The organism is Vreelandella sp. EE27, assembly GCF_968206495.1.
On record NZ_OZ309109.1, the window covers coordinates 618,886 to 675,801 of the forward strand.

The 56,916-nt window shown below is 62.8% G+C and carries 48 protein-coding genes and 2 tRNA genes (2 of these 50 cut by a window edge); 26 read left to right on the plus strand and 24 right to left on the minus strand.

Annotated features, from left to right (window positions below; all coding sequences use genetic code 11):
- The 7 genes from crtB to mltF all read right to left on the minus strand — a co-directional run.
- Positions 1-374, minus strand: partial view of a 15-cis-phytoene synthase CrtB gene (gene crtB, locus ACWHVV_RS02985; RefSeq protein WP_447928009.1) — the beginning only. It extends 577 nt beyond the left edge of the window; only the first 374 of its 951 coding nucleotides appear in the window; its start codon is at positions 372-374; its stop codon lies off the left edge, out of view.
- Positions 367-1,866, minus strand: a complete 1,500-nt coding sequence (locus ACWHVV_RS02990) for a phytoene desaturase (protein ID WP_447928010.1) — start codon at positions 1,864-1,866, stop codon at positions 367-369. The genes crtB and ACWHVV_RS02990 overlap by 8 nt, the downstream gene beginning before the upstream one ends.
- Positions 1,859-3,031, minus strand: coding sequence for a lycopene beta-cyclase CrtY (gene crtY / locus ACWHVV_RS02995; RefSeq protein WP_447928011.1), 1,173 nt, complete (start codon positions 3,029-3,031; stop codon positions 1,859-1,861). The genes ACWHVV_RS02990 and crtY overlap by 8 nt, the downstream gene beginning before the upstream one ends.
- The gene (locus tag ACWHVV_RS03000) at positions 3,018-4,310 is read right to left on the minus strand and encodes a glycosyltransferase (protein WP_447928012.1); all 1,293 of its coding nucleotides are present in this window, start codon (positions 4,308-4,310) and stop codon (positions 3,018-3,020) included. Before ACWHVV_RS03000 ends, crtY begins: the two co-directional genes overlap by 14 nt.
- A gap of 21 nt (positions 4,311-4,331) precedes the next feature.
- Entirely contained in the window at positions 4,332-5,237 is a 906-nt protein-coding gene (locus ACWHVV_RS03005; RefSeq protein WP_447928013.1) for a polyprenyl synthetase family protein, read from the minus strand.
- A gap of 154 nt (positions 5,238-5,391) precedes the next feature.
- Positions 5,392-5,970, minus strand: coding sequence for a YtfJ family protein (locus tag ACWHVV_RS03010; protein ID WP_447928014.1), 579 nt, complete (start codon positions 5,968-5,970; stop codon positions 5,392-5,394).
- A gap of 35 nt (positions 5,971-6,005) precedes the next feature.
- Complete coding sequence (gene mltF, locus ACWHVV_RS03015; RefSeq protein ID WP_447928015.1) at positions 6,006-7,445, minus strand: membrane-bound lytic murein transglycosylase MltF; 1,440 nt, start codon at positions 7,443-7,445, stop codon at positions 6,006-6,008.
- A gap of 165 nt (positions 7,446-7,610) precedes the next feature.
- Here mltF and purL point away from each other — a divergent pair, with 165 nt between their 5' ends.
- Complete coding sequence (gene purL, locus ACWHVV_RS03020; RefSeq protein WP_447928016.1) at positions 7,611-11,543, plus strand: phosphoribosylformylglycinamidine synthase; 3,933 nt, start codon at positions 7,611-7,613, stop codon at positions 11,541-11,543.
- 119 nt (positions 11,544-11,662) lie between these two features.
- Here purL and ACWHVV_RS03025 read toward each other — a convergent pair whose 3' ends face one another.
- Complete coding sequence (locus tag ACWHVV_RS03025) at positions 11,663-11,896, minus strand: hypothetical protein (protein ID WP_447928017.1); 234 nt, start codon at positions 11,894-11,896, stop codon at positions 11,663-11,665.
- A gap of 112 nt (positions 11,897-12,008) precedes the next feature.
- Here ACWHVV_RS03025 and ACWHVV_RS03030 point away from each other — a divergent pair, with 112 nt between their 5' ends.
- The 6 genes from ACWHVV_RS03030 (at position 12,009) to ACWHVV_RS03055 (ending at position 17,009) form a co-directional block, all read left to right on the plus strand.
- Positions 12,009-13,799, plus strand: coding sequence for a DEAD/DEAH box helicase (locus ACWHVV_RS03030; RefSeq protein ID WP_447928018.1), 1,791 nt, complete (start codon positions 12,009-12,011; stop codon positions 13,797-13,799).
- 200 nt (positions 13,800-13,999) lie between these two features.
- Complete coding sequence (locus ACWHVV_RS03035) at positions 14,000-14,869, plus strand: segregation and condensation protein A (protein ID WP_447929113.1); 870 nt, start codon at positions 14,000-14,002, stop codon at positions 14,867-14,869.
- Positions 14,866-15,753, plus strand: a complete 888-nt coding sequence (gene scpB, locus ACWHVV_RS03040) for an SMC-Scp complex subunit ScpB (RefSeq protein ID WP_447928019.1) — start codon at positions 14,866-14,868, stop codon at positions 15,751-15,753. Before ACWHVV_RS03035 ends, scpB begins: the two co-directional genes overlap by 4 nt.
- Positions 15,740-16,615, plus strand: coding sequence for a 23S rRNA pseudouridine(2605) synthase RluB (gene rluB, locus ACWHVV_RS03045; protein WP_447928020.1), 876 nt, complete (start codon positions 15,740-15,742; stop codon positions 16,613-16,615). Before scpB ends, rluB begins: the two co-directional genes overlap by 14 nt.
- Positions 16,616-16,740: 125 nt before the next feature.
- Positions 16,741-16,816, plus strand: a tRNA-Lys gene (locus ACWHVV_RS03050).
- Positions 16,817-16,933: 117 nt separating this feature from the next.
- Positions 16,934-17,009, plus strand: a tRNA-Lys gene (locus ACWHVV_RS03055).
- A gap of 71 nt (positions 17,010-17,080) precedes the next feature.
- Here ACWHVV_RS03055 and ACWHVV_RS03060 read toward each other — a convergent pair.
- Positions 17,081-18,541: a M48 family metalloprotease gene (locus ACWHVV_RS03060; RefSeq protein ID WP_447928021.1), complete on the minus strand. Its 1,461-nt coding sequence runs from the start codon at positions 18,539-18,541 to the stop codon at positions 17,081-17,083.
- Positions 18,542-18,701: 160 nt separating this feature from the next.
- Here ACWHVV_RS03060 and ACWHVV_RS03065 point away from each other — a divergent pair, with 160 nt between their 5' ends.
- Both ACWHVV_RS03065 and ACWHVV_RS03070 read left to right on the plus strand, forming a co-directional pair.
- On the plus strand, positions 18,702-18,986 hold the full coding sequence (locus tag ACWHVV_RS03065) for a sulfurtransferase TusA family protein (RefSeq protein WP_447928022.1): 285 nt from the start codon (positions 18,702-18,704) through the stop codon (positions 18,984-18,986).
- On the plus strand, positions 18,983-20,095 hold the full coding sequence (locus ACWHVV_RS03070; protein ID WP_447928023.1) for an AI-2E family transporter: 1,113 nt from the start codon (positions 18,983-18,985) through the stop codon (positions 20,093-20,095). The genes ACWHVV_RS03065 and ACWHVV_RS03070 overlap by 4 nt, the downstream gene beginning before the upstream one ends.
- 63 nt (positions 20,096-20,158) lie before the next feature.
- Here ACWHVV_RS03070 and ACWHVV_RS03075 read toward each other — a convergent pair whose 3' ends face one another.
- Positions 20,159-20,638, minus strand: a complete 480-nt coding sequence (locus ACWHVV_RS03075; protein ID WP_447928024.1) for a peroxiredoxin — start codon at positions 20,636-20,638, stop codon at positions 20,159-20,161.
- Positions 20,639-20,894: 256 nt separating this feature from the next.
- Here ACWHVV_RS03075 and dapA point away from each other — a divergent pair, with 256 nt between their 5' ends.
- From dapA to purC, 3 genes are all read left to right on the plus strand, one after another.
- On the plus strand, positions 20,895-21,779 hold the full coding sequence (dapA, locus tag ACWHVV_RS03080; protein WP_447928025.1) for a 4-hydroxy-tetrahydrodipicolinate synthase: 885 nt from the start codon (positions 20,895-20,897) through the stop codon (positions 21,777-21,779).
- Between the two features lie 62 nt (positions 21,780-21,841).
- Positions 21,842-22,822: a lipoprotein, NlpB gene (locus tag ACWHVV_RS03085; protein WP_447928026.1), complete on the plus strand. Its 981-nt coding sequence runs from the start codon at positions 21,842-21,844 to the stop codon at positions 22,820-22,822.
- Positions 22,823-22,849: 27 nt separating this feature from the next.
- Complete coding sequence (gene purC / locus ACWHVV_RS03090) at positions 22,850-23,566, plus strand: phosphoribosylaminoimidazolesuccinocarboxamide synthase (RefSeq protein ID WP_447928027.1); 717 nt, start codon at positions 22,850-22,852, stop codon at positions 23,564-23,566.
- Between the two features lie 29 nt (positions 23,567-23,595).
- Here the strand turns inward: purC and tsaA are convergent, their stop codons facing one another.
- On the minus strand, positions 23,596-24,309 hold the full coding sequence (tsaA, locus tag ACWHVV_RS03095; protein WP_447928028.1) for a tRNA (N6-threonylcarbamoyladenosine(37)-N6)-methyltransferase TrmO: 714 nt from the start codon (positions 24,307-24,309) through the stop codon (positions 23,596-23,598).
- A gap of 120 nt (positions 24,310-24,429) precedes the next feature.
- Between tsaA and ACWHVV_RS03100 the strand changes: the two genes are divergently transcribed.
- Complete coding sequence (locus ACWHVV_RS03100) at positions 24,430-24,942, plus strand: N-acetyltransferase family protein (protein ID WP_447527810.1); 513 nt, start codon at positions 24,430-24,432, stop codon at positions 24,940-24,942.
- 17 nt (positions 24,943-24,959) lie between these two features.
- On the opposite strand, the gene nadC is transcribed toward ACWHVV_RS03100, so the two are convergent.
- The gene (nadC, locus tag ACWHVV_RS03105; RefSeq protein ID WP_447928029.1) at positions 24,960-25,814 is read right to left on the minus strand and encodes a carboxylating nicotinate-nucleotide diphosphorylase; all 855 of its coding nucleotides are present in this window, start codon (positions 25,812-25,814) and stop codon (positions 24,960-24,962) included.
- Positions 25,815-25,891: 77 nt separating this feature from the next.
- On the opposite strand from nadC, the gene ampD reads away from it, so the two are divergent.
- The 7 genes from ampD to ACWHVV_RS03140 all read left to right on the plus strand — a co-directional run bounded on the left by ampD (position 25,892) and on the right by ACWHVV_RS03140 (position 35,317).
- Positions 25,892-26,533 (plus strand): 1,6-anhydro-N-acetylmuramyl-L-alanine amidase AmpD, encoded by a 642-nt coding sequence (gene ampD, locus ACWHVV_RS03110; RefSeq protein ID WP_447928030.1) that lies wholly within the window; start codon positions 25,892-25,894, stop codon positions 26,531-26,533.
- 347 nt (positions 26,534-26,880) lie between these two features.
- Complete coding sequence (gene aceE, locus ACWHVV_RS03115) at positions 26,881-29,553, plus strand: pyruvate dehydrogenase (acetyl-transferring), homodimeric type (RefSeq protein WP_447928031.1); 2,673 nt, start codon at positions 26,881-26,883, stop codon at positions 29,551-29,553.
- A gap of 57 nt (positions 29,554-29,610) precedes the next feature.
- Entirely contained in the window at positions 29,611-31,755 is a 2,145-nt protein-coding gene (gene aceF, locus ACWHVV_RS03120) for a pyruvate dehydrogenase complex dihydrolipoyllysine-residue acetyltransferase (protein WP_447928032.1), read from the plus strand.
- Positions 31,756-31,975: 220 nt separating this feature from the next.
- Entirely contained in the window at positions 31,976-32,629 is a 654-nt protein-coding gene (gene adk, locus ACWHVV_RS03125) for an adenylate kinase (protein WP_447527815.1), read from the plus strand.
- Between the two features lie 141 nt (positions 32,630-32,770).
- Positions 32,771-33,469, plus strand: coding sequence for a tRNA (adenosine(37)-N6)-threonylcarbamoyltransferase complex dimerization subunit type 1 TsaB (gene tsaB / locus ACWHVV_RS03130; protein WP_447928033.1), 699 nt, complete (start codon positions 32,771-32,773; stop codon positions 33,467-33,469).
- The gene (locus ACWHVV_RS03135) at positions 33,466-34,182 is read left to right on the plus strand and encodes a class I SAM-dependent methyltransferase (protein WP_447928034.1); all 717 of its coding nucleotides are present in this window, start codon (positions 33,466-33,468) and stop codon (positions 34,180-34,182) included. Before tsaB ends, ACWHVV_RS03135 begins: the two co-directional genes overlap by 4 nt.
- Positions 34,183-34,198: 16 nt before the next feature.
- A complete protein-coding gene (locus ACWHVV_RS03140) occupies positions 34,199-35,317 on the plus strand; it encodes a phospholipase D-like domain-containing protein (RefSeq protein ID WP_447928035.1) in 1,119 nt (372 codons plus the stop codon).
- A gap of 14 nt (positions 35,318-35,331) precedes the next feature.
- Here the strand turns inward: ACWHVV_RS03140 and ACWHVV_RS03145 are convergent, their stop codons facing one another.
- Positions 35,332-36,015 carry a YecA/YgfB family protein gene (locus ACWHVV_RS03145; RefSeq protein ID WP_447928036.1) on the minus strand — a complete coding sequence of 228 codons (684 nt, stop codon included), beginning with the start codon at positions 36,013-36,015 and terminating at the stop codon, positions 35,332-35,334.
- 83 nt (positions 36,016-36,098) lie between these two features.
- Here ACWHVV_RS03145 and ACWHVV_RS03150 point away from each other — a divergent pair, with 83 nt between their 5' ends.
- The 3 genes from ACWHVV_RS03150 (at position 36,099) to ACWHVV_RS03160 (ending at position 39,660) form a co-directional block, all read left to right on the plus strand.
- Entirely contained in the window at positions 36,099-36,650 is a 552-nt protein-coding gene (locus ACWHVV_RS03150) for a SprT family zinc-dependent metalloprotease (RefSeq protein WP_447928037.1), read from the plus strand.
- A gap of 166 nt (positions 36,651-36,816) precedes the next feature.
- A complete protein-coding gene (gene acs, locus ACWHVV_RS03155) occupies positions 36,817-38,766 on the plus strand; it encodes an acetate--CoA ligase (RefSeq protein ID WP_447928038.1) in 1,950 nt (649 codons plus the stop codon).
- 231 nt (positions 38,767-38,997) lie between these two features.
- Complete coding sequence (locus ACWHVV_RS03160; protein WP_447527822.1) at positions 38,998-39,660, plus strand: response regulator; 663 nt, start codon at positions 38,998-39,000, stop codon at positions 39,658-39,660.
- Positions 39,661-39,881: 221 nt separating this feature from the next.
- Here ACWHVV_RS03160 and ACWHVV_RS03165 read toward each other — a convergent pair whose 3' ends face one another.
- From ACWHVV_RS03165 to ACWHVV_RS03180, 4 genes are all read right to left on the minus strand, one after another.
- Positions 39,882-43,820 (minus strand): hybrid sensor histidine kinase/response regulator, encoded by a 3,939-nt coding sequence (locus ACWHVV_RS03165; protein ID WP_447928039.1) that lies wholly within the window; start codon positions 43,818-43,820, stop codon positions 39,882-39,884.
- A 94-nt stretch (positions 43,821-43,914) separates the two neighbouring features.
- On the minus strand, positions 43,915-44,427 hold the full coding sequence (locus ACWHVV_RS03170; protein WP_447928040.1) for a hypothetical protein: 513 nt from the start codon (positions 44,425-44,427) through the stop codon (positions 43,915-43,917).
- A gap of 105 nt (positions 44,428-44,532) precedes the next feature.
- Positions 44,533-46,329, minus strand: a complete 1,797-nt coding sequence (locus ACWHVV_RS03175; RefSeq protein ID WP_447928041.1) for a sodium:solute symporter family protein — start codon at positions 46,327-46,329, stop codon at positions 44,533-44,535.
- Between the two features lie 3 nt (positions 46,330-46,332).
- On the minus strand, positions 46,333-46,593 hold the full coding sequence (locus tag ACWHVV_RS03180; protein ID WP_447928042.1) for a DUF4212 domain-containing protein: 261 nt from the start codon (positions 46,591-46,593) through the stop codon (positions 46,333-46,335).
- 569 nt (positions 46,594-47,162) lie between these two features.
- Between ACWHVV_RS03180 and ACWHVV_RS03185 the strand changes: the two genes are divergently transcribed.
- The 3 genes from ACWHVV_RS03185 to ttcA all read left to right on the plus strand — a co-directional run bounded on the left by ACWHVV_RS03185 (position 47,163) and on the right by ttcA (position 50,643).
- The gene (locus ACWHVV_RS03185) at positions 47,163-48,980 is read left to right on the plus strand and encodes a putative nucleotidyltransferase substrate binding domain-containing protein (protein ID WP_447928043.1); all 1,818 of its coding nucleotides are present in this window, start codon (positions 47,163-47,165) and stop codon (positions 48,978-48,980) included.
- A gap of 4 nt (positions 48,981-48,984) precedes the next feature.
- Positions 48,985-49,656: a DNA polymerase III subunit epsilon gene (locus tag ACWHVV_RS03190; RefSeq protein WP_447928044.1), complete on the plus strand. Its 672-nt coding sequence runs from the start codon at positions 48,985-48,987 to the stop codon at positions 49,654-49,656.
- Positions 49,657-49,740: 84 nt separating this feature from the next.
- On the plus strand, positions 49,741-50,643 hold the full coding sequence (ttcA, locus tag ACWHVV_RS03195; protein WP_447928045.1) for a tRNA 2-thiocytidine(32) synthetase TtcA: 903 nt from the start codon (positions 49,741-49,743) through the stop codon (positions 50,641-50,643).
- Between the two features lie 7 nt (positions 50,644-50,650).
- On the opposite strand, the gene fnr is transcribed toward ttcA, so the two are convergent.
- The 7 genes from fnr to ccoG all read right to left on the minus strand — a co-directional run.
- Entirely contained in the window at positions 50,651-51,391 is a 741-nt protein-coding gene (gene fnr / locus ACWHVV_RS03200) for a fumarate/nitrate reduction transcriptional regulator Fnr (RefSeq protein ID WP_447928046.1), read from the minus strand.
- Between the two features lie 36 nt (positions 51,392-51,427).
- Entirely contained in the window at positions 51,428-52,837 is a 1,410-nt protein-coding gene (gene hemN, locus ACWHVV_RS03205; protein WP_447928047.1) for an oxygen-independent coproporphyrinogen III oxidase, read from the minus strand.
- Positions 52,838-52,944: 107 nt separating this feature from the next.
- The gene (locus ACWHVV_RS03210) at positions 52,945-53,640 is read right to left on the minus strand and encodes a sulfite exporter TauE/SafE family protein (protein WP_447928048.1); all 696 of its coding nucleotides are present in this window, start codon (positions 53,638-53,640) and stop codon (positions 52,945-52,947) included.
- Entirely contained in the window at positions 53,637-53,840 is a 204-nt protein-coding gene (gene ccoS / locus ACWHVV_RS03215; protein ID WP_447928049.1) for a cbb3-type cytochrome oxidase assembly protein CcoS, read from the minus strand. The genes ACWHVV_RS03210 and ccoS overlap by 4 nt, the downstream gene beginning before the upstream one ends.
- On the minus strand, positions 53,837-56,284 hold the full coding sequence (locus tag ACWHVV_RS03220) for a heavy metal translocating P-type ATPase (RefSeq protein ID WP_447928050.1): 2,448 nt from the start codon (positions 56,282-56,284) through the stop codon (positions 53,837-53,839). Before ACWHVV_RS03220 ends, ccoS begins: the two co-directional genes overlap by 4 nt.
- Positions 56,281-56,793: a FixH family protein gene (locus ACWHVV_RS03225; RefSeq protein WP_447928051.1), complete on the minus strand. Its 513-nt coding sequence runs from the start codon at positions 56,791-56,793 to the stop codon at positions 56,281-56,283. The genes ACWHVV_RS03220 and ACWHVV_RS03225 overlap by 4 nt, the downstream gene beginning before the upstream one ends.
- A 4-nt stretch (positions 56,794-56,797) precedes the next feature.
- Positions 56,798-56,916, minus strand: partial view of a cytochrome c oxidase accessory protein CcoG gene (gene ccoG / locus ACWHVV_RS03230; RefSeq protein ID WP_447928052.1) — the final stretch only. The gene runs 1,276 nt beyond the window's last position; 119 of the gene's 1,395 nt are visible here — the last part of the coding sequence; its start codon lies beyond the right edge, outside the window — the gene reads right to left on this strand; the stop codon is at positions 56,798-56,800.

Sequence of the window (56,916 nt, forward strand, 5' to 3'; positions counted from 1 at the left end):
TCCATGGCGTAGCCTTCCAGGTGATCGAAGGCCTGGGAGGGAGGAATCTCGTGGGCCAGCGCCACCTCCTGAAAGGCAGCGAAAGCGGGCTCTTCCATAGATTCGCCTGCAAAGGCGCGCTCGGTTTGCGCCTTGAGCTCGGTCAGGCGCGCTTCACTGGCGGCCTTTTCGGCTTCGCTATCCTGGGTGTCGTTTGCCGGGTTGTTGAATCCCAGGGTCTGGTCGTCGATCACGTCATCGCAGTGGCGGCACCAGGCGTAGAGCATCAGCGCACTGCGGCGCGTTTGCGGATCGAACAGCCGGGAGGCGCTGGCAAAGCTTTTCGAGCCCGCCGCCATGGTGACGGTGGCGTGATCCAGAAGCGCTTCACTCATTGCCTGGTGTCTCTATTGATAGCCTCTCCACCATCAAACCTGCCGTCGCCTTGGCCGAGCCGATCACGCCGGGAATGCCCGCGCCCGGGTGGGTACCCGCGCCGACCAGGTACAGGTTGTCGATCTTGCTGTCCAGGTTGTGGGGGCGAAACCAGGCGCTTTGGGTGAGAATCGGCTCGATCGAGAATGCCGAGCCCTGATGGGCGCTGAGCGTGTCGCGAAAATCAAACGGCGTGAACATGCGATGGGTCACCAGCTGGCTTCTGAGCCCCGGCATGTAGTGCTTTTCCAGGTAATCGAAGATGCGCTCGCGAAGCTTCGGGCCTTCCACGTCCCAGTCGAGATCCGCGGTGCCCAGGTGCGGCACCGGGGCCAGCACGTAGTAGCTACCCGAGCCCTCTGGGGCAAGCGAGGGGTCGGTGACGCACGGCGCGTGCAGGTAGAGCGAGAAGTCCTCGGCCAGGCTGTCGCTTGAGAAGATTTCGTCGATCAACTCCCGGTAGCGCGGCCCGAAGCAGACCGTATGGTGGGCCAGCTGGGTGTGGTTGTGATCGAGCCCGAAATAGAGCACGAACAGCGAGTTGCTCATGCGCTTGCGCTTGAGTTTTTTAGCGCGGGAGGCGCCGACCGGGTGGTGGCCCAATAGCTTTTCGTAGGTGTGCACCACGTCGGCGTTGGAGGCCACGGCGCGGGCGGGTATCTCGCGGCCATCAGAAAGTTTGACGGCGTTGATATGGTTACCGTCCGCCTCGATGCGCTCGGCCTTCGCGTTGAGCGCGATTTCCCCGCCCAGGTCCTCGAAGAGCTTCGCCATGCCCTGCACCAAAGCGCCGGTGCCCCCGCGCGGAAACCACACGCCCCACTTGCGCTCCAGCGCATGGATCAGCGTATAGATCGACGAGGTGGCAAAGGGGTTGCCGCCGACCAGCAGGGAGTGAAACGAAAACGCCTGGCGCAGGTGTTCGTCCTCGATGAAGGTCGATACCTTGGCGTAGACGCTCTTCCAGGCCTCGAGTTTTGCCAGTTGAGGGGCGGCGCGCAGCATGTCGCGAAAGTGGAGAAACGGCACCGTGCCGAGTTTGACGTAGCCCTCAATGAAGACCGCCTGGGAGTAGGTTAGAAAGCGCCGGTAACCCTCGACGTCCGCCGGGTTGAAGTGTTCGATCTGGGTCTCGAGGCTTTGCTGGTCGTTGTCGTAGTTGAAGACTTCGCCGGACTCCCAGCAGAGCCGGTAGAAGGGCGTGACCGGCAAAAGCTCGACGTACTCACCGATGGATTTCCCCGCAAGCTTAAAAAGCTCCTCGATGGCGCTGGGGTCGGTGATCACCGTGGGGCCGGCGTCGAACACGAACCCTTCGTCCTCGTAGACATAGGCGCGCCCGCCGGGCTTGTCGCGTTGCTCGAGCAGAAGCGTCGGAATGCCCGCCGCCTGCAGCCGGATGGCCAGCGCCAGGCCACCAAAGCCCGCGCCAATTACGATCGTTTTAGTCATCTTTGAAGGCTCGCAGCCGAGGAGTTTGTTTAAGCACGGCCGGGATGGCCTCTCGAATGGGCACCGGCGGCTTTCCGGAGACGATGCGCGCCTTGTCGAAAAGGGTGGTCGTGCCCGCGTAAAATCGGTCGATCAGGGCGCCATTGAGCCCGTAAAAACGCTGCATGACCTGCCAGCGCCGCTCCGGGCGGCCGGCCAGGAACAGCATACGGTTGAGCATGCGGAAAAACCGCTGCTCGCGCCAGCGCCTTCTGGCGTAACGCTCGATTAGCCCCGAAAGCGCCTCGGCGCTCAGGTCTTTCTGCGCGGCGATCAGGTCGGCAAGCGCCACCGCGTGGGGCAGCGAATAGCCGGTGGTGGCGTGAAAAAGCCCGGCCCGCAAACCGCTGACGGGCTGACCGTCGAGCGCTTTCCAGAACGCATCGATATCGCCGTCGAGGGTAATCGGTAAATGACCGAGCTCTTCGCGCTCCAGCGTCTCGAGCGCCCAGCCCTGGGCCTGGGCGTAGCGGGCGATGTTCTCCCGGGCGCGGGGGGCGTCGAGGCCTTTATCATCCACGTAGTGGGTGTCTTCGATTAAAAGCGTGTCGTCGGAAAGCGGCAGGCTGTACACGAAACGATAGCCACTGCCTTGATCCACCGCGGCATCCATCATGCGTGGGCGCGCCAGGCCGTGGGGCTTTGAAAGGCGCCACTGCTGGCCCACGAAGGACTGAAAGCCGACGCTCAGGTGCGGGCTTTTGGCCTGGCCGCGGCCATCGATCACCGCCTGGGCCTCGAGCACGGTGGCATCTTCCAGCGTTACGCTTTGCGGGGTTAGGCTGGCGACGTTGGTGTTGGTTAAGAGCCTTTCGCCCAGGGCGTCGGTCACTACCCGGGCAAAGCGCGCGGAGGTAATGCTCAGGTAGCCGCTTTCGAGGGTGCGCTCGAAGGCGGGAAAGCGCACTTCGTAATCCGGCCAGCGGTGCGCCACCAAAGGCGCAAGCCAGGCGTGCTGCTCACTCGAAAGATCCCCCGCGTGAAACGACCAGGTATGGTTGCCCCCGGGTGTATCCCCCGCTTCGATGACCAGCAGCTTAAGGCCTGGCTGGCGCTGGGTCAGGCGCCAGGCGATCAGGGCGTTGGCCAGGCCCGCGCCGACGAGAATGAGGTCATACTGCTGCATGGGTCGTCTCCGCGAAAACCGGCTGCCCGGTGGAGAGCGCCTGCTCGGTGATGGCGGCGGCGCGCTCAGCCCCGCCCGCGGCGCGTAGCGGCGCCTGGAGTCGGCCAAGATGCGTCTTGTACGCCGGGTCCGTCTTCAGCGCTGCGAGCTTTTGGGCAAAGGTGGCCGTGCGCGAGACGCTGAACGCGCGCTCGCCCAGGCCGTGGTAGAGCACCCGGGCCGCCACGCCGGGCTGGTCGAACGCCAGCGGCACCGCAAGGATCGGGGTGGCGTGCTCGATGGCATCCACCACGGTATTGAGCCCGCCGTGGGTGATCACCGCCTCAGCGCGGGCAAGGGCGGCGCCCTGATCGACGAAATCGACCACCGCCGTGGCGCCTGCCGCGCCAAGCGCGGTTTCTTGCGCGGCGCTTAGCTTGCCGCAGTGGGCGATCAAAAGCGGGGCCTTTTGCATCTTACAGGCCCGGGCGATTTTTTTAAAAAGCTGGATGCGGTGGCCCTGCAGCGTGCCCAGCGAGGCGAACACGAAGCGCTCGGGTAAATCCAGCGTCTCCAAGCGCCGGTTCGTCGAGGGCCCTGGCGGCAGGCGCAGTGGCCCGACGGCGTGAAAGGTCTCGGGCAGTCGATGACGCGGGAAGTCGAAAGCCAGCGGCGTTTGGCTGATTTGGGCAAGCGGCGACAAACACTCGTGGAGCGCGTGGCGCGGCGTCAAGCCAAACGCCTGGGCGTGGCGCGCCACTACCTTTGCGTGGCGGCCCATCAGCCGGTCGTAGATGCGTTCGCTGGTGGCGTACATGCCGCGGGCCTGGTCGGTCTCGGCAAAACGAAAGGGCATGACGGGAAGCGGCAGGTGCGCCTCGCGGTTGACCGGCAGCGCGCAGGCGATCGAGACGAAGGGCAGCCCGAGCCCTTCGGCCACGATGGCGCCCGCCGGCTCCATCTGGTCGGCAATCACGCCGTCCACGCCAAGGCGTTCGAGCGCGGCGGGAAGCTCGCGGCAAAGCATGTCCGTGGTATCGGCCAGGTCGCGGATCATGGCAAAAAGGCCAACGCCTCCGGGGTTGGCGAGCCGTGAGAGCGTTTGCGCCATACGCCCTTGCGGGTGGCTTTCACGGCCCACCACGGCGAAGCCGATGCGTTCGTCGCCCATCAGCGGCCGGGCGTCCGCTTGATGAACGAAGGTGATCTGGTGGCCGCGCTCTATCAGCCGGACGCTGAGCGCCTCGAGGGCTTTGACGTGGCTGTAAAGCGGTGGTGCCACGACCGCATAATGGCTCATGGGTGCGTGCCCCCTCTCGCGCTAGCCGAGTACGGCGAGCTGCTGGGTGAACCAGGCGTGGACGAACTGCCGGGTGCGGCTGCCCGCTGGGCAGGCTCTGCGAAGATGGGTATCGGCGCGGGTCAGGTGGTCGTCCAGGCGCTCGCGTACCGCGCGCTCGCCAAGCGTTGCCACCAGTGTCGATTTGCCGGCGTCCTGGTGGGCGTCCTTGCCGGTACCGCTCAGCCCATCGGCCAGGTCGTCGATCAGTTGAAAGGCCTGGCCGAGCTCCTGGGCAAAAAGCTCGAGGGTGTGGGTGGCGCTTTCGTCGGCCTCCGCGGCTAGCGTGGCAAGCGACAGCGTCGCGTTGAACAGCATGCCGGTTTTGAGCTCGTTGGCGGTCAGGATCGAATCGACGTCCCGCGCCTTGTCCCCTTCGCTCAAATCGAGGAACTGGCCCTGCACCAGGCCTTGCAGACCCACTGCGCGGGCCAGGGCCGCCACCGCAGCGGCGCGGCGCTCGCCGCCAAGGCCCGGGGCCTCGGCCACCATGGCGTAGGCGCGGCTCAAAAGCGCCACGGCGGCCAAAATGGCCACGCTCTCGCCGAACTGGCGGTGAATGGTGGGCCTTCCGCGGCGCAGGTTGGCGTTGTCCATACAGGGAATGTCATCGAGGATCAGCGAGGCGGCGTGAACCATCTCCACCGCGCAGGCGAGATCCAGCAGGCCGTCGAGTTCGGTCTGCACCCCCAGATCCTGCGCGGTCAGAAGTAACAGCAGCGGACGCACCCGTTTGCCCGGCGTAAGCGTGGCCTCGCGCATGGCGTTGGCGACCAGGTCGTGGCGGGGGCCTTCGGGCAGCCAGTGATCCAGGCGCTTCTCCAGCGACTCGCGCAGCGTCTGGATCTCATCTTCATGGCGTAACAGTTGGTCGGCGTCGGCGTTCATTGAAGCGGTCCCTGGGATTTCATTGTTCATGGCAGTGGCGGGCGTGAAAGGCAAAGCCCGCGCTGTTCGCCGGTCAAAGGGGCTTTGCCCGCGCCACTGCGATTGTAAAAAGAGTTTTAACATCAAGGGGCGAGGCGGGAAAGTCAATGCCGCCTTACTCGAGCATGGCGTGGAGCAGCTCCATGACGTGGTTGACTTCGTAAAGCGTCAGCGGGCCGTCCTTGGCAAAGCGTACGCGCCCGGCATCGTCGTGTACCACGACTGCCGAGCCGCCGCGTTCCAGGTTCCAGGCGTTTTGTACCGCACTCGACTCGTCCACCACGAATTGAACGGTGGGGACATCGCGTTTGCTGCTTTCGACGCTACGGCGTACGAACATGGCGCTGCCGAATACCGCGTCGTCGGTGTTGATGATCGTGGTGGTTTGAAAGCGCTCATTGGGAAAGTCCGCGGCTTCGATCGCCTCGATGATCGGCGTGTTCAGATCCTTGGCCGAAAGCCGCCCCGCAACGTGAAGCACCACGCCCACCTGGCCGGAAAGCTCGGCGCTGTCCCAGGCCTGATACCTGAGGGCGCCATCTGACAATACCAGCTCGCCGCGGTCCGCCACGCGTACCGGGGTGACCGGTTCGCCCTGTTCAAACGCGGCGGCGGGCGCCAGGGTGCTGGCTATCCATAGCGCGGCGGCAAAGGCCCAGCGGCCGGCGGTGACATTCAAAAAGGGTCGCATCATGCTCTTCTCCGGGCTGATGACGGGGAGGGGTATGGTCAAGGCAGCGCGCCGGTGCTGGCAAGGCCTGTCTGGTCGAGCCGGAAAAACTGCTGGCGGCTGCGCTCGACGTAGCTCAGCATTTCGTAGTAACGGCGGATGTTGCGCACGTAGATCACCGGCTCGCCGCCCCGAGCGTAGCCGTAGCGGGTCTGGCTGTGCCATCGGCGCTGCTGCAAAAGCGGCAGCGACTCGCGTACGTCTGCCCAAAGGCCCGGGTCGCCGCCGCGGCGGCGGGTAATGTCGCGGGCGTCGTACAGGTGGCCAAGCCCCACGTTGTAGGCGGCCATCGCCATGTAAAGGCGGTCTTCGCCGGTGATGTCGTCGGGCAGGCGCTCTTCCAGGCTTCTCAAATAGCGTGCCCCGCCGTCGATACTCTGCGCCGGATCGCGGCGGTTTTGCACGCCCATGTCGCTGGCGGTCGGGTGGGTCAGCATCATCACGCCCCGCACGCCGGTGGGCGAGACCGCCTCCGGGTCCCAGTGAGACTCCTGGTAGCCCACTGCGGCCAGCAGTTTCCAGTCGAAGCCGGTGGTTTCGGCGGCCCGTTTGAACAGCGGCGCGAACTCGGGCAAACGCTCGTCCAGGTGGCCCAGAAACGTGCGCGTGCCGACGTATTCGAGGTAGTCGTCGTGGCCGAAGTAACGATCGATCAAGCGATCCAGCACGCCGTTTTCGCGCTGCTCGTCCAAAAAGCGGTTGGCGGCGTCGAGCAGGCCAAGCCCCTGGCCTGCCGGCAGGGCCCAGGCAAGGGACAGCGGCTCGCCAATGGCGAACCCCCGCTCGACGTTGGGAAAGAACAGCCGGTTGACGCGAAACTGATGGTCGAAGATCACCGCGGCGTCGAGTTTTCCGGACTCGACGCTTGCCAGCAGCTCGGCAATTTCGCTCTCTTCCAGCACCTGCCATTCAAGGCCTGGTACCGAGTCTTCGAGGGTTTGCAGGGTCCGCTCGGTGCCGGTGGCGCTTAGCGTACCCACTTCGAGCCCGACCAGGTCCTGGGGCGTGTTGATTGCGTACAGCCCGCGGCGGTAGACCACCAGTGGCTGCATGTCGATGATCGCCCGGGTGTAGTGAATGCCGGGGGTCGACGGCGAGAGCGGCAGCGCCGAGGTGCCGATGTCGCCACGCTCGCGCACGGCGTCGAGCACCTCTTCCGGTGCGTGGCGGGCGTCAAGGTTGAGGCTAACGCCCAGGTGCTCGGCAAAGGCGTGCACCAGCTCGTACTCGAAGCCGGTGGGGCCCTGGCGGCCCTCGTAGTAGGTGGTCGGCGTGGTGCGGGTGTGCGCGGTGATGAAATCCTTTTCCAGCACGCGGTTTAGGTGTTCCTGGGGCGTTTTGCCGGCGGTCACGGGCACCATTACCAGCCATACAATACTGAGCAGTGCCCAGTAGAGGCGATAGTAGGCGAGAAAGTGTCGGCAATAGAGTGTCGGCATGGGGCGTGGTCGATGTAAAACAGGCAGTCACCATACCCAGCCTGGTAGTCACTGTCACCTTGTCGATTTCGTATCAAAGCCGCTTTCCAGTATCATGGCGGGATTGTCGCACTGCGGCTTGGTGATTTCCCGCTCGAACTCTCTTTGCTTTAGAGGCCCCCAGATATGCTCGAACTGCGAGGCGCGCCCGCCCTTTCTGCCTTCCGTCATGACCGGCTTTTAAAAGCGCTGCGTGAACGCGTTCCCGAGGTAACGGCCCTGGCCGCCCACTACGTCCACTTTGCCGATTGCGCCGAGCCATTGACGGATTTTGCGCAAACGCGTCTGGCAAGTCTTCTGGACTACGGAAGCTTCAGCGCCGGCGAGGAGGTCCAAAACGCGCTTCGGCTATGGGTCGTACCACGGCTGGGCACCCAGTCGCCCTGGTCCACCAAGGCGACGGATATCGCGCATAGTTGCGGGCTATCCAGCGTGCGCCGTATCGAGCGGGGTATCGAGTATCGCGTAGGGGGCGAGGGACTCGACGAGCAGAGCAAAGTCTTGATCGCCGAGGCGCTTCACGACCGGATGACCGAAACCGTGCTGTGGGAGGCCAGTGAAGCCCAAAAGCTCTTCACGCGGCTGGACCCGGCTCCGCTCGGCGCCGTGGACATCCTGGGCGGCGGGCGCGAGGCACTGGCGGTGGCCAACCAGGAACTTGGCCTGGCGTTGACCGACGACGAGATCGACTACCTGGTCGATGCCTTCGGTGAGCTCAACCGCAACCCAAGCGACGTCGAGCTGATGATGTTCGCCCAGGCGAACTCCGAGCACTGCCGCCACAAGATCTTCAACGCCGACTGGCTGATCGACGGCGAAGAGCAGCCTCAGTCGCTTTTCAAGATGATCAAGAACACCTTCGCTACTTCGCCGGACAACGTGCTCTCGGCTTACAGCGACAACGCCGCGGTGATCAAGGGCAGCCAGGCCGGGCGCTTTTTCCCCACACCCTTGACCGGGGCGGCGGGCGAGCGCGCTCAATACGGGGCCCATCAGGAGCCGATCCACATTCTGATGAAGGTGGAGACCCACAACCACCCGACGGCCATCGCGCCGTTTCCAGGAGCGGCCACCGGCTCCGGCGGCGAGATTCGCGACGAGGGCGCCACCGGCATCGGCGGCAAACCCAAGGCGGGGCTTGCCGGCTTTACCGTGTCCAACCTGCGTATTCCCGAATTCGTCCAGCCCTGGGAGGCCTTCGATTACGGCAAGCCCGAGCGCATGCAGTCGGCGCTTTCGATCATGCTCGACGGACCCATCGGCGGGGCGGCGTTCAACAACGAGTTCGGCCGCCCGAATTTGACCGGCTACTTTCGCACCTACGAGCAGGACACGCTCAGCGGTGACGCCATCAAGCGCCGCGGTTTCCACAAGCCGATCATGATCGCCGGGGGCTTTGGCAACATTCGCGCCCAGCACGTTCAAAAAGGCGATATCCCCATCGGGGGCAAGCTGATCGTGATGGGCGGGCCCTCCATGTTGATCGGTTTGGGCGGCGGCGCGGCATCGAGCGTGACCTCCGGCACCTCGAGCGCGGATCTCGACTTCGCCTCGGTGCAGCGCGAAAACCCGGAAATGGAGCGCCGCGCTCAGGAAGTGATCGACCGCTGCTGGGCGATGGGGGATAAAAACCCGATCCGCTTCATTCACGATGTCGGCGCCGGCGGGCTCTCCAACGCCCTGCCGGAACTGGTCAAGGACGGCAACCGCGGCGGGCTTTTCGACCTGCGCGCCGTACCCAACGCGGAGCCGGGCATGAGCCCGCTGGAAATCTGGTGCAACGAAGCCCAGGAGCGCTACGTGCTGGCCGTGGCGCCGGAAGACCTCGATACCTTCGAGGCGTTCTGTAAGCGCGAGCGCTGCCCTTATGCGGTGGTCGGCGAGGCGCTGGAAGAGCACCACCTGGAAGTGCGCGACGGCCACTTCGAGAGCAAGCCCGTCGATTTGCCCATGAGCGTGCTGTTCGGCAAGGCGCCGAAGATGCAGCGCGAATTCACCCGGCAGACACCGGAGCTCTCCGGGGTGATGCTCGACAACCTGGACCTGCGCGAAGCGCTGGACCGGGTGCTGCGCCTGCCCGCGGTGGCCTCGAAAAGCTTTCTGATCACCATTGGCGATCGCTCGATCACAGGCCAGGTCGCCCGCGACCAGATGGTCGGCCCCTGGCAGGTGCCGGTGGCGGATGTCGCCGTGACCACCGCAAGCTTCGACACCCACGCCGGTGAGGCCATGGCGATGGGCGAGCGCCCGCCGGTGGCGCTGATCGACGCGGCGGCCAGCGCCCGTTTGGCGGTGGCGGAGTCGATCACCAACCTGGCGGCTGCCCCCATCGGCAAGCTCTCGGACATCAAGCTCTCCGCCAACTGGATGAGCGCGGCGGACCGCCCCGGCGAAAATCAGGCGCTGTTCGATGCCGTATACGCGGTCGGCATGGAGCTTTGCCCTCAGCTTGGCATCGCCGTGCCGGTGGGTAAGGACTCGATGTCCATGCACACCGCTTGGCAGGGCGAGAACGCCAAGGGCGAAGCGGAGGAGAAGAGCATTACCTCGCCGCTTTCGCTGGTCGTCACGGGCTTTGCGCCGGTCACCGACGCGCTGGCGACCCTGACCCCGCAGATCAACATGGAGCAGGACGAGTCGGACCTGATCCTGATCGACCTGGGCGGCGGCCAGAACCGGCTGGGCGGCTCGGCGTTGGCTCAGGTGTATGGCCAACTGGGCGACACTTGCCCGGATGTCGATGACCCGGAAGACATCAAGGCTTTCTTTGAAGTGATCCAGGGGCTCAACCGCGATGGCAAGCTGCTGGCCTACCACGACAGAAGCGACGGTGGTCTGCTCGTCACGCTGCTCGAGATGGCGTTTGCCGCCCACGCGGGGCTCGAGATCAAGCTCGACTGGATGGTCGACGAGCCGGTAGAGGCGCTCAACGCGCTGTTTTCCGAGGAGCTGGGCGCGGTGATTCAGGTCAACCGCCAGCACACCGAAGAGGTGCTCACCCAGTTCGCCGTCGCGGGTATCGAAACCTGCGGTGTGATCGCAAGGCCGCGCTACGACGACCAGGTGCGGGTCACGCTGTTCGAAGAGCCGCTTCTGGAAACCACCCGGCAGTTGACCCAGCGCACCTGGTCGGAAACTAGCTACCGCATGCAGGCGCTGCGCGATAACCCCGAATGCGCGAAAAACGAGTTCGACAGCCTGATGGACGTGCGCGATCCTGGTCTCAGCGCCGCGCCCAGCTTCGATGTGAACGAAGACATCAGTGCGCCTTTCGTCAACACCGCCAGGCCCGCGGTCGCGGTGCTGCGCGAGCAGGGCGTCAACGGCCAGGTCGAGATGGCCTGGGCGTTCGACAAGGCGAAGTTTGAGGCCGTCGACGTCCACATGAGCGATATCCTCGAGGGCCGCGTGTCGTTGGACGAGTTCAAGGGCCTGGTCGCCTGCGGTGGCTTCTCGTTTGGTGACGTGCTCGGTGCCGGCGGCGGCTGGGCGAAGTCGATACTTTTCAACGAACGCGCCCGGGAGCAGTTCGCCGGTTTCTTTGGCCGCGACGACACCTTTACCCTTGGCGTGTGCAACGGCTGTCAGATGCTTTCGCAGCTCAAACCGCTGATTCCGGGGGCCGAGAGTTGGCCGTCCTTCGTGCGCAACGAATCCGAGCAGTTCGAGGCGCGGGTCTCCATGGTGCGGGTCGAGAAAAGCCCCTCGATTCTACTCAAAGGTATGGAAGGCTCGACGCTGCCCATCGCCGTGGCCCACGGTGAAGGCCGCGCGGAGTTTCGTGACAGCGCCCACCTGCGCCAGATGCAGTCGTCGAGCCAGATCGCGCTGCGCTATATCGATCACTACGGCCAGGTCACCACGCGCTATCCGGCCAACCCCAACGGCTCGCCGTCGGGTATTACCGGCCTCACCACGCCGGATGGCCGGGTAACGATCATGATGCCGCACCCGGAACGAGTGACCCGCGCGGTCACCAACTCCTGGCGGCCCAGCGAGTGGACCGAGGACGGCGCCTGGCTACGCCTGTTTCGCAACGCGCGCACCTGGCTTGGCTAGACCCTCGTTGATAAGTGAGCGTTAAGGCGTTTCAGGCGTAAAAAAAGCGGTGACAGGATGCGTTCCTGTCACCGCTTTGTCGTGACGGTTCATAATAGCGGTCAACCTGTTGCACTCATCTATTCAAGCGGATGGGAGGGGGCGTGTTGGCGCCGGTCGACAGCCGCAATGCCCAGCTCGTCTTCGAGATGACTCAGGCTCTTTTGATAGCGTTCGACCATGGCTTCGTAGCGGCCAAAGTCGTGACCGCAGTCCATACAGTAGACGTGGACCGTGTTGCGGCGGGTGGCGGGCAAGCGTTTCAACCGGCTACCGCAGGAGGGGCAATCGGCGCTAAAGTGGTTGGTAGACATGGCATACTCCTTCATGACGTCTTACATCCGCAAGAAATTAAAAAATGTTATCCCTGTCTCCCTGGGGGTGTGATTCACATTCTGGCAAAAAGTTCAATAGCAGGCTAACTAGTTGGTTGAAAACGCGGCATCGGCCTTTCCTACACTGCGTGGTTATCAGCGCCAGGCGGTAGAGCGGGTCATCGAACATTTTCGCGGGACAAGCGATCCTGGCGTGGTGGTGCTGCCCACCGGCAGCGGTAAATCCCTGGTGATTGCCGAACTTGCAAGGCTTGCCCGGGGGCGGGTGCTGGTGCTCGCCCACGTGCGCGAGCTGGTCGAACAAAATCACGCCAAGTACCAGGCCTACGGGCTCGAGGCGGATATCTTCAGCGCGGGGCTTTCGCGCAAAGAGGCGAGCCGCCAGGTGGTGTTTGGCTCGGTGCAGTCGGTGGTGCGCAACCTCGAATCCTTCGTTGATGAAAACTTCACGCTGCTGGTGATCGACGAGTGCCACCGGGTCTCGCTGGAGAAGGAGTCGAGCTACCGTCAGGTGATCGACCATCTTCAGCGCCAGAACCCAAACCTCAAGATTCTAGGCTTGACCGCCACGCCCTACCGGCTGGGTCAGGGGTTTATCTACCATCGCCACTACCACGGCATGGTGCGCGGCAGTGAGGCGTGCTTTTTCACCGACTGCGTGTTCGAGCAGCCGCTTCGCCTAATGGTCAAACAGCATTACCTGACCCCGCCGGAGCGCCTGGATATGGCCGTTGCGGGCTATGACTTCTCGGCGCTCGCGCCGGCGCAAAACGGCCTGTTTCCCGAAAAAGCGCTCAACGAGGTGGTGGCGGGCAGTCGGGCGACGCCGGGGATCGTGGCTCAGATCGTCGAGCGCGCCGAGACGCGCCAGGGCGTGATGATTTTCGCCGCCACCGTCGCCCACGCCGAGGAGGTCGCAAGTTACCTTCCGGCACAGCAGGCTGCGCTGATCACCGGCGCCACCCCGGCCCAGGAGCGCGAGCGACTGATCGCGGCGTTCAAGGCGCGCGCGCTCAAGTACCTGGTCAATGTCTCGGTGCTGACCACTGGCTTTGACGCCCCTCACGTCGATGTGATCGCGATTTTACGGCCCACCGAGTCGGTGAGTCTTTATCAGCAGATCGTCGGGCGCGGGCTCAGGTTATCGCCAGGCAAGGAGGACTGCCTGGTGCTCGACTACGCCGGCAACCCCTGGAACCTGTACGCCCCGGAGGTCGGTGAGCCCAAACCCGATAGCGACAGCGAGCCGGTGCAGGTGATTTGCCCGGCCTGCGAGCACGCCAATCTCTTTTGGGGCAAGCGCGACGGCGAGCTGGTCATCGAGCACTTCGGACGACGCTGCCAGGGGCTCATCGAGGACGACCAGGGCCGACGCCAACAGTGCGATTTTCGCTTTCGCTTCAAGGTATGCGAGCAGTGCGGCGCCGAGAACGACATTGCCGCCAGGCGCTGCAATGGCTGCCAGACGCTGCTGGTCGACGCCGACGACAAACTCAAGGATGCGCTGAAGCTCAAGGATGCCAAGGTGCTAAGAGTCAGCGGTATGCAGGTCGAGGCGACCACCAACGGCCGGGGGCTACCGCGCTTGAAGGTCACCTACTTTGATGAGGACGGGGCGAGCCTGAGTGAGTGGTTCGCACTCGAAACCGCCGGGCAGCGCTATGCTTTTTACCAGCGCTTTCTGCGCGAGCATCTGCGCGCGCCGGGCATCGAGTGGAAACCCACCAGCGCCGAGGAGGTCGCGGGTGATGCCTCTCGGCTGCGTCGCCCGGATTTCGTGGTGGGGCGCAAGGTAGGCCGCCACTGGCAGATTCGTGAAAAGCTGTTCGACTATCAGGGGCGCTTTCGCAAGGCCGCCGACGCCGGTGGCGATGCCCCTTAGCCCGCGCGCTGTTACACTGTGCGCATGTCCATGAATCTCTCCATGCAACCGTCCCTACGACTATCCATGCAACCGTCCATACAGCCGTCTATACGACTATCCATGCGACCGTCCCTCTGCCCGGCAGGCCTACTCGCGTGAGCGAAACGCTAGAGCCCGGCAGCGAGCATTCTGCTGAAGAGTCTCCCGTCGATGAACCGATGGTGGAGGCGCTTGGTCGGCTCTTCGACGAGCCGATCACCCGGATGCCCGAGGATCTCTATATTCCCCCCGAGGCGCTCAAGGTGTTTCTCGAGGCCTTCGAGGGGCCGCTTGATCTGCTGCTCTATCTTATCCGCCGCCAGAATCTGGATATTCTGACCGTCAACGTGGCGACCATTACTCACCAGTACATCGAGTACGTGGAGCTGATGAAGGCGATGCAGATCGAGCTTGCCGGAGAGTATCTGTTGATGGCCGCCATGCTTGCCGAGATCAAGTCGCGTACGCTGCTGCCGCGCCCGCCCAAGGAGGAGGGCGAGGAAGAGGAGGACCCGCGCGCCGAGCTGATCCGTCGCCTACAGGAGTACGAGCGGCTCAAGGAGGCCGCCGAAACCCTCGATACCCTGCCCCGGGTGGGCCGCGACTGGTTCAGCGTGCAGGCGGGGCTGCCGCCGATCGAAACCCGGGTCATTCACCCGGACGTCGAACTCGACGAGCTGTTGGGCGCGCTCACTCATATTCTGAAACGCGCGGAGCTGACCCAAAGCCACCAGATCGGCCGCGAGGTGCTCTCCACCCGCGAGCGCATGCTGAAAATCATGGAAATTCTGGGAGAGGACGCCGCGCAAGGGCGCTATACGCCTTTCGAGGCGTTGTTCACTCTGGAGGAGGGGCGCGGCGGCGTGGTGGTCACCTTCATGGCGATTCTGGAGCTTGCCAAGGAGGCCATGATCGATATCGTGCAGAACGCGCCACTTTCGCCCATTCACGTTCGCGCCCGCCAGGCGGCGCTGACCGACGCGCAGGAAAATACCGCCTTCGAGCCAGGCGATGACGCCCAAGACGCTTTTGAAGAGGATCCATCGTGACCACCACCACCCTCGACGAAATCATCGAAGCGGGGCTTTTGGCGGCCGGCGAGCCGCTGTCCGTCGAGCGCCTCGAAACGCTCTTTATGGAAGGTGAAAGCCCGGGCCCCCGGGCGCTACGCGAGGCGCTCGGCCGCCTGGGTGAGCGCCACGAAGCCGGCGCCCTGGAGCTGGTCGAAACCGCCTCGGGCTTTCAGCTGCGCATTCGCCCGCGGCTTTCCCGGTGGGTGTCCAGGCTTTGGGATGAACGCCCCCAGCGATACTCCCGAGCGCTTTTAGAGACGCTGGCGCTGATCGCCTACCGCCAGCCGGTCACCCGCGGCGATATCGAAGAGGTGCGCGGGGTGAGCGTGTCGAGCTCGATCATGCGCACGCTCATGGAGCGCGGCTGGATCCGCGTGGTCGGCCACCGCGACGTGCCGGGCCGCCCGGCGGTCTACGCCACCACCCGCAGCTTTCTCGACGACTTCGGTTTGAAGACCCTGGACGCGCTGCCGCCGATGCACGCCCTGGTCCATCAGGAAGAAGCCCGGCAGGAAGAGGCCCAGCAGGAAGAGCTTGCCATCGGCGATGACGCCAGCGCCCCGGCCGAGCAGGAAAACGCACCGCTGGATTCGAGCGAACCGGATAGCGAAAAGCCTGCGCCAGAAAAAACGTCCGAGTCTCTGGACGAGGCGCCGGAAACCGTGCAGGATGCGCCACCCAGTACGGGTGAGAGCGCTCAGGATACGAGCGCTCTCACCCCACACCACGCCGAGACGGCGTTAACCCCGCCGCTTAGCTTCGCCGATTTAGAGGCACGGCTAGCGGCGCGTGCGGCACAAAAGCGTGACGAGCCCACGACGACAGAGAAAAAGAGGTCCGACGACCATGAGCCAGAATAACCAAACCCCACCCCCCGGCAGCGAAAAGCTGCAAAAAGTGCTGGCCCGCGCAGGCTTTGGCTCGCGCCGGGAAATGGAAAACGTGATCAGTGACGGCCGCGTCAAGGTCAACGGCCACGTTGCCAAGCTTGGCGACCGGGTCGAAGAGCGCGATAAGGTCAGCCTCGACGACCGCCCGGTCTCGCTGCGCCCCGAATCCGAAGTGCCCCGGCGCGTTTTGATGTACAACAAGCCCGAAGGCGAGCTTTGCACGCGCAAGGACCCGGAAGGTCGACGTACGGTCTTCGAGCGCCTGCCGCGGCTCAAGGGCGAGCGCTGGATCGCGATTGGCCGGCTGGATATCAACACCAGCGGGCTTTTGCTGTTCACCACCGACGGCGAGCTTGCCAACCGCTTGATGCACCCCTCGACCCAGGTCGAGCGTGAGTACGCGGTACGCGTGATGGGCGAGGTCAAGCAAGAGAACATCAAGGCAATGGTCGACGGCGTGATGCTCGAAGACGGCCCGGCGCGCTTTACCGACGTGCAGGAGTTCGGCGGCGAAGGCATCAACACCTGGTTTCACGTGGTGATCATGGAAGGCCGCAACCGCGAGGTGCGTCGTCTGTGGGAGTCCCAGAGCCTGACCGTGAGCCGTCTGAAGCGCGTGCGCTACGGCAATATCTTTTTGGACAAGCGCGCCAAGGCCGGCGAGTGGATCGAGCTCAACCAGGACGAAATCGACGACCTGGCAACGCTTGCCCAGCTCGAAGCGCGCAAGGTACCCGAGCTCACCCCGGACGAGAAAAACCGCTGGAGCCGCGACAAGCACAAGCGCCGCCCGGTGCAGGCGATGCGCAAGCCCAAACCCAAGCGTGGCTAAGGCCGGCGCATATGGGTTGGCTGCTGTTGGGTCAATAGAGTGCAAGTGGCGATTAATGATCGGTAAAGTGTAAAAAGTACTTGCGAAAGCGTTGGGGTATCCGTACTATATGCATCCGTTCGAGGGGGTCGTTAGCTCAGTTGGTAGAGCAGTTGACTTTTAATCAATTGGTCGCAGGTTCGAATCCTGCACGACCCACCACCGGCGCAAAGGCATTTATTCTGCGCTGGCCCTTTTGAAAGTATCCGTACTTTTAAAAGTCTCAATAGAAGTATCGAACGCCTTGCCCTATAGCGCACATCGTGCCCTTGGCAGTTTGGGTCGTTAGCTCAGTTGGTAGAGCAGTTGACTTTTAATCAATTGGTCGCAGGTTCGAATCCTGCACGACCCACCAAATTCAGCGCCCCTGGCAGTTATCTGCCAGGGGCGTTTTGTTGTGTGCCCGTTCGCCGGGCCGGCAGTGGGTCAGTTGAACGACGAGAGCGCCTCACGGTACTCCAGGAAGGCTTCCCGACGCTGATCGATCAACGCCACCAAAGAAGGCTCGTTTTCCTGCTGGGCCACGTTTTTGGCAATCGCGAGTTGCTGAATGCCCCGGTCCACCCGGCCGGTCAGCTGAAGATACTCGGCCTGGGCCAGGTGCCCCCAGCCATTATGGCCGCTACGCCCGGCGGCGGTGCTCAAAAGGTTAAAGCCCTGCGGATTTTCCGGATAGCGCTCGGTCACGCGCCTAAGCAGCGAAAACGCCGCCTGAGGGTCGCGCTGAAGCTGCGCCTCGGCAAGCATCAATTGGGTGGGCAGGTAGTTGGGCATAAAGCGCAGCCAGCGCTCGCTGCGCGTGATCGCCTCGTCGATGCGGTTCGCCTGTAAGGCCACCTCGGCGGCGGAAGCGGGGATCATGGCGTAGTCCGGATACTCGGCGGCGAGTTGGTCGAGGCGCTGCAGGGCGGTGTCCACCTGGCCGCGGCGGGCGTCGATCAACGCCGCCAGGTAGCGCTGCGCGGGCTCCTCCCCACCGCCTTGTTCAAGGCGCGTGGTCGCCTGGCTTGGGGTATTGGCGTAAATGCTCAAAAGTGCCCGGGCGCGCATCATGTCGTAGAGGGTGTCGCTTTGGTAGCTGTCGGCCACGGTGAGCTGGGCCACCCGGGCCTGGGCGTCGCTCAGGCGGCTGTCCGATACCGGGTGGGTCAGCAAGAACTCCGGCGGTGTGCCGCCTTGCAGGCGCGCCATGCGCTGCATGGAGGAGAACATGCGCACCATCGCTTCCGGTTCATAACCGGCGTCGGCCATGGCCTGTAGGCCGATTCGGTCCGCCTCTTGCTCGAAGCGCCGCGAGTAGGAGAGCTGGTCCTGGATCACCGCGGCCTGGGAGCCCATGGCGGCGGCGATACCCGCATCGCCGCCGCCGCTAGCGGCGATCAGAATGCCGGCCAGCATGCCCGCCATGGCGGGTAGCTGGGTTTGCCCCGCGCGTTCGGAGCCGCGGGCGTAGTGGCGCTGAGACAGGTGGCCAAGCTCGTGGGCGAGTACCGAAACGAAAGCGCCTTCATCGTCGGCAAAGGCAAATAACCCCGAATTGATCCCCACCACGCCACCGGGTACCGCAAAGGCGTTGAGCGCGCGGTGATCCACCATCACCGTCGTGGTGTTCAAAGTGCCCAGCTGGCTATAAGGCGCAAGCCGGGCCACCAGGCTCTCCAGATAGTCGCTGACGATCGGATCCTGCCACTGCGGCGCCTGGGCGCGAAACTGCCTGAGCCAGGCGCGGCCAAGGCGAAACTCTTCCTGGCTGACCGAGGGCGCGGCCCCGCCAAGGCTTGGCAGTTGGCTGTTGTCGAAGGCTTGGCCTTGCGAGGGCAAAAGAACGCTTGCCAGTACCAGCGTAAACGCCAGGGCCCAGCGTGGCAGAAAACGAACGTGCGGCATGGCATCCTCTTCTAGTAAGACCTGCTCTGGAAAGCGGGGACGTGGATGTGACATTGATTCGAGCGGGGAAGTGCCGTTAAATCAAACGCAATCGAAGCTTAGTGATAACCAGGTTTATGCCACAATGCCAGCTTTGCCCAGGCATTTTAAGGGAGCCGCCATGGCCAGTGATGACGAGTTGGATCAAAACACGCCCGAGGCACCCGCGCCGGACGCGTTCGTGGACGCCTGTGGCCTGGCCTGCCCGCTGCCGCTTTTGAAAGCAAAGCAGGGGCTGGCGGGGCTCGAAAGCGGCCAGCTTCTGGAAATCGTCGCAAGCGATCAGGGGTCATGGCGGGATATCACCTCGTTCACCGAGCAGAGCGCTCACCGGCTTATCAAGCGCGAGCAGCGCGACGATAAGTACCATTTTTGGATACGCAAAGCAGAGAGTTCGCCTATATGACCATGCGCAACATCCTGAAAAGTTGGGTGGAACGCTACTTCTCGGACGAAGAAGCCCTGGTGCTTCTGTTGGTGCTGATCGCCGGGTTTGCCGCCATTATCTGGTTTGGCCGTATGCTGGCGCCGTTTTTCACCGCGCTGGTGCTGGCCTTTTTGCTGCAGGGCGTGGTGAACGTTTTCACCCGCCGCGGCGTGCCGCACCTGTTGGCCGTCATCATCGTCTTTTTGGCGTTTATCGGCGTGCTGCTGACCCTGGCCTTCATTTTGATGCCGTTGATCTGGAATCAATTGGTGGGGCTCGTGCAGGAGTCGCCGCGCATGTTCGCCAGCAGCCAGGCGTGGCTCGACGATCTTCAGGCGCGCTACCCCAACCTGATCACCCCGGACCAGATGCAGAGCTGGGTGGGCGTGGCTAGTCGCGAGATCAGCCAGCTTGGCCAGCGCGCGCTGACGCTGTCGCTGGCCTCATTGGGTAACGTGATGTCGATCATCATCTACCTGGTGCTGGTGCCGATTCTGGTGCTCTTCATGCTCAAGGATCGCGACAAGCTAGTGGGCTTCATTCTTTCGTTATTGCCGCAAAAGCGTACGCTTTTGACGCGCATATGGCGGGAAATGGATGTCCAGATCGCCAACTATATTCGCGGTAAATCCATCGAGATCATCATCGTGGGCACGGTGGCGTTTTTCACCTTCACGCTGTTTGGCCTGCCTTATACCGCGCTTTTATCGGTGCTGGTCGGCTTTTCGGTGTTGGTGCCGTTTATCGGCGCCGCCGTGGTCACGCTGCCGGTAGCCGCGGTGGCGGGCTTTCAGTTCGGTATCGGCGAGCAGTTCGCCTACGTGCTGCTCGCCTACGCCATCATTCAGGCGCTGGATGGCAACGTGCTTTCGCCGATTCTGTTCTCGGAGACCAACAACATCCACCCGGTGTCGATCATCGTCGCCGTGCTGTTCTTTGGCGGTATCTGGGGCTTTTGGGGCATCTTCTTCGCGATCCCCCTGGCCACGCTTTTAAAAGCGCTGGTTTATGCCTGGCCCAGGCGCGTCAATACCCGGCAGGCGCCCGAGGAGCCCGGCATCATGGTGACGGACGAAAGCAGGCTATAGCCCGGAAGCCGCGCTATAAAGCCACATCAAGCGCCCGCCAGCGTCTCTGGCGGGCGCTTTGGGTTAAGCGCTTTGCGGGTCGAGAGCCTGGGCCTCGGCCAGCACCTCTTCGACGTGGCCGGGTACCTTGACACCGCGCCACTCCTTGGCCAGTACGCCGTCTTTATCGATCAAGAAGGTGCTGCGCTCGATCCCCAAGTGCTCCTTGCCGTACATCTTTTTTAGCTTGACGACGTCGAAAAGCGAACACACCGTTTCGTCCTTATCGGAGATCAGCTCGAAGTTGAACGCCTGCTTGGCCTTGAAGTTCTCCTGGGCGCGAATGCCGTCTCGGGAGACGCCGATCACCACCGTGTTGGCCGCTGCGAACGCCTCCTTGTGGTCACGAAAATCGCCGCCTTCGGTGGTGCAGCCGGGGGTGCTCGCCTTGGGGTAGAAGTAAATGACCACCTGCTGGCCCTTGTAATCCGAGAGCGTTACGGTGGTGTCACTGGTCGCCGGGGCGCTGAAATCGGGAACGGGTTTGCCTACTTCTACGGCCATTGAAAAGCTCCTGTTACGAGGGGTGTCGCTCGATTACACGCAACTGGGCTCTCTGTGTCAAAGTCGGCGGGAGCACCTCTTGCCCGGTCAGGTGAAAACTTGGCGCGCTTTACGCTGTACAGGTTCGAGTGCGCTGAGTACCATTTGGCTCTTGAATGTGCCTGTCGGCGGCAAGAAGAGGGCGTTTTAGAGCGCTTCGAGGCGGGCCGATCGTTTAATATGTCGTATTTACACTTACCTGGTGAGGAATAAGCGGATGATCACAGGCAGCATAGTCGCCCTGGCGACGCCAATGAAAGTCAATGGCGATATCGACTGGGAGGCGTTACGTCGTCTGGTGAACTTCCATCTCGAGAACGGCACCGACGCCATCGTCGCCGCGGGCACGACCGGCGAGCCCACCACGATGTCCTTTGCCGAGCATTTCGATGTGATTCGAAGCGTGGTGGAGGAAGTGAACGGGCGCATTCCGGTCATCGCCGGTACCGGTGCCAACGCGACTTCTGAAGCGGTAGAGCTTGCCCGTTATGCAAGCGAGGTAGGCGCGGACTACTGCCTGTCGGTCTGCCCGTACTACAACAAGCCCACCCAGGAAGGCCTGTACCAGCACTTCAAGGCGGTGGCCGAGGGCAGCAAACTGCCGGTCATCATGTACAACGTGCCGGGGCGCACCTGCTCGGATCTTTACAACGAAACCGTGGTGCGTTTGGCCGAAGTGGACAATATCATTGGTTTGAAGGACGCCACCGGGAACCTTGAGCGCGCGGAAGATCTAATTGCACGGCTCAAAGGCAGCGACTTCATGCTCTACTCCGGTGACGACGCAACCGCCTGTGACTTCATGCTGATGGGCGGTCACGGCGATATCTCGGTGACCGCCAACGTCGTCCCCAACGCCATGCACGAGCTTTGCAGTGCGGCGGTTGCCGGCGATAGCGAGAAAGCGCACCAGATCAATACGCGTTTGATGCCGCTTCACACGAATCTCGGGATCGAGTCCAACCCGATCCCCGTCAAGTGGTCGCTCAACCGCATGGGCTACATGGACGCGGGCATTCGGCTGCCCTTGACCTGGCTTTCGCAAAAATACCACGCCACTGTTAGTGAAGCGCTGCAGTTGGCTGGCGTCGTCGAAGAGTAACGGCGTCCGACCCCGATGCCCGGCCACGCCGGGCGAGTGAACTGTTGACTTAAGGTGGCTTGATGAGCTCTGTGCTTAAAAGACCCGCGCTGAAATGTATGCCGCTGGCACTGGTTATGGGGGTGGCGCTTTCTGGCTGCGCACGCGATGGCTTCTATGATGATCGCAACCTCGATTACACCGACGTAACCCCGGCCTCACCGCTGGTGCTGCCGGAAAGCCGTAACGCCCAGCGCTACAACGATGCCATGCCGGTCCCCCAGGCATCGCTTCAGGGCAGCCGGGTCGAAAGCGCCGCCGACGTTGCGCCGCCGCCGTCGCTTTCGATCGGCAGTGGCCTGGAGCCCGAATACGTCGAGCGCCGCCAGGTAGGCAGCCGCGCCTGGCTGGTCGTCGCCGCCGATACCGGCGCCGTGTGGCCTCAGCTTGAAGCCTTCGCGCAAAGCCGTGGGCTGGGCATCCAGCAAAGCGATGCCAATCAGGGCGTGATCGTCACCTCCCAGGCCACGCTTGAGCTGCAAAGCGCGCTGCGCGCGGGCAGTAGCGAAGTGCGCTGCGAGCAAAACGGCCAGGCGGCAAGCAGCTGCCTCGACGCCTTGGAAGAGTATCTGGGGGCGCGCAGCGCCACGGCCAGCGCCTCCTCCTGGAACGCGCAGCGTCTTTCCAAAGAGCGCAGCTTGCAACTTCGCCAGCAAGACGGCAACTGGGAAGCGGTCATTCCGCAAGATGCCGAGCGTGTATGGGCCGAGCTCGACCACTACATGACCCAGGATTTCACCGTCGAAAATCGCCGCGAACTGATCGAAAAGTCGCCGGAGAACTACGAATTTCTGGTCAACTACATGACCGCCTCGGAAGAGGGCCGCAACCCGATTCAGGTTGTCTTTAGTAACGACGTTCGCCGTATGACCCAGAATATTCGCCTGGTGCTCGAGCCCCAGGGCAACGAAAGCGTACTTCGCGCCATCAATGCAAGCGATCGCGAATTCAGTGCCAGTGATCAGCGCGAGCTTCTCGAGCGCGTTACCGGCTACTTGCGCTAACGTTTAACTACATTATTCGGAGCCCCCATGGAAAAGCGTGACGAACTCTACGCTGGCAAAGCCAAGTCGGTCTACACCACCGACGACCCGGACCTGCTGGTCCTTAAGTTTCGCGACGACACCAGCGCTTTTGACGGCAAAAAGATGGAGTCGCTGGCGCGCAAGGGGATGGTCAATAACGTCTTCAACGCCTTCATCATGGAGCGTTTGGAAGAGGCCGGGATTGCCACCCATTTCGAAAAGCAGCTCGGTGATACCGAGAGTCTGGTCAAGAAAATGGAGATGATCCCGGTCGAGTGCGTGATCCGTAACGTCGCCGCCGGCGGTCTGGTCAAGCGCCTGGGCATCGAGGAAGGGCAGGCGCTGACGCCGCCCACCTTCGAGCTTTTCTTGAAAAACGACGAGAAAGGCGACCCGATGATCAACGAATCATTAGCGGAGACCTTCGGCTGGGCCACCCCCGAGCAGCTTTTACAGATGAAGAAGCTGACCTACAAGGTCAACCAGGTGCTCAAGCAGCTCTTTCATGAGGGCGGCATGCTGCTGGTGGACTACAAGCTCGAGTTCGGCGTGTTCAAGGGCGAGGTCGTACTCGGCGACGAGTTCTCCCCGGACGGCTGCCGTTTGTGGGATGCCAACACCCGCGAGAAGATGGACAAGGACCGCTTCCGCCAGGGGCTCGGGGGCGTGATCGAGGCCTACGAAGAAGTCGGCCGCCGCTTGGGCATTACCTTTCCGGGCTAAGCGCTAATCTTAATAACTAGTCTTAAGTGCTAGGCGCTGCCGGGTTCGATAGCCACCACCTCCAGGGTGGTGGCGTTGTTTTGGGCGGCGCAAAATTTTACTTCCACATCGCGCAGGCGCAGGCCGTACACGCGCTCACCGCTGGTGTGGTAGGCGGGGCGCGGGTCCTGGCTGAGCACCTGCTCGATCAGCGCATAAAGCGACGCTCGGTCCGGGCGGTTTTCCAAAAAGGCCAGCGCTTTGGCGCTGAACGCGACCGCCTTGAGCGTAGGCGCTTGCGGTGCGAAGCCCGCTTGTGCCTCGGGGACCGATTCCGCCCAGGGCAGGTAAGGCTTGATATCCACGACCGGTGTACCGCTGACCAGATCGCACCCTTCCAGTTGCAGGCGCACGCCGTTTTTGAGCTCGATGCCCACCAGTTTGACCAGCGAAAGCCCTAGCCGGTTGGGGCGATGGGTGCTGCGGCTGGCGAACACCCCGACTTTTTGATTGCCGCCAAGCCTTGGCGGGCGCACCAGCGGTGTCCAGCGCGTCGGGCTTTGGTGAAAGACGAAACTCAGCCACAGGTGGCTAAAGGTTTCGAGCCCGCGTACCGCCAGTGGGTCGTTATAGGGCGCCTGTAGTTCGAGGCTCGCCCTGGCCGCCGGGGCAAGCCCTGGCTGGCGCGGTATGCCGAACTTGTCCGGGTAGTCGCTCGCTATCCGTCCAACGGTCGCGAGTGAAAAGGGCGGGGCGTTGTGCATCGCGTGGCCTTGTGCTGAGATAGGCGCCCCAGTATAAAGCAGCAAGGCGCCTGCGCCGAGCGGCTGGAAAATCCGAGGGGCCTTAAGTTTCAACCCCCGAACCCTGCGTAGAGGTGGTGCATGACGACAACACGAGAGCCGGCCGCGCGCATTACCTACCGCCAGGCCCTGGGGCGCGACGCCTCGGATCAGGCGGAGGTGTTTTATCACGCGGTGATGCAGGGGGCGGCGAGCCACTACGCGACGAGCGAGCGCGAAGCCTGGGCCAACGCGCTGCCCCGCGAGGCGAGCGCCTGGGCGGCGCGCCACGCCTTTTACACTACCCTGGTGGCGGTGTGCGACGGGCGCTGCGTGGGCTTTTTGGAGCTCGATAGCCAAAACGCGCGCATCGTTACTCTCTACGTTTGGCCTTCGCTTACCGGGCGGGGGATCGGCAGTACGCTGCTGATCCATGCCGAGCGTCTGCTGCTCGAGCAGGGCATCACGCGGGTCGAGATCGAGGCGAGCCTGGTGCTTTATGAGCGCCTTGAGCGCCGCGGTTTTGAAAACCACGGCGAGCAGTGGGTGGAGCGCAGCGGCGAGTGGCTCAAGCGCTACCACATGAGCAAGGCGCTCAAGGCCGTCGAGACCTAACGCCTGACGCTTGGGGGCTAAACGCTAAAGGTTTGGGTGATCCGCATGGAAAGGTCGATCGAGGCGATATCCTGGGTCAGCGCGCCGCTCGAAATCGTGTCGACCCCGGTCTCGGCGATGGCTCTTAGCGTGCTGGCGTCCACGTTGCCCGACGCCTTTAACACCGCCCGGCCGCCGTTGATTTCTACCGCCACGTGAAGATCCTCGAGCTCGAAGTTATCCAGCATGATGATATCGGCGCCGGCGGCCAGTGCCTGGTCGAGCGCCTCGAAGGTGGCGACTTCGACCTCGACGAGCACATCGCTTGCAAGCTTGCGCGCCTGGGACACGGCGGCCTGGAGGCCGCCGCAGGCCGTTATGTGGCTCTCCTTGATCAGGAAGGCATCCCAAAGGCCCAAGCGGTGGTTATGCCCGCCGCCGCAGGTTACCGCGTACTTCTGGGCGATGCGAAGCCCCGGCAGCGTCTTGCGGGTATCGAGCAGCTTGGTCGAGGTGCCCTGTAGAAAGTCAACGTAGGCACGGGTCGTGGTGGCCGTCGCACTCAACGTTTGTAGAAGGTTCAGCGCGGCGCGCTCGCCGGTTAACAGGCTGGCCGCCGGGCCCTCCAGTTCTAGAAAATGGTGCTCCGGCGTAATGGTGTCGCCATCCGCCGCTTCCCAGCGCAGCGTAACGCGGCTGTCCAGGCGGCGAAAAATCTCGTCGACCCAGGCCACGCCGCAAAGCACCGCGTTCTGATGCGCACTGATCCGGGCGGTCGCCCACTGATGCTCGGGAATCAGCTGCGCGGTGATGTCCCCCGCGCCCACGTCCTCCGCCAGCAGGCGGGCGGCGCTTTCGCGGATCTCTTCGGCAAGAGCGTTTTGATAATGCATGGCGGTGTGGTCTCAAGGCGTAGGTATAGCGCAGAGTATAGTGAATTTACTACCCGAACCTAGAGGAGAGTGGTGACGTGGTCCAATCCGGTACCCGGGGCATCTGGGCTGGCGCGCGCCAGGCCAGCTCGCCCAATGCAGACGAGCGCGCGGGCGGCGAAGTGTCGCTTTTGGTGATTCACGCGATCAGCCTGCCGCCTGGCCAGTTTGGCGGACCGGCGATCGAGGCGCTGTTTACCAATACCCTGGATGCGAAGCGCCACCCGTTTTTTGAAACGATTGCACACCTTCGCGTTTCTGCGCATCTGTTGATTCGCCGCGACGGCGAGTGCGTGCAGTTTGTCGATACCGACCGACGCGCCTGGCACGCCGGGCGCTCACGCTGGTTCGACCCGCGCCTTGGGCATTCGCGCGAGGCGCTCAACGAGTTCTCTGTGGGTATCGAGCTCGAGGGCGACGGCGTGAGTCCGTTCACCCGCGCCCAGTACAAAAGCCTGGTCGCGGCGACCCGGTGGCTGATAGCGCGCTATCCGGCGCTCGATGCGTCGCGCATTACCGGTCACGCGCATATTGCCCCGCTTCGTAAAGAGGACCCAGGACCCTGCTTTGACTGGGCCTACTACCATCAATGTCTGAATTCACCGTTATCGCGGCCTGGTCAGGCGAGCAGGGCGCCTTACAAGCCCAACGCATTCATTCGTCGGGAAATAAAACGGTAGTTTGACTACAGTTCACGCCATTCGAGGGTTTGGAAATAGCTTCCAAAACCGCTATGTTGCGGTGCAATATACTGTTTTGGATGGAATTTCCATCGCGCTGGAATTGGCAGAATAGCGACTTTGCGGTATCTTCTATATACAAAAGGCTAACCTTTACGGCCCCTATGTAGCTTTCCTACATTTTCGAGCGTTTTCCTGATCGGGTAGCTCGTTGAATGTAGAATAAAAAAACGTTCAAGACACGCAAGCTCGGCTTTTATCGGCCTTGGCGGCTCAACGTCGCAGCCGCCCCATCCCCAAAAGGGTCGCGGGCGTATTGTCATTTATCGTCATTCGGAGAGACCTCTATGAGTCTGGAGACAAGAGAAGATCTCGATCCGGTCGAAACCACGGAGTGGCTGGAATCCCTGGAATCGGTACTGGATCGTGAGGGCGAAGATCGCGCCCGCTACCTGATGACCCGCCTGGCGGATCGCATGCGTCGGGACGGTATGAAGGTGCCCTTCTCGGTGACGACCCCGCACCGTAATACGATTCCGGTTCATCGCGAAGCGCAGATGCCGGGCGACTTGTTCATGGAGCGGCGTATCCGCTCGCTGATTCGCTACAACGCGATCGCCCAGGTCATTCGCAACAACCGGGCCAATCCGGGATTGGGCGGCCACATTGCAAGTTTCATGTCCTCGGCCACGCTTTATGATGTGGGCTTCAACCACTTCTTCCGCGCGGCAAAGGACGACTTCGCCGGCGACCTGGTCTACATCCAGGGCCACGTGGCGCCGGGTATCTACGCGCGTTCCTACCTGGAAGGGCGGCTGTCCGAGGATCAGATGGACAGCTTCCGCCAGGAAGTCGACGGCGACGGTCTTTCGTCCTACCCGCACCCCTGGTTAATGCCGGACTACTGGCAGTTCCCTACGGTTTCCATGGGACTTGGCCCGATCCAGGCCATCTACCAGGCCCACGTGATGAAGTACCTGCATCACCGTGAGCTCAAGGACATGCACGACCGTAAGATCTGGTGCTTCATGGGCGACGGTGAGTGCGACGAGCCGGAATCGCTGGGCGCGATTTCCCTGGCGGGCCGTGAGAACCTCGACAACCTGATCTTTGTCATCAACTGCAACCTGCAGCGCCTCGACGGCCCGGTGCGCGGTAATTCCCGCGTCATGGACGAGCTCGAAGGCGTATTCCGCGGTGCCGACTGGAACGTCATCAAGGTCGTTTGGGGTCGCCATTGGGACTCGCTGTTCGAGAAGGACAGCAAGGGCGTTCTGCAAAAGCGCATGGACGAAGCAGTCGATGGCGAGTACCAGAACTACAAGGCCAACGGTGGCGCCTACACCCGCGAGCACTTCTTCGGCAAATACCCGGAAACCGAAGAGATGGTCAAGGATCTCTCGGACGAAGACATCTGGAAGCTCAACCGCGGCGGTCACGACCCGTTCAAGGTCTACTCGGCCTACCACGAAGCGGTGAATACCCAAAACGGCAAGCCGACGGTCATTCTGGCGCATACCGTCAAGGGCTACGGCATGGGTGCCGGCGACGGCGAAGCGGCCAACGAGGCCCACCAGGTCAAGAGCATGGAGCACGAGGCGCTGAAGAAATTCCGCGACCGCTTCGGCATTCCGCTTTCTGACGAGCAGCTGCAGGAAGTGCCGTACTACAAGCCCGAGGAGGACTCCCCGGAGCTCAAGTACATGCACCTGCAGCGCGAGCGCCTGAACGGCTACCTGCCGAGTCGCCAGAGCGACTTCGAGGCGCTGGAAATCCCCACCCTCGAAGACAAGACCTTCGCCTCGCAGCTCGGCGGTTCGCGCGGGCGTGAAGTGTCGACCACCATGTCCTTCGTGCGTGTGCTCAACGGCCTGGTCAAGGACAAGAAGCTTGGCAAGTACGTCGTGCCGATCATCCCGGACGAGGCGCGTACCTTCGGCATGGAAGGCATGTTCCGCCAGCTGGGTATTTACTCCGCGGCGGGGCAGAAATACGAGCCGATGGATAAAGGCCAGATCATGTACTACCGCGAGGACCAGAAAGGTCAGGTTCTCGAGGAAGGCATTACCGAGGCGGGTGCGATGTCGGCTTGGATGGCGGCCGCGACCTCCTACAGCAACAACCACGTCACGCTGTTGCCGTTTTACATCTACTACTCGATGTTCGGTTTCCAGCGCATTGGCGATTTGGCTTGGGCGGCAGGCGATTTGCAGGCGCGCGGCTTCATGGTCGGCGGCACCGCCGGGCGGACCACGCTCAACGGCGAAGGCTTGCAGCACCAGGATGGCCACAGCCTGATCCAGGCCTCCACCATCCCCAACTGCAGAAGCTACGATCCGACCTATGGCCACGAAATCGCGGTGATCGTTCAGGACGGTCTGAAGCGCATGTTCACCGACAAGGAGAACTGCTTCTACTACCTGACCGTGATGAACGAGAACTACGAGCACCCGGAGCTCGAGGACGTACCCGCCGACGATATCGTCAAAGGCATGTACCTGCTGCGCGAAACCAAGGGTGACAAGGGCCGCGTTCAACTACTCGGTTCGGGCACCATTTTGCGCGAGGTCGAAGCCGCGGCGGAGCTTCTCACCGAGGATTGGCAGGTAGGCGCCGATATCTGGAGCGTCACCAGCTTCAACGAGCTGCGTCGTGAAGCGCTAACCCTTGATCGCGAAGCCTTCCTGAACCCGGAGAGTGAGGCGCAAACGCCCCACGTCACCAAGTGCCTGGCAGGCCGCGAGGGCCCGGCCATCGCCTCGACGGACTACATGAAGCTTTATGCCGATCAGGTCCGCGCCTGGGTGCCGACTGAGTACACCGTGCTGGGTACCGACGGCTTTGGCCGCTCGGACACCCGCGAGAAGCTGAGAAGCTTCTTCGAGGTGGACCGCTACTTCGTGGTGGTCGCCGCTCTGCGGGCGCTGGCCGAGCGTGGCGATATCGAACGTAAGCTGGTGGGCGAGGCGATGAAGAAGTACAACATCGACGCCAACAAGCGTAATCCGCTGACTAGCTAAACCGCAGCCCGGCGGGCAATGCCCGCCGGCTCGATCCGATTTGGAAGGAGCGCGACCTTGAGTAGCGAAATCATCAAAGTTCCCGATATCGGTGGCGATACCGATGTCGAAATCATCGAGATTGCGGTGTCAGAAGGCGACGTCATCGAAGCGGAAGACGCCCTGATAACGCTGGAATCCGACAAGGCCAGCATGGATGTTCCCTCGCCCAAGGGCGGCAAGGTCGTCAAGGTGCTGGTAAAAGAAGGCGACAAGGTCTCCGAAGGCGACGACATCATCGAGCTCGAAGTCGAGGGTGATGACGACGGCGATGGCGAGCAGGCCGAAAGCGACGACCAACAAAGCAGCGAGCAGCCAGAAAGCGCCGCCCAGGACGAAGGCCAGCAGGAGCAAAAAAGCGAGCAGAAAAGCGCTTCCTCCGCCAGTGCCAAACAATCCGGCGGTAAGCAGACCGTCGATATTATCGTGCCCGACCTTGGTGGCTCCGAGAACGTCGAAATCATCGAGGTCGCCGTTAGCGAAGGCGATAGCGTCGAGGCCGAAGACGCGCTGATCACGCTCGAGTCCGACAAGGCCTCGATGGACGTGCCGAGCCCGCACACCGGCAAGATCGTCTCTTTCACCGTGAAAGAGGGCGACACCGTCTCGGAAGGCGACGTGATCGGCCAGATCGAAATCGAAGGCGAAGGAGCCGGCGAGGACGAAAGCGATAACGCGGACGACGCGCCGGCGCAAGAGCAAGACGCGGCTTCCGATGCCGACGATACCGAGTCCGATGAAGCCGATGACGACGAGGAAGAGAGCGGCGGCACCGAGCGCAAGGAAGTTCGCGTACCGGATCTTTCCGGCGCCTCGGAAGTGCCGGTCATCGAAATCGCCGTGTCCAAGGGCGACGAGGTCAACGAAGAAGACGCGCTGATCACGCTGGAGTCCGACAAGGCCTCGATGGACGTACCGAGCCCCTACAAGGGCAAGCTGGTCGAGGTCAGCGTCAAGGAGGGCGATACCGTCTCGGAAGGCACGGTAATCGCGATCATCGAAGTGGCCTCCTCGGGCGGTGCCAAAAAGGCGAAGAAGCCGACCGGCAAGCCGTCGGATCAGCAGAAGGACGCTGAGAACAGCACCTCGAACCAGGGCTCTGAGAGCAAGAAGTCGGCGTCCAAAAAAACCGAGAGCAAATCCGCTGACAAAGCACCTTCGAAAGGTAAGGGCGAAAGCGCGGGTGGCTCGCCAAGCCCGGAAGCGGCCATGGCGGCGCACAAACCGCGCGACGGCAAGCTGGTCCACGCCGGCCCCGCGGTACGCATGCTCGCCCGTGAGTTCGGCGTCGATCTTGAACTCGTCAAGCCCAGCGGCCCGAAAGAGCGCATCCTGAAAGAGGACGTGCAGGCCTACGTCAAGCAGGCGCTCTCCAACGAGGGCGGTGCCAAGACCCAGGCTGGCGCGGCCCCTGCCGGCGGTGGCAGCGGCATTCCGCCGATTCCGGAAGTCGACTTCAGCCAGTTCGGCGAAGTGGAAGAGAAGCCGATGGGGCGCCTGCTCAAGATGGGCGCGACCAATCTGCACAGAAGCTGGGTGAACGTGCCCCACGTGACCCAGTTCGACGAGGCGGACATCACCGAGCTCGAGAACTTCCGCAAGTCGATGAAAGCCGAAGCCGAAGCCCAGGGCGCGAAACTCACGCCGCTGCCGTTTTTGGTCAAGGCCTGCGCCTTTGCGCTCAGGAAGTTCCCGCAGTTCAACGTCAGCTTGAAGGGCGACGGCGAAACTCTGGTATGGAAGAAGTACGTCCATATCGGTATCGCCGTGGACACACCCGAAGGCCTGATGGTGCCGGTGCTTCGCGATGCGGACAAGAAATCCTTGATCGACATCGCCAAGGAGATGGCCGAACTTGGCAAGAAAGCGCAGAGCAAAAAGCTCAAGCGCGACGAGATGACCGGCGGCTGTTTCACCATTTCGAGCCTTGGCTCGATTGGCGGCACGGCGTTCACGCCGATCGTCAACGCGCCGGAAGTCGCGATCCTGGGCGTGTCGAAGTCGCAGATGAAACCGGTCTGGGACGGCGCTGCCTTCCAGCCGCGTTTGATGATGCCGCTGTCGCTCTCTTACGATCACCGTGCGATCAACGGCGCTGACGCTGCGCGCTTCACCGCGTTTTTGGCCGATGTGCTGACCGATATCCGTCGCCTGCTGCTCTAGGCAGCGTTGGCGGAAAGTAAGCGGCGCCCATTTTTATGGGCGCCGCTTGCGTTTCATCGACCCCCTTTTGAGGCAAGGCGCCGGGCCAAACGAAAAAAAGCGCTCGTTTGAGGCTTTTGGAGAGTTGTGCCGCCCGAGTGGCCCGGTTATTGTCCTTCTATTCACGTTTACTTTGACCGTTTTATTACTTTGAACGATTTATGACTCGAGGAGCAGTGCCATGCGTTTAATCTTGTTGGGTGCCCCAGGCGCGGGTAAGGGAACCCAGGCCCGGTTCATTTGCGAGCGGTTCAAGATTCCGCAGATATCGACCGGCGACATGCTCCGCACGGCCATCAAGGACGGCACCGAGCTTGGCCTGAAGGTTCAGGAAATCATGCAAACCGGCGGGCTTGTGTCCGATGACATCATCATCGACCTGGTGAAAGAGCGCATTAGCCAACCCGACTGCGAAAACGGCTTTCTCTTCGACGGCTTCCCGCGCACCATTCCCCAGGCCGACGCCATGCGCGAAGGCGGCGTGAAGATCGACCACGTACTGGAAATCGCCGTGCCCGACGAAGAGATCGTCGACCGTATGGCCGGGCGCCGCGTACATCCAAGCTCCGGGCGCGTCTATCACATCGACCACAACCCGCCCAAAGAGCCTGGCAAGGACGATGTGACCGGCGAAACCCTGATTCAGCGCGAAGACGATCAGGAGTCCACGGTGCGCAATCGTCTGTCGGTCTATCACGACCAGACCGCACCACTGATCGACTACTACCAGCAGTGGGCCACGCAAGAGCCCGAGGCGGCGCCCCAGTACCACCGCGTGGAAGGGGTGGGCAGCGTTGCCGACATCACGCAACAAGTGAAAGACGCCCTGAGCTAAATTACTGGCTTTTCAGGCACCGGGGCCCGCTAATGCGGGCCTTTTACATCGCCGGACTTTCGGCGTTCAACGCCTGGTTTTATCATATCGCCTCGAGGCGCCCCTGTTGCCTGCGCCCCTGGATTGGAGTATCAAGTCGTCATGCCGTCATACCTTCTCGCCCTGGACGCCTCGTCGAGTGCCTGTTCCGCGGCGCTCATCCGCGCCGAGGGCGAGCACCGCGAATGTCTGGCCCGCTTCGAGCATACCCCGCGCGCCCATACCAAGCGGCTAATGCCCATGGTGGACGACGTGCTCGGTGAAGCCGGGATTGCCCCGAAGGCGCTCAGCGGTATTGCCTATGGCCAGGGGCCGGGCTCGTTTACCGGGCTGCGTATCGCCGCGGGCACCGCCCAGGGGTTGGCGTTCGGCCTCGACTGCCCGCTGGTGGGCGTCTCCACCCTCGAGGCGCTGGCGCTCCAGGCTCATCGGCGCTACCACGTTCGCCATGTCGTGACCGCCCTCGATGCGCGCATGGGAGAAGTCTACACCGCTGCCTGGCACTGTCAGAACGACGCCCCCACGTTGATCGATGAAGAGGTGGTCGTAGCACCCTCCCGGGTACTGCTACCCGACCTGCAGACCGACTGGGTCGGTGTCGGCTCGGGGTTTACCCTCTGGGAGCAGTTCGACGATCTCTTGAAGGCGAGCATGACCCAGCACCTGAGCGATCTTGAGCCCCGGGCCGAGGAGATGGCCTGGCTTGCGCTGCGCACCCTGGAAAGCGGCGGCGGCCAGGCCCCGATCGAGGTGCAGCCGGTTTATCTGCGCAACGACGTGGCCTGGAAGAAGCCTGCATGAATCGCGTGCAGGACCCAGGCCTTGGCCTTCCCGCCGGGCTGAGCCTGGCCGAAATAGACGGGCGGCTAGCGCTTGCGGGGGAGCCCGGGGAGTTCGGCCACCCCTTGAGCGTGGATTTCGTCGGCGGCAAGGCCGGGCACCGGCGCCAGTTCGGCGGCGGGCGCGGCCAGCTGATCGCCAAGGCGTGTGGCTTGAGCCAGGGTGTGACGCCAAGTGTGGTGGATGCCACCGCCGGACTTGGCCGCGACGCCTTCGTGCTGGCAAGCCTGGGGGCGCCGGTGCTGTTGATCGAGCGGGTAGCGGCGATCGCCGCGCTGCTCGAAGACGGCCTGGCCCGCGCCGCCCGCGAAAGCCAGGTCGAGATGATCGTGGCGCGTATGCGCCTGCTTCATGGTGACGCCACCCGCGCGCTCGCCGCGCTGGTCGAACAGGCCGGCGTTACCCCGGAAGTCGTTCATCTGGACCCGATGTTTCCCCACCGGGAGAAGTCCGCGCTGGTGAAAAAGGAGATGCGTCTGTTTCGGCTTTTGGCGGGCAGCGACGACGATGCGCCGCTTCTTCTGGAGCAGGCGCTGGATGTGGCCACTCACCGCGTGGCGGTCAAGCGCCCGCGCAAGGCGCCGCCCATCGAAGGCCCCGCGCCCAATCATACGCTGCTGGGCAAAACCAGCCGCTACGACCTTTACGTGCACCGTTCGCTTAAACCCCGTTAACGGCCGAGGAGTCGCCATGTCGCCCATATGGCGCGACGGTAATCGCTTTACCCTGCTGCCCGAAGCATCCATATTTCTGCCCGAGATGCTCGAGGCGATGGCGAGCGCCGAACACTATATTTTCGTCGAACTCTACCTGATGGAGTCCGGCGAGCTTGCCGACCGGCTAAGTCAGGCGCTGATCGACGCCAGCGCGCGGGGAGTGAAGGTATATTTGCTGCTCGACGGCTACGGCGCCCGGGGGCTTGCGCGTAAAGACCGTGCGCGGCTAATGGAAGGCGGCGTGGCGCTGCGCTTGTTCAACCCGCTGGGGCTTCATTCGCTGGCGCGTAACTTGAGCCGGGATCACCGCAAGATCGTCGTGGTGGATGGGAGCGTGGCGTTCACCGGCGGCTTCGGCGCGGTGGATGAGTTTTTGAAGGCCTGGTACGAAATTGCCGTGCGCGTCGAGGGCCCATCGGTTAACGACTGGGAGTCACTGTTTCGCCGCCTGTGGCGTTCGAAGCTGACGCGCCGCGCCAAGGGCAGCCCCGAGTGCGAGCTGGTCGAGCGCCGTGCGCCGCCGGCGTTCGATGACGGCGCCAAAGGGCGGGTGATGCCGGCCCGGGGCTATCGCTACCAGGCGATCCGACGTTCGCTTTTTGAGCGGGTGCGCCACACCGACACGCGGCTTTGGCTCTGCACGCCGTACTTCGTACCGACGTTTTCACTGCGCCGGCGGCTGGCCTGGGCGGCCCGGCGCGGGGTCGATGTGCGTTTGCTGCTGCCCGGTCGCAAGCACGACCACCCGGGCGTGCGCTACGCCGGGCAGCGTTACTATCAGGCGCTATTGAAAGCGGGGGTGCGGATTTACGAGTTCCAGCCGACCTTCATCCACGCCAAGTTCGTACTGGCCGACGACTGGGTAAGTATCGGGTCGTGTAACTTCGATCACTGGAACCTGCACTACAACCTGGAGGCCAACCAGGAGATCGAATCTTTTGATATGGCCCGCCAGGTTCAGGCGCTTTTCGAGCGTAACTTCGCCGCAAGCGACGAGGTCGATGCCACCGCCTGGGGTGAGCGCCCCTGGGGCCAGCGTGCCCGCGAGTGGATGTACGGGCTGTTGAACGCGGTGGTGATGCGCCTCAAGTAGCTCGGCTGTCGGCTCTAACGCTTTTTGCCCTTGGGCGATTTTTTACCGGCGGGCTTTTTGGGGCGCGGCTTGGGCTTGGCGGTTTCCGGCGGTACGCGGTAGTGCAGGTATAAATCGAGCACCAGCTCCGGCAACTGCGCAACGAGCGCCTCCTGGCGGGCGGTGTCGCCGGCTAAATCTTGCATGTCCGGCTCGTCGTCGAAAAGCCCGGAGAGCAGCATGAAAGGCAAAAGTAGCGTAGCCGCGGCCTCCTCGTCGTCCTGAAACCAGGCGCTTTCGTCGCTGAACACCGCTTCCATGAACCCGGCGCACCAGTCGCCGATGGGCGTCTCTTCCGGCGCAATGCCGTCCAGGCTCAGCTCGAAGGGCAGCTCCGGAAGCCCCCCTTGCTCCAGCACGCTGACCGCATTGTCACGAAGCGTGGCCAAAAGCCCGGTGATCTCATCGCGCTCGGCGGCGTCCTGGTAGTCGGGCTCGCCCTGAAAAAGCTCTTTGAGCCAGGTATCGAGAGGCTGCTCGCTGGGGGCCACGGCCAGCGCCACCAAAAAACCGTGGGCGGAAATCAGATCCAGCGCGTCTTCGCCGACGCGGTCGGAGTCGAGAAAGTCGTCCAGCCGGTCGAGCTGCTCGTCGTCCAGCAGCGGCTCCGGCGGGAGCTGCTCGGAATTTTCACTGCCACTTTGCGGTTCAACTGCCATAAAAGGCCTCGTTCGATCGTTTTGAGAAATCCGGCGCGATCGCTCACACTGGCAAGCGTCACCTGGGAGCTAGTTTATCATCAATGCGTATTTCTCCACTGCCCGCCTGGCCGCTCGAGCGGCTAAATGCGTTAAGCCAGCCGGCGCTTTTTGACGCTGCCCGCACCCGTGCCGACGAGGCGCTGGCGCGAGCCCGCGAGGTGCACCCCCATTTACCCGCGCCCAGGGTGTGGTTCGACCTCAAGGGCGCCAGCGCCGGCCAGGCCCACCTGGGGCGCGGGGGCTTGCGCTTCAATCCGGCACTGATGGCCGACAACCGCCAGGCCTATTTTGACGAGGTCATCCCCCACGAAATGGCCCACTGGCTGGTGTTCCATCTCAAAAACGGCCCGCGCCTGAAGCCCCACGGGCGCGAGTGGCAAACCGTGATGCGCGAGCTTTACGGCCTTACTCCGCGCGTGACCCATCGCTTGGATATCACCCACACCCAGCGCCGGCCTTACCACTACCGCTGCGATTGCCAAAGCCACCATTTCACCGCCCAGCGCCATGCTCAGGCGGCCAAGGGGCGGCGCTACCAGTGCCGGAGCTGCGCCCGCACGCTTCGCTTCATCGCCCGAGTTGAACCAGAATAGGGCATTAAGCACCTGTTTTTTATGGCAAATTAGCTACTACCAATGTCTAAGGGGAAGGTGCGTTAAGTAGGTTTAAGCTAGGTTGATATTTGCCCGCCTGACCCGACACGTTCCACGGGCGGCGCCGTTTTCCAATAATTGCAATTTCACGGACTGAGGCAGTGTCATGAGCGAGCATAAGAACGTTTATCCGGTGCGCGATAACATCGCTGCTAATGCATGGGCTGACAAGGCCACCTATGAGGCCCTGTACCAGCGCTCCATCGACGACCCCGCAGGTTTCTGGGCCGAGCAGGCCAAGCGACTCGATTGGATCAAGGCCCCGGGCACCATCAAGAACACCTCGTTTTCACGTGACAATGTCGATATCCGCTGGTTCGAGGACGGCACGCTCAACGTCGCCGCCAACTGCCTGGACCGCCATCTGGAAAAGCGCGGCGACCAAACCGCGATCATCTGGGAAGGCGACGACCCGAATGACACCAAGCACGTAAGCTACCGCGAGCTTTACGAGCGCACCAACCAGCTCGCCAACGCGATGAAGTCCCTGGGCGTCGGCCGGGGCGACACGGTCACGCTCTACATGCCGATGATTCCCGAAGCGGCCATGGCGATGCTCGCCTGTGCCCGTATCGGCGCGGTGCACTCGGTGGTGTTTGGCGGCTTCTCGCCGGACGCCGTTGCCCAGCGCGTGATCGGCGCCGACTCCAAACTGGTCATCACCGCCGACGAGTCCGTGCGCGGTGGCAAACAGGTGCCGCTCAAGGAGAACGTCGACGCCGCACTGACCCGCGACGGCACCGAGGTGTGCAAGAACGTGCTGGTGGTCAAACGCACCGGCGGCGATATCGACTGGCACGAGGGGCGGGATATCTGGTTCAGTGATCTGGTCGATCAGCAATCCACCGAGTGCGCGCCGGAAGCGATGGGCGCCGAAGACCCGCTGTTCATTCTCTATACCTCCGGTTCCACCGGTGCGCCCAAAGGGCTCAAGCACACCTCCGGCGGCTACCTGCTGTTCGCGGCCATGACCCACCAGTACGTGTTCGACTACCAGGAAGGCGAAATCTACTGGTGTACGGCGGATGTCGGCTGGGTCACCGGTCACAGCTACATCGTTTACGGGCCGCTGGCCAACGGCGCGACGACGCTGATGTTCGAAGGCGTGCCCAGCTACCCAAGCCACGGCCGCATCGGTGAGATCGTCGACAAGCACAAGGTGAATATCCTCTATACCGCGCCGACCGCGGTGCGCGCGCTCATGGCCCACGGCGACAGCGTGATGGACTCAAGCAAACGCGACTCGCTGCGCCTTTTGGGCTCGGTCGGCGAGCCGATCAATCCGGAGGCCTGGGAGTGGTTCTACCGGGTGATCGGTAACGAAAAATGCCCGATCGTCGATACCTGGTGGCAAACCGAAACCGGCGGCATCATGATCGCGCCGCTGCCCGGCGCGACCGACCTCAAGCCCGGTTCCGCCACCAGGCCTTTCTTCGGTGTCCAGCCGGCGCTCGTCGACAACGAAGGCAATCGTCTCGAAGGCGCAACCGAAGGTAACCTGGTGGTGCTCGACTCTTGGCCTGGCCAGGCGCGCTCTATCTGGGGCGACCACGAGCGCTTCGTGCAGACTTACTTCTCGACCTACGACGACATGTACTTCACCGGCGACGGCTGCCGGCGCGATGAAGACGGCTATTACTGGATCACCGGGCGGGTGGACGACGTATTGAACGTTTCCGGCCACCGCATGGGCACCGCCGAGATCGAGTCGTCGCTGGTCGCGCACTCGGCAGTCGCCGAGGCGGCGGTAGTGGGCTTCCCTCACGATATCAAAGGCCAGGGCATCTATATCTACGTCACCCTGAACGATGGTATCGAGGCCTCTGACGAGCTCAAGAAGGAGCTGACCCAGTGGGTGCGCAAGGATATCGGGCCGATCGCCTCGCCGGATGTCATCCAGTGGGCGCCGGGGCTACCCAAGACCCGCTCGGGCAAAATCATGCGTCGGATTCTGCGCAAGATTGCCGCCAACGAGTGCGAGGGGCTTGGCGATACCAGCACGCTGGCGGATCCGTCGGTGGTCGACGATCTGATCGAGCACCGCGCCACGCAGTAGCCCGTCAAGGAATATCAGACGCTGAATGGCAGGCTATGTTAAGTTGAACGCAGGTCATAACCGTTCGGGTGCCGGCTCTTAGCCGGCACCGTTTTTTTACGCCGAATAACGAATGACAAATTGTGCATGGCGGAGCTTTTGTAACTTAAAGCCCATGGGGTACCATGCTAAACCGTATGAGCTAGCCGTTGCGGCAAAGATGTCCCGCGCTCGAGGAACCGGAGGAGTATCATGGCAGTAGCCCATAAGTTTATCGTCGCTGACGATCATCCGCTGTTTCGGGCAGCGCTCACCCAGGCGTTGCGTCAATTGGCTCCCCAGGCGGAGATCGTCGAAGCCGATACCATGGAAGCTACCACCGAAGTGGTGAACCGCCACCCGGACGCGGATCTGATTTTGCTCGATCTGCACATGCCCGGCGCCCACGGCTTTTCGGGGCTTATCCAGCTTCGCGGTCAGATGCCCGACGTGCCGGTAGCGGTGGTGTCCGGTAGCGACGAACCCTACGTCGTGCGCCGCGCCATCGACTACGGTGCCTCGGGCTTTATTCCCAAGTCGTCGTCGCTGCAACTGATTGCCGAGGCGGTCGGTGAAATCCTGCAGGGCGAAGTATGGCTGCCCGAGGCGCTGGCCGGCATTTTGGAAGAGACCAGCGAAGAGGAGTCGCGCTTTGCCGAGGCGATCGCCTCGCTTACGCCGCAGCAGTTTCGCGTGCTCAACATGCTGACCGAAGGGCTTTTGAACAAGCAGATCGCTTTTGAGCTCAACGTCTCCGAGGCGACCATCAAGGCTCACGTTACCGCGATCCTGCGCAAGCTGGGCGTTCACTCGCGCACCCAGGCCGTGATCGCCGCCCAGAAACTCGAGGTCGAGCCGCCGAAAGTCGAATCCTGACCGCGGGTATGTGAGTTTCAGAGACCTCGCTTATGGTATCCATAAGCGAGGTTTTCTTTTGGTGGCTGATGCGGGCTCGCGCAACCCTACGCGGGGGCGCCATGAATACCTCCCTGTAGGCTACTTTCGCCATCCCTGGCGAAAGACCCCCGCTACGGGTTACCCGAGCCCGCGAACCATGGGAAGCCAGCATCTGTATTTCGCTGCTTCCTGGATTAGCGTTAGGTTCTAGCGCGGCTGGCCTGTAGCGTGCGGGTCAAAAGCGCGCGCAGGGCGGCGGGTTTGACCGGTTTTAGCAAGAGCTGGTAGCCCGAGCGCTTCACTTCTTCGGCGACCTCCTCGGTGCGATCGGCGGTAATCACGATACCCGGTACCGCGCCTTTCAAACGCTCGCTGAGCGCCTCCAGCGCCATCAGGCCGGTGACCTCGTTATCCAGGTGGTAGTCGGCCAGAATCGCGTCCGGGTCGCCGTCCATGTTACGCAAAATCGACTTCGCCCCGCCGATGCTGGTGGCGGTGAATACCTCGCAGCCCCAGCCGCTGAGCATCGCCGTCATGCCTTCAAGAATCAGCGTTTCGTTATCGATACACACGACCCGCGCGCCGGCCAGCTTGTTGCCGCCGCGCCGGGTGGGCGCCTCGCTCGCATCCGCGCTGCGCTCCTGGGCGGCCACCACCGGCACGCTGACCGAAAACACCGTGGCCACCCCCGGCCAGGAGCGTACCTTGATCGGATGATCCAGCACGCGGCTCATCCGGTCAGCGATCGAGAGCCCCAGCCCCAGCCCTTTTTCGCTCTCCTTGTGGCGCGATACCTGATCCAGACGACGAAACTCCTGGAAGATTTCGGTGAGTTTCGACTCGGGGATCCCCGGGCCGCTGTCCCACACCTCGATGTTCAAGCGGCCGTTTTGGCGGCGACAGCCCAGCAGCACGCGGCCCTGCTGGGTGTAGCGCAGAGCGTTGGAGAGAAAGTTCTGTACGATGCGTCTGAGCATCTGCGGGTCGGAGTCGACCCAGAGCGCGGTGGGCACGACCTTGAGATCCAGGCCGCGCTCGTCGGCCATCACATCGAACTCGGCGCGCAGCGGGCGGGTGATATCCGAAAGCGCAAAATGGCTGCGCCGCGGGGTCAAGGCGCCGGCGTCGAGCTTGGAGATATCCAGCAGCGTGCTCAAGAGCTCCTCGGCGGCCTGCAGCGAGTTGTCGATATGGCCGATGGTGCGCTGGGTGCCGCTTTCCTGCTCGTTTTGCATCAGCGCCGAGGTGAAAAGCCGGGCCGCGTTCAAGGGCTGGAGCAGGTCGTGGCTCGCCGCGGCCAAAAAGCGCGTTTTAGAGGCGTTGGCGTCTTCGGCGACCTGCTTGGCCTGGCGCAGCGCCTGCTCCGCCTCGGCGCGTACGCGGTTCTCCTGGCGCAGCGCGGCGTTGGCCTTGGAGAGCGCCTGGGTGCGCTCGCGCACCCGCTCCTCGAGGGTCTCGTTGGTCTCCTTGAGCGCGATCTCGGCCTGGCGGCGTTCGGTAATGTCCTGATACAGCGCGAAAAAGCCCAGAATAGACTGGCTGTCGCCGAAGTGGGGTGTGTAGGTCACCAGCATGTAGCGCATGTGCGTGTCCACGCGCATGGCCACTTCGAAGCTCACCCGCTCGCCGCTTTGGGCCCGCTTCACCCAGGGCAGGCGCTCCTCGGCCTGTTTCACCGGCAAGACATCTTCGAAACGGCGGCCGATCACCGCGTTACGGTCGATGCCAAAGGCCTGTTCGTAGGCGCGGTTGGTAAAGAGGTAGCGGCTCTCTTTATCGAAGTAGGCGATCAGTGCCGGTACGTTGTCGGTGTAAATCCGGATATTGTTTTCCGAGCGAATCAGCGCCTCTTCGATATGCTTTTGCTGAGTGATGTCCTGGTAGGTGTACACGAAGCCGCCGCCGGGCATCGGCGTGCCCTGAACTTCCAGGACGCTGCCGTCCTGGCGGTAGCGCACGTAGCGGTGGGGCTGGCCCTTGCGAATGTTATCCATCAAAAGCTCGACGTGCTCTTCCGGGTCCCCCGGGCCGTACTCGCCGTTGTGGGCGTTGTAGCGAAAGATGCGATCGATCGGCGCGCTCACCCGGATCAAGTGATCGGGAAAGCGGAAAAGCTCCAGATAGCGCTGGTTCCAGACCACCAGACGCAGGTTCTGGTCGACCACGCTGATGCCCTGGTTGATGTTCTCGATGGTGGCCTGCAACAGCGCCCGGTTGAACTCCAGCACCTGGGAGGCCTCGTCGACGATCGAAATGACATCCGAGATACCGATACCGCGGCCCTGCAGCGCCGAGTTCACCACGATGCGCGCCGAGGAGGCGCCGAGCACCGACGCCAGAAAGCGTTCGGTGAACTGAATCACGTCGATCGAGGCGCGGGTGGCGTTATCCAGCGGCTTGCCGGCCCGCCCGGCGTAGTCCTCGAAAGCGCGCGTCACCTGGTCGGCGCTTAGAAAACGCTCGCAGAGCACCTTGAGATCGCCGACGGTAGTGGCCCCGGTCCAGGGGCGGTTGACCGAGGTCTGGCGGGTCTCGACGCTGTCGACGAAAAGAGACGCCTGGATGCGCTCGACCACTCGCTGCGAGCTCACCTGGGAGACGAAGATATAGCAAAACAGGTTCACCCCTAAAGAGAGCATGACGCCGTGGGTGAAGCTATCGCCCAGGTTCAAACCAAAAAGCGCCGTGGGCGAGAGCCAGCCGATACCCAGCGGCCCGCCAGCGAGCCACGCCTGGGGCAAAACGCCTGCGCCGATCATCGCCGGCATCAAAAGGCTGTAGGTCCAGATCGCGAAGCCCGCGTTCATGCCGATGACGACACCCAGCCGGTTACCGCGCTTCCAGTAGAGCCCGCCGATCACCGCCGGGGCGAACTGGGCGGCGGCGGCAAACGAGAGCATGCCGATCGAGGCGAGCGAGGTGAACTCGGCAATCAACTGGTAAAAGCCGTAGGCCATCGCCAGTACGGCGATGATCGTCAGGCGCCGGGCACGCAGCACCAGCCGGCCGTAGTCCCGCGCCTTGGTGTCGAACCAGCGCAGCCGGAAAAGCGCCGGAATCACGATCTCGTTGGAGATCATGATCGACACCGCCACCGCCGCCACGATCACCATGCCGGTGGCCGCGGAGAAGCCGCCGATGAAGGTCAACAGCGTCAGCCACTCGTGGCCGGAGGCCATGGCAAGGTTCAGCACGTAGGTGTCGGGCTCCACGCCGCTTTCCGAGAACAGATAAAGCCCGGCGGCGGCCAGCGGCACCACGAAAAAGGCGATCGCCAGCAGGTAGAGCGGGAAGAGCCAGCGCGCCTTGGTGGCGTCGTCCGGATGGATGTTTTCGACCACGGCGACGTGGAACTGGCGGGGCAGGCACAAAATGGCCAGCATCGCTAAAAGCGTTTGCGCCCAGAAGCTCTGGCCGAAATCCTGGTTGGCGAGCTGGCGCTGCAAGCCCAGCTGGGTTTCGGCGTGATGCATTAACGCGCCCAGGCCGTCGAACATGCCCCAGGTGACGAAGGCGCCCAGCACGACAAAGGCGAAGAGCTTGACCAGCGACTCGAAGGCGACGGCGTGGATCAGGCCCTCGTGATGCTCGGTGGCGTCGGTGTGGCGGGTGCCGAACAGAACCGCGAAAAGCGCCATGACGATCGCCACATAAAAAGCGGTATCGTTGAAAAGCGCCCCGGTGGGGGCGTTGTTTTCGGTCAGCACGCTAAAAGTGGTCGAGACGGCTTTGAGCTGCAACGCGATATAGGGCAGGGTGCCGATCAGCGCCACCAGGCTTGCGAAGGCGGCCAGCGACTGGCTCTTGCCGTAACGCGAGGCGATGAAGTCGGCAATCGAGGTGACGTTTTGGTGCTTGGCGACGCGAATCATCTTGGCCAGCACCGGCCAGAAGAGCAAAAAGGTCAGAATCGGGCCGACGAAAATACTCGCAAACGACCAGCCCGCCGTGGCCGCCTGGCCCACCGCGCCGTAAAACGTCCAGGAGGTGCAGTAAATCGCCAGCGCCAGGCTGTAGATGATCGGCCGGCGGCGGCTGGCACCGCGGGTACGCGCGCGGCGGTCGCCAAACCAGGCGATGCTGAACAGCACCGCGATATATAAAAGGGAGACCGCAACGAGAAGCCCGCCGTGAAACATGCTTTTCTCCTGCCGTAAGCCGTGCGATGGGCTTGCCTTTGAAGCCGCCTAGTTTAGGTTAAATCGGCTTGGCCGTCAGGGGCATGTTGAATCCTTAAGCCTGGCGACAGGCGGCTTCTAAAAGCTCGGAGGTGCTTCTTAGCGTGCGCATGCCTTGAAGCTCCGGCTCGCCGCTATCGTCGTCGAGCGGCACCAGCTCGCGGCTTTCGCAGTTGAGCACGTAGGCCTTGGGGATGACCAGATCGGTGTGGTGGCGCTCGAAGTGGTAGAGCATGAACTCGGCGAGCTCGGCGTTTTCGCCGCTTCGCTGAATGCTCTGCTGGTCGATGACGCTAAAGCGCGTGGTCATTGGAAAAAAGAAGGTCCAGGGCCGCCATATTTCGGTGCCCGTGGCGCTATCGACCACTTCCGTGGAGGCGGGAAGCTGTGCCTTCTTGTGATCGAACCAGCTGTATTCGACGTGAATTTGGTAGCCCAGCATCCCCAGGCCCGCCATTACCGGCACGATCCATTTCGGCAGGCGCCCCCGGGACAGCTTGCGAAGGATGAGCCCTACCCCCGCCGCCGCCAGGGCAGCAAATACAGCGGCAACCAGGTGCCAAATCATAAGCGCGTTTCCTAATACTGTTCTTTTAAAAAGAAGGCGGGCTCCCCTTGGGAAGCCCGCGTTCACGTTGTGGTGATGCCTTGAAGGCGGATTCAGCAGTATGGCTTAGTGGTCAACGGCAGCACCAGCCCCTTTCGGGTAGCGTACGCTTTCGACCAGCTCCTGAATCTCTTTGGGCGGTGCAGCGGTCACGCTCGACACGGCGAAGGCCACGGCGAAGTTGATCAATGCACCCACCGCGCCAAAGGAGAGCGGCGAGATACCGATGAACCAGTTATCCGGCGTGTTGGGCAGCATGTTGGTGCCGGGAATGAAGAACCAGCCAAGGTAGGTGAAGATGTACAGAAGGGTCGCCAGAAGCCCCGAGAGCATGCCGCAGATGGCACCGGCGCTGTTCATGCGCACGGAGAAGATACCCATCATCAATACCGGGAACAGCGACGCCGCGGCGATACCGAAGGCCAGTGCCACGGTTTGCGCGGCAAAGCCAGGCGGGTTCAGGCCCAGATAGGTGGCCAGCAGTATCGCGCCCCCCATCGAGATCCTGGCCGCCAGCATTTCGTTTTTCTCGGAAATACGCGGGTTGATGGTGTTTTTGATCAAGTCGTGGCTGATCGCCGAGGAGATCGCAAGCAGTAGACCGGCGGCGGTCGAAAGCGCAGCCGCGATACCGCCGGCGGCGATCAAACCGATGACCCAGCCGGGCAGGTTGGCGATTTCCGGGTTGGCGAGTACCAGGATGTCGTTGTTGACGGTCAGCTCGTTGCCCGCCCAGCCGCGGCCTTCGGCAGTGCCGGTGAAGTCCTCGTTGGTGTCGTCGTAGAACTGGATACGGCCGTCGTCGTTAAGGTCGTTGTAGGTGATCAACCCCGTCTCTTCCCAGGTTTGGAACCAGGCCGGACGGTCCGCGTACAGAATCGGCTCGGCGGCGGCGGCCTCGTAATCCTCGACCTGGCCGGTCATTTCCGGGTACACCGTGGTCATCAGGTTCAAACGCGCCATGGAGGCCACGGCCGGGGCGGTCAGGTACAAAAGGGCGATGAACACCAGCGCCCAGCCCGCGGACCAGCGTGCATCCGCCACCTTCGGTACGGTGAAAAAGCGGATGATGACGTGGGGAAGCCCGGCGGTACCGATCATCAGCGAGAGCGTGAACAGCACCATGTTGAGCTTGTTATCCACATCGGCGGTGTAGTCCTGGAAGCCGAGTGCGTTGACCACGTCGTCGAGTTTCTGCAAAAGCGGCACACCGGATTCCGAGTGGGTGCTGAACATGCCGAACATCGGGATCGGGTTGCCGGTCAACTGCATGGCGATGAACACCGCCGGAATGGTGTAGGCCACGATCAGTACGATGTACTGCGCCACCTGGGTGTAGGTGATGCCCTTCATGCCGCCGAAAACGGCGTAGAGGAAGACGATGGCCGCGGCGATCCAGATGCCCCAGGTGCTGGGCACTTCCAAAAAGCGCGAGAACGCAACGCCGGCGCCGGTCATCTGGCCGATAACGTAGGTCACCGAGGCGATGATCAAGCAGATGACCGCGACCACGCGAGCGGTGCGGCTATAGAAACGCTCACCGATGAAGTCCGGCACGGTGAACTTGCCGAACTTGCGCAGGTACGGCGCGAGCAGCATGGCCAGAATCACGAAGCCGCCGGTCCAGCCCATCAGGAAGGTGGAGTTGGCGTAGCCGCCGGAGGCGATCAAACCCGCCATGGAAATGAACGACGCCGCCGACATCCAGTCAGCGGCGGTGGCCATGCCGTTGGTGATCGGGTGAACGCCGCCACCGGCGACGTAGAAGTCCTTGGTGGAGCCGGCCCGCGCCCATATCGCAATGCCGATATAAAGCGCGAAGGAGGCGCCCACGAACAGTAGGTTAATTGCAAACTGGCTCATCGCTTACTCTCCCAGGCCAAATTTCTTGTCGAGCTGATTCATTCTCCAGGCGTAGAAGAAAATCAGCACGATGAAGGTAAGGATGGAGCCCTGCTGGGCGAACCAGAAGCCGAGATCCGTGCCGCCCACGGAAATCGAGGCCAGCAGCGGGCGGAACAGTATCGCGCAGCCGTAAGATACGAATGCCCAGACCACCAGGCAGCCCGTGATCAAGCGAACGTTGGCTTTCCAATATGCAGCAGCGTTGGATTTGTCATCTGCCATTATGATGCTCTCCGTTTATGGTTTTTAAGGTTGGAAAGTGTCTTCACAGCGGTTTGCGGCCTTGAACCGCGCAGATAAAACCACCGGGTCGAAAGTGCCCTTGCCAAATCGATGAGTGTGACGCTTCGTTGCGCGACCCCCTATGCCGCGTTAAACGTCTCGATAATGTTTGTCCCGAGGAGTTATTGGCTTTGTGAACTCAAGGTAATACTGGCCAATAAATGAAAAAAAGAAATCCAGACTTTGGTATCACGGACTAAAGGCGCCCTTGGCAGACTGCTTTATACAGGTAAATTACTCTATGTGTTCACGTTTTTACGCCAAAAGAGTACGACTTTAGTCCGGATGGGACGATAGTCTATAGGTGGTCATAAAGCGCTATCCGCTACTTTGAAAGAGCCGTCTTGAGTCTCTTCCAGCGCACTTTTAAACGTTTCAGAAAAGGACTTCCCGGTCGTTTTATATAGACTTTAGTAATGCCGACAATAATCGCGATAAGTCTCGAGACGTTTGAGTACGCCGCTATGTTAAGCCGCTATGTTAAAGGGCCATTTTTATCGGGGTGATCCATGATCGAGGTCGATCTTACCAGGCTGCCATTTTCTCTGCTCGACGAAGCGGGGCTCGAGCGCGTGCGCAGTGGCCTGGACCTTGCCTACTTCGACATTGGCGATATCATTTTAGAGGCCCACCAGGCCGGCGAAGGCGTGTTCATCATCCATAAAGGCGAGGTCGCCGAGCTCGACCCGGCGATGCCCCAGGCGCAGGCGCGCATCGGCCACTACACCCCGGGGGATGTGTTCGGGGCGATCAGCATTTTAAACGGCCAAAGCCGCTACCGCTTCGAGGCGGAGCAGGAGACGCTTTGCTACGTGCTCCCCAAGGCAGCGTTCTGCGCGCTTTGCCAGCACTATCCGGCGTTCGAGGCGTTTTTCAAGCAGTCGCTTGCCAACAAAGCGCGGCTTCTTACCGAACGGCGCGCCGTGGACGGGATCACCATGGCCGGGTTCATGCTGGCCCGGGTGCGCGAATGCATGCGCGCGCCAATCGTCATCGAGGCAGGCCAAAACATTCAAAGCGCGGTCCATACCCTTTTGGCGCACCAGGCCGACAGCCTGCTGGTCAGCACCCAGGGCGGCTACGGCATGGTCACCAAAACGGATCTGCTCAACGCCCTGGTCGTCGAGCAGAAGCCCCAAACCACGCCCATCGACGCTCTGGCCTGCACCGCGCTGGTCGCCGCCGCCCCGGAGCAGTATCTGTTCGAGGCGCTGGTGCTGATGACGCGCCACAAGGTGGCCCGGGTCGTCGTGATGAAGGAGAACACGCTTTGCGGCATCGTCGAGCTCACCGACGTGCTGAGCTACTTCTCCAGCCGAAGTTACGTGGTGGGGCTACAAATCGAGAAGGCCAGTGATCTAAAAGCGTTGGCCATGGCGAGCCAGCGTACGCCGGAGCTCGTCGAGGCGCTGATGGTTCAAGGCGTGAAGCTTCGCTTTGTCATGGAGCTTTTGGCGGCGCTTAACGCGCGCATCATCCACAAGGCCTGGGCGTTTAGCGTACCAAAGGCGCCAGAACAGCAGTGCTGCCTGGTGGTCATGGGCAGCGAAGGCCGGGGTGAGCAAATCCTCAAGACCGATCAGGACAACGCGCTGATTCTCGAAGACGATCAGAGCTGGCCGGATGTCGCGGCCCAAATGCAGCGCCTGACCGATACGCTGATCACGCTTGGCTACCCGCCGTGCCCCGGCCATATCATGGTCTCCAACCCGGAGTGGGTCGGCAGCGTAGCGGTCTGGCAAGCGCGTATCGCGCGCTGGGCCGAGCGGCGCGACGGCGACAGCCTGATGAAGCTTGCCATCCTGCTCGACGCCCAGCCCATGGCCGGCAACGCGCAGCTTGCCCGGCGCGTGCAGCAGGCACTGTTTGATCGCTGCGCCGGCGACGAGCTGCTGTTGAGCTACCTGGCCCGCGCTGCGCTGAGCTTCTCCACCCCCCTGACCCTGTTTGGTTCGCTTAAAAAGCGCGAGCACGGCATCGATATCAAAAAGGGCGGCATCTTTCCCATCGTTCACGGCGTGCGCACCATGGCGCTGGAGCGGCGTATCGAAGCCGTGGGCACGCTCGAGCGCCTCGAAGCGCTGGCAGATGACGGCCGGCTGGAGAAGCGCTTTGCCGAGGACCTGGGCGAGGCGCTGGCGCTTTTCACGGAGCTTCGCCTGCGCCAGCAACTGGCCGAGGCGAAGGCGTCGACGAGCATCTCGACCAACCACGTGGTGGTGCAGCATCTTTCCTCGCTTGAGCGCGACCTGCTGCGCGAGGCGCTGCATATCGTCAAGGAGTTCAAGTCGCGGCTGACCCATCGCTATCATCTGGAGTACGCGTAGCCGTATGCGCTTCACGGACCGATACGCATCGCTTTTGGGCGGCTCGCTGCGCACGCTCGTCAAGCGCGAAAGCGACCGGCGCCGCTTCTCCGGCTCCGCCTTCGAGTGGCTTTTTCACCCCTACCTGGGCGAGGAGCTCGTGGCGCTGGCGTTCAGGTTTTCCCAGGATAGCGAGATTTTGAGCATCGCCGCGGTGGTGTTTGACCAGCGCCAGGTGTACACCCGCAGTGCCTGGGTCGCTACCCTGGCGGATGAGGCCCGAATAAAGCGCCGCCGCCAGCGTCCTTCCAATGACCAACACTGCATCGCCCGACACTGCATCGCCCAGCACCGAATCTTTGCGCCGCTCCCCCCGACGGCGGAAAACATCGCCGCACTTGCCGAGTTTATCGGCAACCGCCCGGTGGTGGGGTGGGGGCTTGGCAAGGCGCTGGTACCGATCAACCGGCTTTTCAACGCGCGGCTCGGCTTCGAGTTGCCCAACGCCCAGGTCGATGTGGCCAGGCTCTATCAGCGCAAGGCCCGGCGCTCGCCGGTAGAGCCCCAGGCGGCAAGCTTTAGTCAGGCGCTCAGCCACTCGCGGCTGGCGCTGCCCTGGCCGTCGCTTCTGGGCGAGGCCAGCGCCTGTGCGCTTTTGTACATGCGGCTCAAGCGCGACGCCGCGCTCGAGGTTTGAAGGCGCTCGAAGGCTTTGTTGGGTGGCAGCGGGAGTCTTGATAGAATAACGCCTTCACCACCCATCACCGGCAGTGCTTATACCATGCAACAACCCGATCATTTCGAGCCCGTCGTGGCCGAGGCCCCGGCCCCGGCAAGCTCAATCGAGCCAAGCGATGTGAAACAAAAGCGCGAATTCAACAAGTTGCAGAAAAGACTTCGCCGCGAGGTCGGCAACGCCATTCTCGATTATCAGATGATCGAAGAGGGCGACCGGGTGATGGTGTGCCTCTCTGGGGGCAAGGACAGCTATACCATGCTCGAGATCCTGCGCAATCTGCAGCGCAACGCCCCGGTCAATTTTTCGCTGGTGGCGGTGAATCTCGACCAGAAACAGCCCGGCTTCCCCGAGCACGTGCTGCCGCGCTACCTCGACAAGCTGGACGTCGAGTACCATATTCTCGAGCGTAATACCTACTCGGTGGTGAAGGAGAAAACCCCGGAGGGCAAGACGACCTGCGCGCTTTGCTCGCGGCTACGCCGTGGCTCGCTCTACGGGTTTGCCGAAGAGATCGGCGCCAACAAGGTGGCGCTTGGCCACCACCGGGAAGACATTCTCGAAACCCTTTTCTTGAACATGTTCTTCGGCGGCACGCTCAAGGCCATGCCGCCCAAGCTTTTGTCCGATGATGGCAGAAATATCGTGATTCGCCCGCTGGCCTACTGCAAGGAGGCGGATATCGCCGAGTTCTCCCGGCTGATGGAATTTCCGATCATTCCCTGCAATCTGTGCGGCTCCCAGCCGAACATGCAGCGTCAGAACGTCAAGGCGATGCTTGCCGAGTGGGATAAAAAGTACCCGGGCCGGCTCGAAAGCATGTTCAAAGCGGTGACCAACGTTGCCCCTTCGCAGCTGGCCGACCGGGCGCTGTTCGACTTCCAGGGCCTGGAAGCCAAACAAGCGGAAATGAAGGCCGGGCGTATTCAGGCGCTCAATGTAGGCTAACGGCGGGTCAGGCGGACACTTCTTCGTCGGCCAGGGTGGTCAAGCGGGCCATATCCAGAATGTTCACCTCGCGCCCGGAAACAGCGACCACCTGCTGCTGCTGGAGCCGGCTTAAAATCCGGCTGACCGTTTCCACTGCCAACCCCAGGTAGTTGCCGATATCCGCCCGTGCCATGGAGAGGCGGAAGCTATAGGGCGAGTAGCCGCGGCGGCGAAAACGATCAGAAAGCGTGGTGAGAAAAGCCGCCAGGCGCTGGTCGGCGGTCTTGCGCGATAAAAGGCGCATCATCCGCCGGTCGTCGCGAAGCTCCTTGCTCATGCTGCGGTAAAGCTGGCCTCTGAGCTCGGGCAGCTCCTCGGACAGCTTGTCCAAATGCTTGAACGGGATCTCACATACCGTGGTGGTTTCGAGCGCAATGGCGCTGCCCGGGTAGAATTCCTCGTCGATACCATCGAGGCCGACCAGCTCGCTTGGCAGGTAGAAGTTGGTGAGCTGGTCGTCGCCATTGCCTTCGCTGGTCACCTGCTTGAGGCTTCCCGAACGGACCGCGTAGACGCTGGAGAAGTTCTCGCCTTGATGAAACAGCGCCTCGCCCTTTTTGAGCGGCGCGCGGCGGCGGATGATGGCGTCGAACTGGCTTACGTCCTCGAGCTGCAGCGCTAGCGGTAAACAGAGCGAACTCAGGCTACAGGTTTGGCAGCGCGGCGCCTGTAGCATCGAGCGGCGTTGGCTGGCAGTGATGGACATCACCTTCTCCTCGTATGGCCGGGTACAAAGTATATATTATAATATTCTTGAATAACGCGCGGCGAACTGCTCTGTCAAGTAGGTATCGAAGGCCATGGCCAGGTGGCGGATCAGTAGCCGCCCGATCGGCGTAACGTTCAATACCAGGTCCTGGCGCGTAATCAGTCCGTCACGCTCGGCCTGGCGCAGGTTATCCAGCGCCTGGGCGAAGTAGGTGTCGGCATCGATCCCGAAACGCGTGCCAATGGCCGCCAGGTCCAGGCGCATATCGCACATCAGCCGCTCGATCACCTCGCGGCGAATGAGGTCGTCGGCGTTCAAGCGCACGCCTTTACAGGTGGCCAGTTTACCCTGATCCAGCGCCTTTGCGTAGTCATCCAGGGTGACCGGGTTCTGCGCGTAGACGTCGTCGACCCGGGAAATCGCCGATACCCCCAAACCGATCAAATTGCACTGCGCGTGGCTTGAATACCCCTGGAAGTTGCGCTGGAGCGTGCCGTTTTGCTGGGCGAGCGTCAGGCTATCATCGGCGCGGGCGAAGTGGTCCATGCCGATATGCACATAGCCTGCCTGGCCCAGCATCTCGATACTCATGCGCAAAATGGCGAGCTTTTCATCGGCGCCGGGCAGGTCAGCTTCGAGAATACGCCGCTGGGGCGCAAAGCGCGTGGGCAGGTGGGCGTAGTTGAACAGCGACAACCTGGCCGGGTTGAGCTCGATGATCTGAGCAAGCGTATCGGCGAAGCGCTGCTCGGTCTGGTGCGGCAGCCCATAGATCAGGTCCACGTTGAGCGAGCTAAAGCCCAGCCGGTGCGCCTCGTCCATCAGGGTTTCGGTGAGCCGGCGGGGCTGGACGCGGTTGATCGCTTTCTGGACCTCGATGTCCAGGTCCTGCACGCCCAGACTCAGCCGGTTGAACCCCAGCGACTGAAGATGGCGCAGGGTGAGAACGTCCGCCTCGCGCGGGTCGATTTCGATGGCGTAATCCCGCGCCGGGTCACTCGAGAGCCCGAAGCGGGCATCCATCCGGTCGATCAGGTCGCCCATCTGCGAGAGCGTCAAAAAGGTCGGTGTACCACCGCCCCAGTGAAGCTGCTGCACCGGACGCGCGGTATCCACGTGGCGCGCGGCCAGCACCATTTCCCGGTCGAGGCGGGAAAGATAGGGCTCGGCCAGCTGGCGATTCTTGGTCGCGATCTTGTTGCAGGCGCAGTAAAAGCAGATCTTCTCGCAAAACGGGATATGCACGTAGAGCGACAGCGCCCTTTGGCTCTCGTTGCTTCGCGCTAAAGCGTCGGTAAGATCCTCCGGGCCGAACGCTTCGTGAAAAGCGAGCGCCGTGGGGTAGGAGGTGTAGCGCGGCCCGCTTTTATCGTAGCGGCGCACGAGCGCTTCATCCCAGGCGGGAGCGGGTGACGAGGGGGCAGCGTGGGCGCAGGTCGACATAAAAGCTCCCGGGTAGGTGAATGAGCGGCCGGACGGGTGGGTGGCGACGTACAGGTTACCGTCTGCCGCCAGGGCCTACGTTGAGCTGAGTCAATAAAGCCCGCCGCTTAGTGCCCCGGGTGGGGGAAAAGCGCCCATAGCTGGTAAAGCGCAAAGCCGATGATGAGAAGCGCCGCGACGACGCGGGTGGCCGGGTGGCGGATCAGCCCGGCAAGCGTGCGGGCGGCAAAACCGGTGGCTAAAAGCGCGGGCAGCGTGCCCAGGCCGAACGCGCCCATGAGCAGCGCACCCTGAGTGGGGCTTGCGCTGGCCATGCTCCAGGCAAGCATCGAATAGACCAGCCCGCAGGGCAGCCAGCCCCAAAGCGCCCCCAGCGCAAAGGCCTGGGGCAAGTGAACCACCGGCATCAGACGCCGGCCCGCCGGCTCGATATGACGCCAAAGCCTGCGTCCTAGCGCCTCGAGCGCTAACAGCCCCTTCCACCAGTTGGCGATATAAAGCGCCATCAAAATCAGCATCACCGCGGCAAACACCTGAAGCGTCAGCCGGGCGGCAGGGGCGAGGGATGCCAGCGTGCCAAGCCCGGCCGCGAGTGCCCCGGCCAGCATATAGCTCGATACGCGCCCCAGGTTGTAGCCAAGCAACAGCCCGGTCATGCGCGCGGGGCTTCGCATGCTGGGCGGCACCGCAAAGGCCAGCGCGCTCATGATGCCGCCGCACATGCCGATACAGTGCGCCCCGCCAAGCAGGCCGAATACCAGCGCGGCGGCAAGCGGCGGTAAATCCATGCCGGTCGGGTTCATGGCGGCGGCTCTTGTGAGGGCGGGGGCTTTTCACCGGCGCGGCGCTTTGCCGGCGGGGGCGGGTCGTCATCGAACAAAATGCGATGAGCGGGGCCGTCCAGGTCGTCGAACTGGTCGTTTTTGACCGCCCAGAAAAACGCCCATACGGCCATGGCGAGCAGCGTGAGCGAGAGCGGAATCAGCAGGTAGAGAATCGTCATGCGCGCACCTCTTGGGGAGGCGTCTCTTGGCGAGGCGTCATGTGTGCGTCGACCCGCGGGCGGCGGTTCAGGCGCAGCGCGTTGCAAACCACCACCAGCGAGCTCAGCGACATGCCAAGCGCGGCAAGCCAGGGCGGCACCAGGCCGAGGGCGGCCAGCGGTAGCGCCAGGGCGTTGTAGCCCACCGACCAGGCCATGTTTTGGCGCATCACCCGCCGGGTGGCGCGGGCCATGGTCAGGGCTTCGCCAATGCGGGTCAGGCGTGGGCTCAATAGCAGCGCATCCGCGCGGCTGCGCGCCAGGTCCGTTGCGCCATTCATCGCCAGGGCGACATCTGCGCCGGCCAGTACCGGCACGTCATTGATGCCGTCGCCGACCATCAAAACCCGCTCGCCGTCGGCCTGTAAAGCGCGCAGCCGCGTAAGCTTGGCCTCGGGCGAGGCCTGGGCCTGCCAGGTCGGGATGCCAAGCGCGGTGGCCAGGGGCTCCACCGCCTCAGGCGTGTCGCCGGACAAAAGCTCGACCCCCACCCCGAGCGCCTTTAGCCGGGCAATGGCCAGGGCGGCGTCGTCGCGCAGGGTATCTTCGAGTTGGAACCAGGCCCTGGGGGCGTGCTCTTCGCTGAGCAGCAGCCACTGGCCGGGGCCGGGAGGGGCGAGTTCGCGTCCTGCGGCAAACGCCGCTTGGCCAAGGCGCCAGGTGGTGGCGCCGAGCGTGGCGGTCAGCCCACGGCCGGTCTCGCGGATAACGTTTTCAGCGCGCGTGTCCGCCTCCCTGAAAGGGCGAAACGCCGAGGCGATGGGGTGCTCGGAGTGGGCTTCGATGGCGGCGGCGATGCGCCGGGCCTGGTGGCCGGTCAGGGTGTCGTCCACCGGCTGGGTAGCGCTTAGGCGCATCTCGCCTCGGGTCAGCGTGCCGGTTTTATCGAACACCACGCGGGTCACCGTGGCAAGCGTCTCCAACGCGTCGGCCCGGGTGATCAGTACGCCGCGCTTACCCAGCTGGCCGTGGCCGGCGGCAAGCGCCGTAGGGGCGGCCAGCGCCAGCGCGCAGGGGCAGGTGACCACCAAAACCGACAGCGTCACCCAGAACGCCCGGCCGGGGTCGATCATCGTCCAGGCGATGGCCACGCACACCGTAACCAGCAGCAGGCGCAGCACGAAGCGCTGGGCCATGGTCTCCGCTAGCCGGGCAAGCCGTGGGCGGCGCTCGAACGCGCGGTCGGTCAAATCGAGCACGTGGGAGATCGCCGCCGAGCTGCCGGCTCGGGTAACGCGCACCACCAGCGCGTTTTCCATGTTTTGGCTGCCCCCGGTGACCCGCTCGTTCAGCCGTCGGGTGACCGGCAGAAACTCGCCGGTGAGCATCGACTCGTCAAGGCTCGACTCGCCCTGTTCGATCACGCCGTCGGCGGGAACGGTGGTGCCGGGTTTTATCAGCACGCGGTCAGCCGGGGCAAGATGGCTGGCGGGGACGATGCGCTCGGCGCCATCGGCTTCCAGACGCACCGCCGAGGCGGGCAGCGCGCCGCTCAAGGCGTTGCCGCTTTGCCCGCCTCGGCGCCGGGTGCGCGCCTCGATGTAGCGGCTAAACAGCAAAAAGAAGGTGAACATGGCGATGGAGTCGAAATAGACCTCGCCCTGGTGGAACACCACGGCAAAGGCGCTGGCCAGGTAGGCGCCACCCACGGCGAGCGCCACCGGTACCTCCATGGTGAGTCGGCGGTGCTGAAGCCCCAGTAGCGCCTGCTGAAAAAACGGCCAGGCCGAAAAAAACACCACCGGGGTGGTCAGCGCAAGCGACAGCCAATGAAAGAGCGCGAAGAAGTCTGCGCCCAGCTCATCCGGGCCCGCCACGTACATGGGCACGGAGAACATCACCACCTGCATCATGCCGACAGCGGCGACGATCAGCCGTCGCACGGTCATGCGTTCTTCGCGCTTCAGGCGCTTTTGCGCCCGGTCGGGCTCGAAGGGCATCGCCGCATACCCGATGGCGGCTAGTTCGGCAAAGATATGGGACGGTTTGAGCGTGTCCGGGTCCCAGCTCACCCGCAGGCGATGATCCGACAGATTCACCGCGCTTTGGGTAATGCCTTCCAGCGCGTTCAGGTGGTGCTCGATCAGCCAGGCGCAGGCCGCGCAGGTAATATTTTCCACGGCCAGGGTCGCGCTAACGTCCGCTTCACGCGGGTGAACGAACTGCGCCTGCAGGTCCGGGTGGTCGAACGCCGACCAGGTTTGCGCCGCGGCCTGGTTGCTTTCCGGGCGGGCGGAAAGCTCGGTGCGGTAGCGGTAGTAGTTCTCGAGTCCGCCCTCGACGATGGCGTGCGCCACCGCCTCGCAGCCGGGGCAACAGAGTGGGTGCGTGGCACCGTCCAACGTGATGGACCAGGGCGCACCGGCGGGCACCGGCGTGCCGCAGTGATAGCACGGTGGCGTCACGGCGCGCTCCTGGCGGGGGCCAGGGTGACGCCCGCGTTGGACGGCAGGGTGATCTCGCCGCTTAGCCGCCACTCGTCGGTCTCTTGCGGGGTGAGCGTTACGTACCAGCGGTGCTCGAGCCCCGCCGGGGCCTGGCCTAAGTAGCGCCCGCCGTGGCGGTGCGTCAGCGCCACGCTATGGTCACGGTTATCCTGAGTGGGAAATATCAGATTGAGCGTCAACCCCGCCGGGCGCGCCTGGCCTCTCAGGTCGAGCACCACCTCCTGGGTGAGCGAGTCGATACGCAGCCCGGCTTCAAGATTCAGCGCCTCGGCGCGCTCCGCTTTGGCGAGCACCGCGTTGATCGCTTTGCCGTGCTCGAAGTAATCCTCCTGGACCACCATGCCGTCGAAGGTCTTGACCGCCACCACCGCAAAGCCAACGCTCACCAGCATCGAAGAGAGCAGCAGGGTGATCAAAAACCAGGGCCAGAACTGGCGGTACCAGGGCGACGGCGCAGGTTCCAACATGGGGCTATCTCCTCTCGCCGCTCAAAAACCGGGTTTGCCGCTCGGCGCGTATCGGCGCGTGCTCGGCTTCAAGGATGAAAGCGAGCGGCTGACTGGGGGTAAGCCCGGCGCCGGGGGCGCTCA

Bases quoted from the DNA above. Each gene is read 5' to 3' on its own strand.
- ACWHVV_RS02990 (WP_447928010.1), bottom strand. From the start codon at position 1,866: ATGACTAAAACGATCGTAATTGGCGCGGGCTTTGGTGGCCTGGCGCTG.
- crtY (WP_447928011.1), bottom strand. From the start codon at position 3,031: ATGCAGCAGTATGACCTCATTCTCGTCGGCGCGGGCCTGGCCAACGCC.
- ACWHVV_RS03000 (WP_447928012.1), bottom strand. From the start codon at position 4,310: ATGAGCCATTATGCGGTCGTGGCACCACCGCTTTACAGCCACGTCAAA.
- ACWHVV_RS03005 (WP_447928013.1), bottom strand. From the start codon at position 5,237: ATGAACGCCGACGCCGACCAACTGTTACGCCATGAAGATGAGATCCAG.
- ACWHVV_RS03010 (WP_447928014.1), bottom strand. From the start codon at position 5,970: ATGATGCGACCCTTTTTGAATGTCACCGCCGGCCGCTGGGCCTTTGCC.
- mltF (WP_447928015.1), bottom strand. From the start codon at position 7,445: ATGCCGACACTCTATTGCCGACACTTTCTCGCCTACTATCGCCTCTAC.
- purL (WP_447928016.1), top strand. From the start codon at position 7,611: ATGCTCGAACTGCGAGGCGCGCCCGCCCTTTCTGCCTTCCGTCATGAC.
- ACWHVV_RS03025 (WP_447928017.1), bottom strand. From the start codon at position 11,896: ATGTCTACCAACCACTTTAGCGCCGATTGCCCCTCCTGCGGTAGCCGG.
- ACWHVV_RS03035 (WP_447929113.1), top strand. From the start codon at position 14,000: ATGGTGGAGGCGCTTGGTCGGCTCTTCGACGAGCCGATCACCCGGATG.
- rluB (WP_447928020.1), top strand. From the start codon at position 15,740: ATGAGCCAGAATAACCAAACCCCACCCCCCGGCAGCGAAAAGCTGCAA.
- ACWHVV_RS03060 (WP_447928021.1), bottom strand. From the start codon at position 18,541: ATGCCGCACGTTCGTTTTCTGCCACGCTGGGCCCTGGCGTTTACGCTG.
- ACWHVV_RS03065 (WP_447928022.1), top strand. From the start codon at position 18,702: ATGGCCAGTGATGACGAGTTGGATCAAAACACGCCCGAGGCACCCGCG.
- ACWHVV_RS03070 (WP_447928023.1), top strand. From the start codon at position 18,983: ATGACCATGCGCAACATCCTGAAAAGTTGGGTGGAACGCTACTTCTCG.
- ACWHVV_RS03075 (WP_447928024.1), bottom strand. From the start codon at position 20,638: ATGGCCGTAGAAGTAGGCAAACCCGTTCCCGATTTCAGCGCCCCGGCG.
- dapA (WP_447928025.1), top strand. From the start codon at position 20,895: ATGATCACAGGCAGCATAGTCGCCCTGGCGACGCCAATGAAAGTCAAT.
- ACWHVV_RS03085 (WP_447928026.1), top strand. From the start codon at position 21,842: ATGAGCTCTGTGCTTAAAAGACCCGCGCTGAAATGTATGCCGCTGGCA.
- purC (WP_447928027.1), top strand. From the start codon at position 22,850: ATGGAAAAGCGTGACGAACTCTACGCTGGCAAAGCCAAGTCGGTCTAC.
- tsaA (WP_447928028.1), bottom strand. From the start codon at position 24,309: ATGCACAACGCCCCGCCCTTTTCACTCGCGACCGTTGGACGGATAGCG.
- ACWHVV_RS03100 (WP_447527810.1), top strand. From the start codon at position 24,430: ATGACGACAACACGAGAGCCGGCCGCGCGCATTACCTACCGCCAGGCC.
- nadC (WP_447928029.1), bottom strand. From the start codon at position 25,814: ATGCATTATCAAAACGCTCTTGCCGAAGAGATCCGCGAAAGCGCCGCC.
- aceE (WP_447928031.1), top strand. From the start codon at position 26,881: ATGAGTCTGGAGACAAGAGAAGATCTCGATCCGGTCGAAACCACGGAG.
- adk (WP_447527815.1), top strand. From the start codon at position 31,976: ATGCGTTTAATCTTGTTGGGTGCCCCAGGCGCGGGTAAGGGAACCCAG.
- tsaB (WP_447928033.1), top strand. From the start codon at position 32,771: ATGCCGTCATACCTTCTCGCCCTGGACGCCTCGTCGAGTGCCTGTTCC.
- ACWHVV_RS03135 (WP_447928034.1), top strand. From the start codon at position 33,466: ATGAATCGCGTGCAGGACCCAGGCCTTGGCCTTCCCGCCGGGCTGAGC.
- ACWHVV_RS03140 (WP_447928035.1), top strand. From the start codon at position 34,199: ATGTCGCCCATATGGCGCGACGGTAATCGCTTTACCCTGCTGCCCGAA.
- ACWHVV_RS03145 (WP_447928036.1), bottom strand. From the start codon at position 36,015: ATGGCAGTTGAACCGCAAAGTGGCAGTGAAAATTCCGAGCAGCTCCCG.
- ACWHVV_RS03150 (WP_447928037.1), top strand. From the start codon at position 36,099: ATGCGTATTTCTCCACTGCCCGCCTGGCCGCTCGAGCGGCTAAATGCG.
- acs (WP_447928038.1), top strand. From the start codon at position 36,817: ATGAGCGAGCATAAGAACGTTTATCCGGTGCGCGATAACATCGCTGCT.
- ACWHVV_RS03160 (WP_447527822.1), top strand. From the start codon at position 38,998: ATGGCAGTAGCCCATAAGTTTATCGTCGCTGACGATCATCCGCTGTTT.
- ACWHVV_RS03165 (WP_447928039.1), bottom strand. From the start codon at position 43,820: ATGTTTCACGGCGGGCTTCTCGTTGCGGTCTCCCTTTTATATATCGCG.
- ACWHVV_RS03170 (WP_447928040.1), bottom strand. From the start codon at position 44,427: ATGATTTGGCACCTGGTTGCCGCTGTATTTGCTGCCCTGGCGGCGGCG.
- ACWHVV_RS03175 (WP_447928041.1), bottom strand. From the start codon at position 46,329: ATGAGCCAGTTTGCAATTAACCTACTGTTCGTGGGCGCCTCCTTCGCG.
- ACWHVV_RS03180 (WP_447928042.1), bottom strand. From the start codon at position 46,593: ATGGCAGATGACAAATCCAACGCTGCTGCATATTGGAAAGCCAACGTT.
- ACWHVV_RS03185 (WP_447928043.1), top strand. From the start codon at position 47,163: ATGATCGAGGTCGATCTTACCAGGCTGCCATTTTCTCTGCTCGACGAA.
- ACWHVV_RS03190 (WP_447928044.1), top strand. From the start codon at position 48,985: ATGCGCTTCACGGACCGATACGCATCGCTTTTGGGCGGCTCGCTGCGC.
- ttcA (WP_447928045.1), top strand. From the start codon at position 49,741: ATGCAACAACCCGATCATTTCGAGCCCGTCGTGGCCGAGGCCCCGGCC.
- fnr (WP_447928046.1), bottom strand. From the start codon at position 51,391: ATGTCCATCACTGCCAGCCAACGCCGCTCGATGCTACAGGCGCCGCGC.
- hemN (WP_447928047.1), bottom strand. From the start codon at position 52,837: ATGTCGACCTGCGCCCACGCTGCCCCCTCGTCACCCGCTCCCGCCTGG.
- ACWHVV_RS03210 (WP_447928048.1), bottom strand. From the start codon at position 53,640: ATGAACCCGACCGGCATGGATTTACCGCCGCTTGCCGCCGCGCTGGTA.
- ccoS (WP_447928049.1), bottom strand. From the start codon at position 53,840: ATGACGATTCTCTACCTGCTGATTCCGCTCTCGCTCACGCTGCTCGCC.
- ACWHVV_RS03225 (WP_447928051.1), bottom strand. From the start codon at position 56,793: ATGTTGGAACCTGCGCCGTCGCCCTGGTACCGCCAGTTCTGGCCCTGG.